Below are 57,671 nucleotides of genomic sequence, written 5' to 3'. Positions count from 1 at the left end.
AAGCACGAGGATAAGCAGCAGGATGGATAGCCCCAAGAACCACGGCACGAGCGCCCGCAACGTGCGCGGCGATATGCGCAGGCCGATCCAGAACACGATGAGGCCGGCGGCGACCAATACGCACTGGCGCAAGGCTGCCGACCACGGGCTATCGGTCTCCGACAGGGACGTCGCCATCGACGAAGAGAAGGCCATGAGCACGCCGATGCCGATGAGGGAGAAGATCGCGATGCGCAGCATCAGGTAGTCAAACCCCGGGTAGGCGCGCAGGCGCTCGCGGAGATCACGCAGGCGGTGGCCCAGCGTGCGGTGTGGCTTCTGGGTGCTGGTGGCAGTCACGGCTTCTGGGTGCTCCTAGCTAGCGGGCGAGGCGGCGGGCAGCGGCGGCAAACATGTCGCCGCGTTGGCTCATTCCGGTGTACATGTCCAACGATGCCGCAGCGGGCGCCAAAAGTACGGTATCGCCGGCTTCGGCGTGTTGCACGGCGGCGCTCACGGCCTGGTCCATAGCGATCTGCGGGTCATGACTGTCCACGATGACGAGAGGCACGTGGGGTGCCGCCTTGACGAGGGCCTGGGCCAGCACGTGCTTGTCGACGCCCACCAGAACCGCCGCCTTCAGCCGCGCGGCGTGGGTACGCAGGAGGTCCGAGACATCTGCGCCTTTGAGCTGACCACCGGCGACCCACACCACGGAGTCAAGACCACGCATGGCCACCTCCGCGGCGTGCGGATTCGTCGCCTTGGAATTATCGATGAAGGTCACGCCAGACTGGCGGTGAACGACCTCTCCGCGGTGCCCGGCCACCACGTAGGCGTCGAGGCCCTCGGCGATGGACGCAGGCTGGGCGCCGGCAAGCGCCGCAACCGCCGCGGCGGCAGCGGCATCCAGCACCCCAGCAAGACCTGCGGGCTGGATGGTGGTGACATCCTCCACCACTGCCGCGTGCAGTCCGGCGACCTCATTGACCACGAGGCTGCCGGCGCTCACGCCGACCTCGCCCGGGGCGGGCTCGCCGTGGGTAAAGGCGGTAGCGCCGAATAGAGAGGCGGCAAGCGCGCGAACGTGTTCGTCGTCCTTTCCATAAACGGCGTGCGTGCCGCGCAAGATCTTCGCCTTATCCGCCGCGTAGGCCTCGAAGGAGCCGTGCCAATCGAGGTGATCATCGGCGAGGTTGAGCAGTGCTCCTACGTCCGGGCGCAGCTGGGAGGACCAGTGCAGCTGGAACGACGACAGTTCCGCGACGAGGATATCCACGCGGGGCTCGGCGGCCAAGGCATCAAAAGGCGAGACGCCGATATTGCCCACAGCTTGGGCGCGCTGGCCGGATCGCTGCTCGTCAGCGGCCATGATGGCAGCGAGCATCCCCGTAGTTGTGGTCTTGCCGTTGGTACCTGTGATCGCGAGCCAGCGGCGGGAGGCCCCAAAGGCCTCTGCCTGGTCCAGGCGGTAGGCCAGCTCCACGTCACCGATGACCTCAAGGCCGCGGGAAGCTGCGGCGGCGAGCAACGGCGAATCCGGGCGCCACCCCGGCGAGGTCACGACGAGGGAGTATTCCGACAGGTCTACTGCTGCTGTATCCACGGTGGCAACGTCGAGCTCGACGGCGAGGCGAGCGCGGGATTCCGGGTTTCCATCAGCCACCGTGACGTCCACGCCTAGGTGGTCCAGGACCGCAGCACAGCCGCGGCCGGAAACGCCGGCACCGGCGATGAGGACCCGACCAGAGAGGAAGTTGGGGCGCGTCATGCGCCGACACCTATGCCTGTGGAGGTCAGCCATTCACCGTAGAAGATGGCCACGCCGGCCATCGCCGCCATCGCGGCCAGCAACCAGAAACGGACAACCACAGCAGTCTCCGCCCAACCGCCGTTTTCAAAGTGGTGATGGATCGGGGCCATGCGGAAGAAGCGCTTGCCAGTGGAATGGAAGACCACGATCTGAATGACAACGGACACCGTCTCGATAACGAACAGGGCGCCGATAATCACCATGAGAAGCTCGGTACGGCTGGTGACCGAAATGCCGGCAACCAATCCGCCGAGCGCCAAGGAGCCGGTGTCTCCCATGAAGATCTTGGCGGGTGCGGCATTCCACCACAAAAAGCCAAGGCAGGCACCGAGGCCCGCCGCCGCGAGCACGGCGAGATCGAGGGGATCGCGCACCTGATAGCAACCGGCCGCAAAGTTGGTGGCGCAAGAATAGCGGAACTGCCAGAAAGTCATCAGCGAGTAGGAGCCCATGACAATCGCCGTCACTCCTGCGGCAAGGCCGTCGAGGCCGTCGGTGAGGTTGACCGCGTTCGACCACGCCGCGATGAGGAAGTACATGAAGATCAAGAACACGATGGTTCCGATGACAGCGCCGCCAACCGCAAAGTCGAAGGTTTTCAAATCACGGATGAACGACAGCTTGGTGGAGCCAGGAGTCAGGCCCGCATCATTGGGGAAACGCAGCACAAGGAAGCCGAAGAGAAGGGCCAATACCAGCTGGCTGAGCAGCTTCGCGGTCTTGTTGAGACCCAAGTTGCGCTTCCGGAAGAGTTTGATGAAGTCATCCGCAAAGCCCACCGCGCCCAAGCCCAGCGTCAGCCCGAGGACGAGCAGGCCCGAGGCGGTAAAACCCTCGTGGCCCGTCAGCATGCCGTAGAAGCCGACCACGAGATAAGCCACCAGGATGCCGGCCAGAATAGCCAGGCCACCCATCGTCGGCGTACCCCGCTTGCGCAGGTGAGACTTGGGTCCGTCCTCGCGGATCTCTTGGCCGCGACCGGAGTCGGAAAAGTATCGGATGAGAACCGGGGTGGTAAAGATCGCCACGAGGAAGCTAACCGCACCAGCGATGATGATCTGAGTCACGAGCTTGAAGTCCTTTCTAGCGGCTAGCTGTGGTTCAGCTGCTCCGCGACCAACCAGAGGCGCTGGGCATTGGAGGCCTTAATCAAGACCACGTCCTTAACGCTACGGCTAGCCCAATCATCGACCCCTGCCGGGGCCGCGCGCAGAATGCCGTCGACCGCCCGAGCGGCAGCCGCGGCATCGGCACACACCATTGTATTTATACCTTGCTGTGCAGCCGCCTCAGTCATTGCCCGGCAGTTGGGGTTCTCCCCCACCGCGACGAGGTGCTCCACGTGGTATTTGGCCAATATCTCCCCGAGCTGGCGGTGCGATTGTTCGGCATCGCTGCCGAGCTCTCCCATCTCACCAAGCACCGCGATGGAGCGGGCATCGGGGCGTGCTGCTGCGGTATAGGCCAAGGCGGCAATCGCCGCGCGCATCGAATCCGGGTTGGCGTTGTAGGAATCATCAATGATGGTGACGCCATCGCGGCGCGTGCGCACGTCCATGCGGTGCTCGGAGGCTAGGCGGTGCCCAGACAGCGCAGCCGCTACCGTGGCTGCCGATACCCCCAGCTCGATGGCTGCCGCTGCCGCGGCCAGTGCATTAGACACCTGGTGGGAACCAAATACCTGCAGCTTCACTGCAACTGGCTCAGCGTTGGGGCTGTGGAGGACAAAGGAGGGGCGGGCCACGTCATCGAGCTCGATGTTGGTGGCATAGTACTGCGCGGCCGGCGCGCCGCCGCGGCGGTTATCCGTGGAGTAGTACACCACCTTGGCCCCCGTGCGTGTCGCCATTGCGGCGACGAAAGGATCGTCGGCGTTGAGGACGGCCACACCGCCCGCTTCCGCGCTCGGCAGAGCCTCCACCAGCTCTCCCTTGGCCTGCGCGATATTCTCGCGCGAGCCAAACTCGCCGAGGTGCGCGGAGCCGACGTTAAGGACCACGCCGACGCGCGGAGCGGTGATTTCGGTGAGGTGGCGGATGTGCCCGATACCGCGGGCCGACATCTCCGCCACGAGGTAGCGCGTGTGCTCATCACAGCGCAGAGCCGTATACGGAAGTCCAATTTCATTGTTGAAGGAGCCGGGCGGGGCGACGGTCTCCCCCACCTCGCGGAAGATGGTAGCGATGAGGTCCTTGGTCGAGGTCTTGCCCGCCGATCCCGTCACTCCCACGATGGTCAAATCCTGCTCTGTCGCCAGCCGCTGCGTTACTGCGCGGGCCAGCGCGGACAACGCCTCGACGACGGCGGCGGCGGAGCCATCGACATCGTTGGCATAGATATCGGCGTTGGCCCCGTCACCTTCTACGCGTCCGCGCGGCTCCACGACGATGGCGGGTACACCCACCGGCCGGGCAGCCAAGACGGCGACGGCTCCCTTCTCCACCGCGGTGTGGGCGTAATCGTGGCCATCGACGCGGGCTCCGGGCAGTGCCACGAAGAGTCCGCCCGGAGTAACCTTGCGAGAATCGAACTCAACAAAGCCGGTCACCCGGGTCTCTGGCTCGTCGACGCTATCCAGGCGGCCGCCCGTGATCTGAGCTATCTCAGCGAGGCTTAACGCAATCATCCTTGCTCCTTGGATTCTTCGGTACTCAGGGTAGTCGCTGTCATCGCGGCATCAAGTGCACGCGCCATCTCTTCGCGGTCGTCGAAGTGGTGGACGGTATCACCAATCAGCTGTCCTACTTCGTGGCCCTTGCCGACGACGATGACGGCATCGCCCGGCTGTGCCCACGCCACGACCTCGTCGATGGCTTTGGCACGGGAGCCGACCTCTCGGATATCGGCCTCCGGGTTCGCTTCGCGCGCTCCCGCGAGCACTGCCGCGCGGATAGCTGCTGGGTCCTCGGTGCGGGGGTTGTCATCGGTGATCACGACCATATCGGCGCCCTTCGCGGCGGCCGCCCCCATGAGCGGGCGCTTGGAAGAGTCGCGGTCACCTCCCGCGCCGACGACAATGCCGATCCGGCCGCTGCTGCCTTCGAGCTGCGCACGCAGGGTATCGAGGACCGCGGCGACCGCAGCTGGCTTGTGCGCATAATCGACCACGGCGACAAACTGCTGGCCGCGGTCGATGCGTTCCATGCGGCCCGGGACCGCTACCTTTTCTACGCCTTCCAAGAAGACGCGCGGCTCGATGCCACTGGCTGCGGCCATGCCGGTGGCCAAGGCCGCATTGGCGATGTTGAAAGTGCCCGGCATGGGCAGCCGGAATTCATAGGAACCAGCGTGCTCTCCGGTGGACACCATCAGCTCCACCTGCTGTGCGCCGGTGGCCTCGGTACTGAGTTGTCGCGCGGTGATATCCGCCCCGGTGTCCTTGGTGCCAGTGGACACTTTCATGACCGGACGTGCTGCAGCGCGCTGCGCCATGCGTCGTCCCCACTCGTCGTCGATGCAGACAACGGAGCGGTCGGCGGCTTGGGGACCGTCGAAAAGCATGGTCTTCGCCTCGAAGTAGTCCTCCATCGTTGGGTGGAAGTCGAGGTGGTCCTGGCTCAAGTTAGTGAATCCGCCAACGGCAAAACGCGTTCCCTGCACGCGGCCCAGGGAAAGCGCGTGGGAGGACACCTCCATGACCACGTGCGTTACCCCTTCGTCCACCATGCGGGCGAAGAGCTCTTGCAATGTGGGGGCCTCTGGAGTCGTCAGCGAGGTAGGCACCGGCTCCCGGTTAATGCGAGTGCCCGTGGTGCCGATCAGGCCCACCGACAAGCCCGCGTGCAAAAGCCCCGCTTCCAGCAGGTAACTCGTCGTAGTTTTACCGGACGTACCCGTCACGCCGAGAATGGTGAGCTTTTCAGTGGGGTGCCCATAGATCTCCGCGGAAACGTGTCCGAGGATGGCGCGGATATCCTCGACCACGAGAAGTGGGCGTGTTTCTCCCGCTTCGGCAAGGATGCGTTGGCCTTCCGGGTCGGTCAGAATCGCGGCTGCTGCGGTGTCTGCGGCATACCGTGCGCCATGAACGCGCGTTCCCGGAAGCGCAGCGAAGAGACCGCCAGGTGGCAGGGTTGCAGAGTTTAGTCCGCAGGAGCCCACGGTGGTCGAGGCATCCCCGATCACGGTGCCCGAAGAAATTTCTGCTAAGCGCTCAAGGCTGATGCTGCTGGTCACGGTGCGTCCTCTTCTCTATCTCTGTAGGTTATTCGCGGCCGGAACTATCTATTCGGCACGCAAGGTCAGGTGCGGTGCTGGTGGGGAAGGCGGAATATTGTCACGATCAAGCAGCCAGGATGCGATATCACTGAACACCGGCGCTGCGGACTGGCCGCCGGAGCCATCGTCGTTGACACCGGATTCGGGCTCGTCGAGCATGACGGCGACGACAAAGCGGGGATCGTCGGCAGGCGCGATGCCCGCGAACGTGATCCAGTACTTGGAGTTCGAGTATGCTCCCGTCTCCTCGTCGACCTTTTGCGCGGTACCAGTCTTGCCGGAGAGCTGATAGCCCTCGATCTGCGCGTTGCCGGCTGTACCGTTGTTCAGGCCCTGCGGATCCTCCTGGAAGACCGCACGGAACATGTCCACGACAGTGCGCGCGGTTTCGGGACTGACCACGCGGGTGGTCTCGGGCTTCTCTAGTTCTTCCTTAGTCCCGTCAGGCGCGGTGATCGAATCAATGATGCGCGGCTCGATGCGCTCACCGTCATTGGCGAGGGTCTGGTAAATAGAAGCCAGTTGCAGGGCAGTCCATGACTGGCCCTGGCCGATGGGCAGGTTAGCGAAGGTACCGCCGGACCACTGCGAACGATCGGGCACCAGGCCAGGTGACTCGTTAGGCAGCTCAATTCCGGAGGTCTGACCGAGACCGAACTTCTTGAGGTAGTCAGCGTATTTGTCTTGGCCGAGGCGGTCGGCCAACATCAGCGTTCCCACATTCGACGACTTACCAAAAATGCCCGTCGTAGTATAAGGCTCGACGCCGTGCTGCCAGGCATCGTTCACAGTCACCCCAGCCATGTCGATGGAGCCGGGAACCTGGAGGACCTCATCGGGGTTGGTGAGGCCCTCCTCAATGGTTGCCGCGGCGGTGATGATCTTTGCCACCGAACCCGGCTCAAAGGGGTGCGAGACGGCGAGGTTATCGAAGGTCTTATCCTTCTCCAGCTGCTTTTCGATGTCCTTGTTCGGGTCGATGGTGCCGGTATTCGCCATGGCCAGAACCTGACCCGTGGCGGCGTCCAGAACGACTGCCTCGGCGCTCTTTGCTTTCGAATTAGCCTTTGCCTTTTCCAGCTTCTGCTGCACGTAGGTCTGCAGATCCAGATCGAGCGTCAACGTGACGTTCTTGCCGTCGGTGGTGGGCACCTGATCGCGCAAGGTGCCGGGAATGACCTGACCGCTGGCTGAAACGTCCTCGGTGGAGCTGCCGTCAATACCCGTCAGTGTGGTATCGCCGGAGGCCTCGAAACCAAACTGGCCTTGGCCGTCCATGGACACTTTGCCGATGACGTTCTCAGCAATAGCACCGTTGGGGTACTGGCGGATCTGCTGCTCATCGGCAGCGAGTCCGTGGTAGTCCTCGGAGATGGCCACCGCGACATCCGGATCAACGTTGCGCACGAGGACCTCGTATTGAGTATCGGCACGGAGCTTGTCCATGATTTGCTCCGAATCCACGTCCCCGGCATCGATGCCGGCTTCCTTCAGCTTGTTCGGGATGCCCTCCGACATGTCGGTGAGCCGCTCTGTCACCTTGTCGTCAAGGAAAGCCTCTTTGGCATCGGGTGCCAACGACTCAAAGTGAGCCTCGCCGGCGGCCTTTTGCTCTTCCTGTTCACGGAGCTCATCTCGCAGGCGAGTAGGTGACACGGTCAAGGATCGGGCGCGCATCGTGTAGGCCAACCGCTGGCCATCGCGCGCAAGGATCTCGCCGCGTCCGGCCGTATCGACGTAAACACGGGTTCTCTGCGCAGCGGCCTTCGCCGCCAAGTCGGGGCCCCACACGATCTGTACCCACGCGAGGCGCCCCATCCACGCCAGCATCACTACGAGCAGCAAAGCCGCGATGACGTGCACGCGACGGCGCATCGTTTTCTGCTGGCTCATGAAGGGCTTGCCGGTGCGCGGGTTCCGTGAACGGGTCGCGGGAACGACGCGGTCGGCGTCGTAACGCTGCCGTGGTTGGTGAGAGGTACCGCGCGGTTGGGCGGCACGGGCGGCGGAAGCGCGCCTCGGGCGCGGGCCACCGGAGTGTGGTGGGGTCACACGTCACCTTTCTGTCTGCAGCGAAGATGGGCCAATAATCAGTGGTACATCCCGAATTGTGCCCTATAATCGCCGCCCGCCCACGCAGGCACGCGCGGAGCGGGGATGGAATCTACCCGCGGGCGGCGTAGGGAGCCTGGGCCGGGATGTCCGGCAGTTCTACGTTCCCTTCGGCCGGCTGTCCGTCATTGGTGGATTCACCGCCGTCTGGGTGGTTGTCCGAACGAGACGCACCCGACTCGGCGCCTTCGCGCTCGCGGTTCCTCTCGCTCAGCGTCGGACGGGCGTTCAGGTTGTCGGACACGTTCGCCGTCGCGTGCGGGTCACTCGAGGCCTGACCCGGGCGGACCGGTTCGCCGTTTACGTCGATGACCGATTCCATATCCGGGGTGGCTTCGCGCTTCTGTTCCACGTTTCCGTCTGCGTCGACTTCCACTACGCCAGGCTGAACCGGGACGCCCATCTTGGCCTCGTGGGCGCGGCGGGCGACGTCCGACGCCGAACGCACATTCTCCAAGTCTCGGTTCAGAGTCTCCAGCTGGTTATCGAGCGTGGATTCGTGGGCAGTAAGCTCCTGAATCTTAAAGGTCTGGGACGTCGACAGGCCAGAGAGCCACATCGCCGCAGCCACACCAGTGATGAGCAGGCCAATGGCGATGAAAGAAAGGCGAGCGAAAAGGCCAGTAACCCGCGTGGGCTGTACGACGCGGCGCCCACGATTGCTCACTACCTGCTTCGAACCGAGGCGGTTTCCTCGCAGACCCGTTCCGACCCGGCGGGCGGGCACAGTACTGCGATGCGGCGTGCGACTGGGCAACGGGGTGGTGCGGCGCCCCCGCTCCAGCAGCGCGGTTCCCTGACCGGAGAAATCAGATCCGGTGGTGAAATCGCGGCTAGCTCCCATGGTGTGGGTCCTCTCGTGGTCGCGGTGGTACGTTGCCTGTGCGGTTCGGTTTCTCAGCGTCATGGCCTACCTCCCGGTTCATGAAAAGACGGACTGCCCTCGAGGCGCTCGAGTGCGCGTACCCGGACGGACGCTGCCCGCGGGTTCTCTGCAATCTCCTCCTCGCTCGCCTTCTCCGCGCCACGCGTCACGATGGAATAGTGCGCCGCCGTGCCCGGAAGGTCCATGGGAAGCCCCGGCGGAGTCGTCGAGGTGCTGAGCTTGGTGAAGGCATGCTTGACGATGCGATCTTCGAGCGACTGGTAGCTCATGAACACCGCGCGGCCGCCGACGGACAGGGCATCCGTAATCACGGGAATGACCTGTTCAACCGCCTCAAGCTCGCGGTTGACCTCAACGCGCAGCGCCTGGAAGGTGCGCTTCGCGGGGTGGCCACCGGTGCGACGCGTCGCTGCGGGAATCGTGGCGTACAACAGCTCAACCAAGCGGGCTGAGGTAGTAAAAGGTTCCTTTTCCCTTTCCTTTATTACTGCCGAAGCAATCTTGCCGGCGAAGCGCTCATCGCCATAGGTTTTGAGGATGCGGGCGAGGTCACCGTGGCTATAGGTGTTGAGTACGTCGGCGGCAGTCATTCCCTGGCGCGGGTCCATGCGCATATCCAGCGGGGCGTCGGTCTTGTACGCAAACCCACGCTCCACCTGGTCAAGCTGCATGGAGGACACACCCAGATCGAACAATGCCCCTGCAATGCCGTGTTCTCGCGCGATAGAAAAAACTTCATGGTCACCCTGCGCAATGGCACGACCGACCTCATCGAAGCGAGCGTTGACGCCGACGAAGCGGTCGGCGAAGGGGGTGAGACGTCGAGAAGCACTGCTCAACGAGGCGGAGTCACGGTCCACACCGATAATCCGCGCGTTAGGAAAGCTGTTGAGGAAGTATTCGCTGTGGCCACCAGCCCCCAAGGTGCCGTCCACGATGACGGCGTGCTCCCCCGCTGCTTCGACGGCCGGAGCAAGCAGCTGAGCCATACGCGCACGCATAACAGGGACATGGCCGTGGTTGTCATTCACGTCATAGGTAATGGTGCCGTTGTGGTCCACAGTTGCTGTCCCCCTTTCCATTCAGGCGCCTGAGGCCGCTATCAGATCTGTTCGATAAAAAATCGAGTGCGTATAGGGCCCTGTCCGAGGAAGGGTTCTGATGTCGGGGAAGTACACCAGCTCATCCTCCTCGGGCAGAGTCCATACACGCACTCTCTGTGTGCCAGGCAGCTCTACAGCAGCCCGGCAAGTACGTCATCGGCGTCTGCCGCCGAGTAAGCGTCTTCAGTTTGCGCCTGGTATTCAGCCCACGCGGCTGCGTCCCAGATTTCGAGGAAGTCAACCGAGCCCACAACTACGCATTCCTTCGTCAGGTTTGCGTACTCACGGTGCCCTGCGGACAGCGTGATACGTCCGTGCCCATCGGGGCGCTGCTCGTCCGCACTCGCTGCCAAGTTACGGATGAACGCACGCGCTTCTGGGTTGGTGCGTGACACGGCCGCTGCTTTCCTAGCTCGCGCCGCGAACTCCTCCCGCGGGTATACCGCGAGCGAATGATCCTGACCTTTGGTGACCATGAGGCCGCCAGCCAGTTCTTCGCGAAACTTTGCCGGAAGCGTGAGCCGTCCTTTGTCATCGAGCTTGGGAGTGTAGGTGCCGAGAAACATCCCCGGGTCCACCTTCCTGTCACTCGAAAACTCCGGATTCCTCTCGCGACAAGAGAGCAACTCTCCTCCGCTACGCCCCACTCTACCCCACTTTCCCCCACCTCCCACACCTTTATCACCGCAAAAATCTGCGTGTCGCAATAACATTGCAGGTAAAAGGCAAGTTTTCCAGTGGGAAGTTTTCCCAGACCCCCCTTGACACACCCCCTTAAACAGGCCCATTTCCACGTATTCACTCACGTAACTTTGGCCCCTTAGTATGTAATTTTCCCCAGCACCCCCATATTCCTGACGTTTTCACCTTCCCACCACGCTCCAAAGAGTCCCCGGGCCGACATTCCCCGACCGGCGCGTAGCACAGGTGGGGCAAAGTGGGGGAAATCGGGAAATCGCACGAAAAGCCTCCCCTCCCCACGCAAGATGCCCGCACAAGTTTTTAGAAACATTGCGTCGCCATGATAGAAACATCATGTTGTCATCTTGCGGCACGCAGGGTGACACGCCTACTCACTTCACCCCACACACTAGGAAGCTCCTTCATGTATCTAGCTTGGCGCGAGATGCTCTTCGCGCGTACCCGATTCCTCCTCATGGGCGTCGTCCTCGCACTCATGTCCATGCTCGTCGTTATCATCTCCGGCCTCACCGCAGGCTTGGTCAACGACGGCGTTTCCGGCCTCAAGGCGATGGAGAGCGACGTCATCGCTTTCGCCGATGGCACGCAGAAAGACTCTGCATTCACCCGCTCCGTTGTCGATGCCTCCGATGCCGAGTCTTTCTCTCAACTAGAAGGCATGGACCAAGCCACCCCCTTGGGCCTGACCATTGCTAACGCCCACAACCAGGACGGCACGGCGGTGGACCTCACGCTCTTCGGAGTAGAACCTGACTCCTTCATCGCACCGGCAGGCTTGCCCCCAATCGACACCGCCCGGGCAGACGGCAAACCAAGCAACACGAAGCACGACATCATCCTGTCCTCCACCCTGCAGGACGAGGGGATCGAGGTGGGCGACACCATCACCCTCGACCGCTTGGACATCCCCCTCAACGTCATCGGCTTCACCGACAACCAACGGACCTTCGGCCACGTCGACGTGGCCTACCTGCCGCTCGATATCTGGCAGGAGGTTCACGCCGGCGGGCGCCACGGCGAAGCCGTCAACCCCGAAGCCTACGAGGAAGCGTCCGTCATCGTCGCTCGCACGGCGAATAAGCCCGATACCGATGCTCTCACCGAGCGCTCCGGCCTCGACGTTCGAACTCTCAAAGAGAGCTTCGACTCCTCCCCCGGCTACACCGCCGAAATGATGACCCTTTCCATGATCACCTGGTTCCTCTATGTCATTGCCGCACTCGTCACCGGCGCCTTCTTCCTCGTGTGGACCATCCAGCGCGCCGGCAATATCGCCACCCTTCGCGCAATGGGCGCCACCAAGAGCTTCCTGCTGCGCGATAGCCTCGGCCAAGCGGTGGTCATCCTCCTCGTATCAATCCTCGCCGGCGCACTCATCGCCGTTGGCCTGGGCAGCCTCCTAGAGAAAACGGCTATGCCCTACTCCACCGAATTCGGCGCCGTCATCAATGGCGGTCTCATTCTCTTCGTCGCCGGACTGCTCGGCGCCTTCATTGCCGTCGTCCGCGTTACCCGAACCAACCCCCTCGCAGCCCTAGGAGAAAACCGATGAGCCACGCTTTGGAACTGAAAGACGTCACCATCAGCTACAGCGACGGAGATTCACACGTTAAAGCACTGAATTCCGTCGATCTCACCGTCGAGGCAGGCGAATTCGTTGCCGTGGTTGGCCCCTCCGGCTCCGGAAAGTCCACACTGCTCGCGGTCGCGGGCGCCTTGACGACGCCCGATTCCGGCCAAGTCCTCGTCGCGGACGAGGACATCGTGCCGCTGGGTGACTCTGAACTGGCACAGATCCGCCGCAACCACATCGGCTTCGTCTTCCAGTCCTCTGGCAATCTCCCGTCTGCACTGACGGCGGAGGAGCAGATCGAATTGGCCAGCAAGGTCATCGGCAAGACTGGGCGCTACTCCAGCGCCGAGCTGCTGGAGAAGGTCGGCATGGCGCATCGCGCGAAGCACCGGCCCGGCAGTCTTTCCGGCGGTGAGCGCCAGCGCGTCGGTATCGCGCGCGCACTTGTGGGCGATCCACAGGTGCTGCTCGTCGACGAACCCACTGCTGCCCTCGATCGCGCGCGGTCCCAAGAGATCGTGGCGCTGCTAGCCAAAGAATGCCACGATTTCAACGTCGCGGGTGTCATGGTCACCCACGACTACGACGTTCTTGGTCACTGCGACAAGGTCTATGAAATGGTCGATGGCCGCTTGACCCCGTCCGCCAAGTAGGCACCAGAATGGAAAAAGAATGCGCAGCTTAACGTAGACTTAGCGCATGCCGAAGATCACTGAAACGACAGTAGCCGAGCACCGCGCCGTCCAGCACCGCGCGGTGCTCGAGGCTGCCGAAAGGTTGATCGTCAACAACCACGGGGCAGTCCCTACCCTGGCGGAGGTCGCTGCCGAAGTAGGCCTTGCCCGCCCCAGCGTTTATCGCTACGTCTCATCCCAACACGATTTGTTGGTGCAGCTGCTTATCCAGGCCACACAAACGTGGAATGAACAGCTCGAAGCTGCCATGCAGGTGGCCCCTCCAGAGCCGACGGAGCGCATCCATGCTTACGTGGACGCCACTCTCGAACTTTTCCTCCATGGCACGCACGGCCCCCTCATGACCGCCGCGCAGCACTTCCCCCAAGCTTTTGCGGATGAGGCGGTGCAGCAGTCACATGGTGGCTTTGCATCGATCGTTAACGAGTTCTGCCCTGGTGTTTCCAGAGCGGATATCTCGCTGCTCAACGCCGCCATCGTTCGCGCATCAGAATTGGCAAACCGCTCGCCCGAGCAGCTCCCGGGCATAACGCAAACCCTGTACGCCATGGCCGATGCCATCGTGCCACAGCCCTCCGACTCACAATAGAGCGAAGGGCTGCTGGTGGGTTTCTAGCGCTTAGTTTCCTTCGAAACGGCGGCGGAAGTTATCTTCAAGGCGGTTTCCAACGTCACTGCCAGCCTTCTTGGACTGCTTGTTGCGCCGCTTAGCGGATGCTGGTGCGCCGGCGGCAACCAGAGAATCTTCCGAATTTCCGCGCAGCATCCACACGCCGGATCCAAACATGACCAAAAAGCCAAGTACGGAGAGGATAACGAACCACAGGGACTGCTGGGCCAATGCGATTCCGCCCACCATCATGCACAGACCGACAACGATTAAGGCCACCCCACGGAGGGTGATGGCACCCGAGTTGCCGCCGAAAGAAGTTTCACCGGACACAGACGCGCCAAAATCAGGATCGTTGGCCAGCAACGATTGTTCAATTTCACGCAGCGCTTGCTGTTCGTGCTCAGAAAGGGCCACAGCGTCCTCCGTAATGATTTGGGTTTAGGTAGTGGAACTGGGAACTATGTTTACTACCTCTATAACGTCAAGGATAGCGAGATAGTTCCCACAAAGACAGTCCATAGTTTTTGGGCATCCCTGCACCCCTGCTACCGGAACGCTTACGCCCACACTAGGCGGCCAGCCCACCGAAGCCCAGCTCAGACTCGGTCGCGTCCACGTAACGTGTGGCAAGCGCCAAGTACTGGTAGACCGTATCCGCAGCGGGCACCGGATCCATTCCGGAGGCCACGCGCGAGCGCACGCGGGAATAGTCTGTGAATTCTGCGGCCCATTGAGCATCCGCCGGACCGATAAGAGCCACCTGCTCCCATGCAGAGGTAGGCAAGCGCCGACGGCGCGACACTGCAGACGCCGCCACGCGCGCTCCCGCAGCACGCAGCGAGGCGCGGTACGCCATTTCAAGAGCGTCCTCGAACCGCCCCTCCGCAGCGCTACGGCGCGCATCCACCAACAGATCCAACGCTTGACCGAGGAAGCGGTCACGGCGCACGCGCTGCATCGCCTCCCTGTTCCGGCCCCGAGCCGCTGCCGTTGCTGAAATTACCTGTGCCATGACCTCTCCTCCTTGGGCTGCTTCCTGAGCTTGTCAATGAAGACTGTGCTGTTGACTTTCTGCTGCTGTTCGCTGATGAGACTCACCGTAAAACCACCTTCGTACATCCACCTCTGATTTTAGTTCATGTGTTCGATTTAAACAATAGGGATGGGCGATATTTCTTCCCTTTTCGAACACGTACTCCGACTCCTCGGCGGTTGGATGTGCAGAAGATAGTTTCTCTGTGCGCTTTCACATGCCTGAAGAATCTGCTGTTATTAGAGATGTGAGTTACACGCTGCGCCGCCTAAGCCCCCAAGAGTTCGCCATTGCTGTCCCGCGCTTGGTGGATATCTACATCGCGGCAATGGGCTACAGCCAGTCAGTGCGCGACGTCTCCATCTCGCGGTGGCGCGCAGATCTCATACGCCCAGGGTTTTCCTGCGTCGTGGCCACCACCGACTACGGCATTGCAGGCTTTGCCTACGGCTTCCTTGGCTCTCCGGACACGTGGTGGGACAAACAGCTTCGCCGAGCGCTCACCGCCAGTGGCGGACCAACCCCGGAACAAGAAGACATTCTCCACAACTATTTCGAGCTGGCGGAGATTCACGTGCTGCCTGGAGAACAGGGTCGCGGCTTAGGGCGCGCACTGCTCGAAGCCTTAGCGTGGAATCTACCCGCGCGCTACATCCTGCTTTCCACTCCGGAAGTTCCCAACGAGGCAAACTCCGCCTTCGGCCTCTACCGCAAAATGGGGTTTAGTGATTTCCTTCGCCAGCTCTACTACCCCGCCGATGCGCGCCCCTTCGCCATCCTGCAATCGACGGTGCCGCTGACACCAGCCGACACCGCTTAACCTCGCGGCAATCCGGCATAGCTACCCAGGTAAAGTAGCAGGCGTGACTACACCGCAGATACCTTCCTTGAACGACATCCCCGCAGCCGTGCGCGAGGAGCTTAAGCTTTTCTTGGACAGTCAGCGCGACGCCATCGCGGCCATCGGCTCTCCGGTGGCCGACGCGATCTCCTATTTGGATTCCTTCGTCCTGGACGGCGGCAAGCGCATTCGCCCCCTCTACGCGTGGGCAGGTTTTGTCGGTGCGCACGGGCTCGACGGCACTGAGTCCCCGCAGGCAATGCTCCGCGCTGCCTCGTCCTTGGAGTTCATTCAGGCTTGTGCACTTATCCACGACGACATCGTGGATGCTTCCGATACCCGGCGCGGCAACCCCACTGTCCATCGCGGCGTTGCTGCTCGCCACCGCGAGCTCGGGCTCAGCGGCGACGCTGATTTCTTCGGGCAATCGCTGGCCATCCTCATCGGTGACATGGCCCTGGTCTGGGCGGAAGACATGCTTCAAGATTCCGGCCTGAGCCCCGAGGCGCTGGCGCGCGCCCGCGCACCATGGCGGGCGATGCGCCGCGAAGTCATCGGCGGCCAGATTCTGGACATCTCCCTGGAAGCCGCCGGCTCCGAGGACGCCACGTTGGCGGACTCGGTGAACCGGTTCAAGACTGCCGCGTACACCATCGAGCGCCCCCTCCATCTGGGCGCCGTTATAGCGGGCGCACCCGAGAAACTCGTTGCTGCCTTCCGCGGTTACGGCCAGGACATCGGCGTCGCCTTCCAGCTGCGCGATGATTTGCTCGGCGTCTTCGGTGACCCGGCTATCACCGGCAAGCCCGCCGGAGACGATCTGCGCGAAGGCAAGCGCACGGTTCTGTTGTCGCTGGCCCTACAGCGCGCGGACGCCACCGATCCCGCAGCCGCCGCTGAGCTTCGCCGCCTCATCGGCCAGACGGAGGACCCCGCAGACATTGCCCGCATGGCGCAGATCATTGCTGATTCCGGTGCGCCGGACGTCGTCGAGCAGCGCATCAGCGATCTCACGCGTTCCGGCCTCGATCATCTGCACAACGCGCAGGTTGACCCCGAGGTCACAGCGGTTTTGGAAGAACTTGCTCACAAGTCCACGGCCCGCCGGATGTAGCATGGCTCGCTCCGCATCCACGCGCGTGCCCCTGCGCATTCCCCATCCCCTGCCACTGGGCATCGTCTCTGCGATCGTCCTGGCGCTCGCCTCCTTCTCCGGCGGCGCGACCCGGAATCGCGGAGGTTTTCTTGAGGCGCTCAACATCAGCTTCCTTGCCTATGGCCACGGCCGCAACATTGGCATGGTCCTCTACTGGGTTGGCCTGTTTGGCCTCGTCGCCGCATGGGTGTTGGCGGGCCGCCACTTCATCGCCCCACAGCTCAAGAACCCGCAACCAGACGGCGCATTGGCAGACATCCGCCGGATGTTGATCTGCTGGGTCACCCCGCTGCTGTGCGCCGCACCGCTGGCTTCCCGGGACGTGTACTCCTACCTCATGCAAGGCGCGATGGTACGCGATGGTTTCGACCCCTACGTCGAGGGCGCAGCCGTTAACCCCGGCCCCTTCCTGCTCGAGGTCTCTCATGACTGGCGCAACACCACTACGCCCTACGGGCCGCTACACCTGTGGATGGGCAACGGGGTAACCCACCTGGTGGGCGATAACGTTGCTGCGGGCATCATCGTCTACAAGGCAATTTCCGTCCTTGGTTTTGCAGCCATCGCCTGGTCAATTCCACGCCTAGCCCGAAGCATTGGCGGTGATCCCGCCCTAGCGCTCTGGTTGGGAGTGGCGAATCCGGTGATGATTTTGCACCTCATCGGCGGCATGCACAACGAATCAGTCATGGTGGGGCTGGTATCGCTGGGCCTTCTCGCTGCTGTGCACCACAAGTTCCACCTCAGCCTCATACTCGTTGGCGTGGCAGTGTCCCTCAAGGCCACCGCCGTCTTCGCCGCGCCCTTCATCGTGTGGCTCATGCTGCACCATTGGGCGCCGAAGGGAACGAAGCCGCTCAAGCGCGTCGGGTTCTTTCTACTATCCGGCGTTATCGCCGTGGCGGAGGTCGCGTTGGCGGTGGCGGCGATCACGTGGGCGTCGGGAAGCTCGTGGGGTTGGCTGTCGCAGATCAGTGGCAACTCGAAGGTCATCAACCCCCTGGCCGGCCCCACCTTGCTTGCCGATATTCTCGTTCCGCTCATCCAGGTCTTCTCCCCCGACACCACCTATAACGGCGTGCTCACCGTACTGCGCTCGGCCGCGATGCTTCTGATGCTCCTGGGCCTTGTCCTTGTGTGGTGGTGGGGGCGCACGGGCGTGCGCCGTGCCATTGCCGCCACGGCCGCGGCCTACCAGGTGGCGTTCGTCTTCAACTCCGTGACGCTGCCGTGGTACTACGCCTCGGTGCTCACGCTCATGGGAACCTTCCGCCCACCACTACCGCTCATCAAGCTCACCACCGGCGCAGCTCTCTTTATTGGTGTGGCCTTCGCCGGCGACGGCAATCACCAGCTCTACAACTGGTTCTGGGTGATTGCGATGGTGGTCGTGGCATGGTTGGCCACGCAATGGATTTTCGACGGTGTTCCACGCACCACCGCTGAACCGAATGCGGCAGGTGCGACGACAGCGCCTAAAACGCCGAAGCCTGCGCGCGCCGAATAACCTCCCGCGCGAGGTGGCCGTGCAGCGCGTCGATGGGGCGGCCCGGTAGGGACTCGTCCTCGGTAAAAAGATGCGCCAGGATCTCGTTGTCACCCCAGCCGTTGTCCGAAAGAACAGTGATGACGCCGGACACGTGCTTGGAAATGACGCCCTTGGCATTGAAAAACGCTTCCGGGACGAGGCGCTGTCCTTCGGCGTCCCGCCACGCGATGAACTTCCGGGCATTGAGCAGATCGAAGACGCGAGTAATGGGCAGATCGAGTTTTTCAGCTACCTCTTTAAGCGTCAGCAACTTCTCTCCGGCGAGAAGTTGCGGAAGCTCAGGGTGGGAATTCTCAACGGTGTTCTCAGAATTAGTCACGGACACAACTGTAGCCGGATCACACTTTCGGGCGCCGATCAGCCATACTGGAATCCATGACAAGGCTGAACGTGGGCGACATTCTTGAAGGACGCTACCGCATTGATCAGCCGATCGCTCGCGGCGGCATGTCCACTGTGTATCGCTGCGTGGACATGCGTTTGGGCCGCGCAGTAGCTGCCAAGGTGATGGATGAGCGCTATCACGACGACCCCGTCTTCGTCACCCGCTTTAAGCGCGAGGCCCGCGCGATGGCGCAGCTGAGCCACCCCAATCTCGTCGCCGTGCATGACTTTTCCGCGGATGGTTTGCCCATCTATCTCATCATGGAGCTCATCACCGGCGGCACGTTGCGCGAGCTCCTTGCGGAACGCGGACCCATGCCGCCGCACGCTGCGGCCGGCGTCATGCACTCGGTCTTGGCGGGGCTCAGCGAGGTCCACCGCGCAGGCCTCGTACACCGCGATATCAAACCGGATAACGTTCTCATCACCGATAACCACCGAGTCAAGGTGGGTGACTTCGGCTTGGTGCGCTCCGCAAAGGCGGAGCATGATAGCTCCGGCCAGATCGTCGGTACCGTAAGCTACCTCTCCCCCGAGCAAGTCACTGGCGCGGATATCACGCCGGCTTCCGATGTCTACTCGGCTGGAATCGTCCTGTTCGAGTTGCTGACGGGCACAGTCCCCTTCCACGGTGATACCCCGCTTGCGCACGCCACCGCGCGCGTGCACGCGGATGTGGTGGCACCATCTTCACGCATTGAGGGGGTGCCGATGCTTTTCGACGCCCTCGTGGCCACCGCCACCGCACGTAACCCAGCCGAACGCTTTGCAGACGCGGGTGAATTCCTCGATGCTTTGGATGACGTTTCCCGGGAGCTGCAACTGCCACAGTTCACGGTCCCCGTCCCGCGAAACTCGGCCGCCGCACGTACCGCTGCAGTACCTACAGACTTTTCGGGAACAGACAATACGCGTGTCTTCGAAGCAACCTCTGCAATCCCCTCGCCCGATTCCCCCACGCGTGAAACACGGGCGGAAACCCGCGAGGACGCTTTCCCTGCCTGCCGCACCGGTAGACACCCCGGCGCCCTCCCCCGCCGTGCCAGAACCATATGCGGCCGGGGCCGAAGAGGAGCCGGAGGAACGTCCGTTGAGCAACCGCAGCACGGTCGGGCTCATCGGGTTCCTCGTCCTCGTCGGCCTCGCCACCTTGGCTGTCGCCGTGGCCGCCTGGTGGTTTGGATCCGGAGAATACGGCACCTGGCCGATTCTCTGGAGACCGTACTAGTCTGCGCAGCGTCTAGCTGCGCAGACTCTAGTTGCGCAGCATTTCTGCGATGAGGAAGGACAGCTCCAGCGATTGCTGGGTGTTCAGGCGCGGGTCCACGGCGGACTCGTAGCGACCCGGCAGGTCCACGTCCGTGATGTCCTCAGCGCCGCCGAGGCACTCGGTGACGTCCTCGCCGGTGAACTCCAGGTGCACGCCGCCCGGGTGGGTGCCCAGCTCGCGGTGTACCTCGAAGAAGCCCTGAACCTCGTCAACGATCTTGTCGAAGTGGCGGGTCTTGTAACCGTTCGACGCCGTGAAGGTGTTTCCGTGCATCGGATCGGACTGCCACACCACCTTGTGGCCGGAGTCCTCCACTGCCTTGATGATCGGGGGCAGCACGGAGCGCACCTTATCGTGGCCCATGCGCGCGATCATGGTGAGACGGCCCGGCTCACGGTTCGGGTCAAGCTTCTCCGCGTACTCCACTGCCTGCTCCGGCGTCACGCCGGGGCCAAGCTTGATGCCCACGGGGTTGCCGATGATGGAAGCAAACGCCACGTGGAAGTCGTCGAGACCACGGGTACGCTCACCAATCCACAGCTGGTGCGCGGACAGGTCATAAAGCTTGGTCTCGCCGTTAGAGTCCGTACCCAAGCGCAGCATGGAACGCTCGTAATCCTTCAACAGGGCTTCGTGAGAGCAGTAGATCTCCGCCGAGCGCAAGGTTTCATCGGACACGCCACAGGCATTCATGAACGCCAGGCCGTTTTCAATCTCATCGGCCAAAGCCTGGTAGCGAGCACCCGCCGGGGAGTTGGCCACGAATTCGCGGTTCCACTCGTGGAGGCGGTAAAGGTCCGCGGTTCCGGAGTGCGTCAGCGCGCGAACCAGGTTCATTGCCGCCGAGGAGTTTGCGTAGGCGCGAATCATGCGGGCGGGATCGTGACGGCGGGATTCCTCGTTGGCCTCCACTCCATTGACGATGTCACCGCGGTAGTTGTACAGACCGTTCGAGTCCAAATCAGAGGAGCGCGGCTTAGCGTACTGGCCAGCAATACGACCCAGCTTCACCACCGGAGTGGAAGCGCCGTACGTCAAGACGACGGCCATCTGCAGCAGCGTCTTGATGTTGCCGCGGATGTGCGGTTCCGTGTTGGACTCGAAAGTCTCCGCGCAGTCGCCTCCCTGGAGGAGGAAGGCGTTGCCCAAGGCGACGTCGGCAAGCTTGCGCTTGAGTTCCTCAATCTCTGGAGCCACGACGATAGGCGGGACGGATTCCAGGATCTTTCGCACGTTATCAGCCTGCAGCTGATCCCAGCTGGGCTGCTGCTTCGCCTCGCGGGAAATGGCGTCCTGGAACTTCTCATTGATCCCCTCCGGCAGCGGCGGCAGATCAGGAAGCACTTCTTTGGGAATATCTACTGTCCAACTCACACCCAGTATTTAACCATCTCGGGCCTGTCGCGCGTTAGTTAATGGACTTTTAGGTCACGGTATTAATTCACGATCAGCTCACGCGGTTGCCCCGAGTCAGCGGCAAGTGCTGCTCACAGATGCGAAACTTGGCCAGGTTATGGCGGGCGTCGACCAACGCGTCGTGGTTCCCGTTGGGCACGGGAGGCAGCTTGGGGCGGCCCGCAAACTCCCAGTACTGCTTGAGTTCCCGGGTGTAGCGCGGGAGCCCCTTGGGCAGGCTCGCCATGTCTCCCCACAGCTGGGCGAGCACCACGTGGTCATAAGCCCCGACCCAGGCCCACAGTTCGATGGGGGTGGAGTGGCGGCCCAAGAATTTCAGGAGATCTTCGCGGATGGTCTCGCGCGATTTCCAGACGGGATCCGCCGGGCTCGGGAGTTTATCCAGTACATTGTCGCGCACCCACGCATTGGCCTTGCCCGGATCGAAATCGGTGGATACCGCGTAATACTCGCTGCCGTCTTCTCCGACAATGCCGATGGAGACCAGCTCGATGGTCGATCCGTCCTCGATAAACTCGGTGTCGTAGAAGTAGCGCACGCCCCGTATCCTAGTCTGCTGCCTAGAGGAGCCGTGCCACTGGGGGCCTATACTCAGCTGCGTGAAGAAAGCTCTCTCCTCGCTCCTCCTTCCACTCCTTCTGGTGGGGCTGGCAACGGTGCCGTGGACTATCCATCTTGCGGCGTCGATGAACAGCGGCGGAATTGTGCCGTTTTACCATGTTGACCTCGATGTCTACCGAGAGGGAGGGCAGGCCCTGCTCCGCGGGGAGAATCTCTACGCGCAAAGCTACGTTCTCGGCAACGGCGTGTCGCTGCCTTTTACTTACCCGCCTTTTGCTGCAGCGCTCTTTGCCTTGGTGTCGTGGATGCCGCTGTGGCCGCTGTCTCTCCTTCTTACTGCGGCGTCACTCGGTGCGCTCTGGGTATGTCTCTACGCCGTTATCTCGCGGTGCTGCGAAGTTGACCGCCCCGACTGGTGGGCCACGTGGGCGCTGCTCGCCTGCGCACTCACCGAACCGATTACCGAGAATTTCAGCTTCGGCCAAGTGAATCTCCTGCTGACCGCGGCCGTCGTTGTCGACTGCCTGCTGCTCAGACCACGCTCCTCGTGGCGAGGTGTGCTGACCGGCGTTGCTATGGCGATCAAGCTCACCCCGGCGGTCTTCCTCGCGGTCTTTTTCGTTCGCCGCGACTGGCGTGCCCTCGCCACGGCGATAGGTGCCTTCATCGCCTGCGGTGTGGTGGGCTACCTCGCCTCCCCTGCAAGCTCTGCGGCGTACTGGACTGACATCCTCCGGGACTCCTCCCGAATCGGCACGCTGTCCTATTCCAGCAACCAATCCCTCCGAGGCTTGCTCAGCCGTGTTAGTCCCGAGGAAGCATCGGGCCTGTGGTTGATTGGCTGCGCTCTCATCGTCGCAGTCTTGTGGTGGGTCATGGAGCACACATCCTCAGAGATAGAACTCGTGTTACTGGCCTCCACGGCGGCGCTGCTGTGCTCCCCGGTCTCATGGTCCCACCATTTCACGTGGCTGTGCCTAGCCGCGGTCTACCTCACCGCGCGCCGCTGCTGGTTCCTCGCAGGCCTCACGTGGTTCGTGCTGCTAGCCCGCGGCCACTGGCTTGTCCCGCACGGCGAGCAGCTGGAACTGGAGTGGTCCTGGTGGCAGCAGGCTCCAGGTAACGACTATTTCTTTGTCGTGGCGTTCCTTGTCGCAGTGAGTTTCTGGCTCAAGCTCAAGCCCGCCGAGGGCGGTTCCGTGGTTCGCCTACTCGTACCGATCGGCGGCGGCTTCAGCGTCCAGCCCACAACGGGCACCTTGCCCAAGGCCCACAGGACCAACGACGCAATCGCGCAATAAACAAAGCACATGCTGAGCCAGAACCAGGTATTTTCTAACGGCCACTGGCCTGCCAGGCTTACCTCGCGCGGGTTGAGCGCCATGGGGTAGCCATAGAGGACGGTAAGTCCAATGGGGTGACCGAGGTAGATGGGCAGCGTGTGGGAGCCGATAAACCGCAGTCCGGTGGATAGGACCGGTATATAGGACACGGCCACCGCCACCGCAATTCCCACCGGAACCTCGAAGAACTGCTCTACCATGCGCACGAGAATATGGACGTCATCTCTCACCAGCGCCTCCGTGCCTGGCAACAACCACGTAACCTCGACGGCCCCAGCGTAGCTATCCCACGCGCGGCGGATAAAGAACCCGATGGCGTAGGCCCCAACCATGCCGGAATACGCCCAAAAGCTCCGGTAATCCCACTCGCCTTTGAAGGGGGCCTCGATAGCGGAAGCGAAGGCGGAGATTGCATCCCGGAAATAAGCAGCGGCAACGAAGACGGGAAGGAACATGATGGCCTTCGCGATCGAGGTGAACTGCGCCTGCCATGCGATGAACAGAATAGGGCTAAAACTCAGCGCTAGCGCCGCCCACCCGGGCAGCTTGCGCACGCACCAGAGGAAGATATTGAACAGAATCAGCGAATGCAGAAACCACGCCATGGAATGGCCCACGAGCAGGCTGGCCGTCATCTGGCTGAAATCGAACACGGGATCCCCGAATACCCAGTGGTACTCCACGCGCTTGGTCTGCTGTTCAACCAGCATCCACACCACATAAGGAACAAGGAAGTACCACAGGCGGCGAGTAAAGAGTTCTGCGAAGCTAAAGCGAAAAACCTTTTGCGCGAAGAACCCGCTCACCAAAAAGAACAGGGGCAGGCGCAGTGGGTCGAGCCACACGTTGAAAGCGGCCAACCACGTGCCCTTCGATTCTGGAACCGTAAGCGTGATGTGCAACAGCACGACGCCCAGGATGGAAATCCCTTTTGCTACATCAGGCCGCGCAGCGGAGAGGGAAGTCACGATCACCGCGCTCGAACTGGGCTCGGCCCTTCGGGTAGCCGTGCCCAGTTCAGGAGCCTTCACGTCGGAGCATAGACGTCGACGTACGGCTAACCGGACAGCTCAGACAACTGCTTCATCACGTAGTCCGTGAAAGCACGCACGGTGGCGTGATCCTGCGGATCAAGGTTGCGCTCAGCGGCCCATGCGTGGGGGTCGATGGGTTCGCCAACGCGCATGCCGACACGCACCGGACGCGGAACCCACGAACCGATTGGATTAGCCTTACGGGTGTTGAGCATGGCGATCGGTATTACTGTCTCACCGGTGGTTAGCGCGATGCGGGCCATACCGGTGCGCCCCTTGTAGATGCGCCCATCGGGCGAACGAGTCCCCTCCGGGTAAATACCGAAGAGATCCCCGCGGCCCAAAATTTTTTGTGCGCTCACCAGCATCGCGTCACCGGCGTCCTTGTTGACGCGATCAATCGGCACCTGCCCCACGGAGCTAAAGAACCACTTTTGCAGGCGGCCAACGAAACCGGGGGTGGTGAAGTACTCACTCTTTGCCAAGAAGGTGATCTGCCGCGGGCACAACAGCGGGAAGTAGAAGGAGTCCATCACCGCTTGATGGGAGGATGCCAAGATTGCCGGACCAGACTCCGGGATGCGATCCATACCTTCGGACCATGGGCGGTTCCACACTCGAAGGGCCGGGCCGAAAAAGATGTGCTTAAAGGCCCAGTACCACTTGTTTCGCATCGCTTATAGTCCTATCTGTGTGTGCCGAGCAAGCAGTGCTGCTCGGTGAAAGAAAAATGTGCGGTGTTAACCTCGGTGCTCCTGGCGGGCGAGATCAGCGACTCCGATCATACCTGCCGCCGAACCCAACTTCGCGGTTGCTACTCGGGCCAAAGGCCTGTGACCGGCTCCGACGATCTGCCGAGCCATGGCATCCCGCGCCCGATCCAGGTACAAATCCGCATCCTTGGACACCCCGCCGCCAATCACGATGAGCTCTGGGTCGAGCACATCTGCCACCATGGACAACCCTTGCCCGAGCCACTGACCGAAGTTCTCCATGACAGCTATCCCCAGCGGATCGCCCTGCCTAGCTGCTGCGGTGATCTCCTCGCCGGAGGGATTCTCCGACAAGGTGGTGTCATACTCGCCGCGCAGCTCTGCGCAGGTGTCCGGCAAAGCGGTTCCGGAAGCGTAGCGCTCTAAGCACCCGCGCTTGCCGCAGGGGCAGAGGCGCCCGCCTGGCGACACAACAAGGTGCCCGAACTCCGGGGCGGTGCCGAAAGCTCCACGGTAGATTTTTCCCTCAGTAAAAAGCGTGGCGCCAATGCCCGTTCCCACAGCAAAGAAAACCCATTCTTTCGCACCGCGCCCAGCGCCAAAGCGCCATTCGCCCCACGCGGCTGAATTGGCGTCATGCTCAAGGCGGACCGGCACGTCCAAACGCCTGCTGAGGATCTCGCGTACTGGGGCGTTACGCCACGGCAAATGCGGGGCGAAGCGGACAACTTCACACTCGGGATCCAAAAAGCCCGCGAGGGCAAGGCCCACGGCCTCGATGTCATGGGATGCTGCCAAGTTGTCTACGCAGCGCACGATGTCATCTTCGAGTGTCTGCGCTTCCCTGGCCGTGGGGACGCTTGTCGAATCCACAATCTCTCCGGCGGGATTAATCACCGCGGCCCGCAAGTTGGTTCCACCAATATCGAACCCGATGGTGAGGCCGCTGTGGCCACCGTCAGCGGAGGAAGTGTGTTCAAGCATGACTAGTAGGATATACCCCGGCCTGCCCACGATCACATTCCAGAACCTCACGCAATCGTGCGCCCATGATTTCCCACGTCCAGTGCTCCTCCACGTGACGGCGCCCTGCCGCCCCCATGCGGCGGGCCCCGGGGACGTCGCCAAGCAACGTGCACAAGGCCTGCTCAAGTTCCAGAACTGAGGAGCCGCGCACGACGATGCCGGTCTCGGACGTTACTGTTTCCGGTGCACCACCGGAGTCACCCGCAATGACCGGCAACCCCGCCGCTTGTGCTTCTAGGTAAACGATGCCGAGGCCCTCGACGTCGAGTCCCCCACCCCGCGTGCGCGCCGGCATGGCAAACACATCGGCAGCATGAAGCGCCAACTGCAATTCTTCGGTGTCCCGCGCCTCCTGCAACACCGCGTCGGGGCAGTACAGACGCGCTAGCTCGCGCAGTGTCTGCTCATAGCGTCCGCGACCGATGATGAGTACCTGGGCGTCCGGGAAGCGTGCCCGTACCGCCGGCATCGCCCGCAAGAGCTGGTCCTGGCCTTTGCGGGGAACCAAGCGGGAGATGCACACGATGACGGGCCCTGGGCCGAGTCCAAAGCGCTCCCGCGCGCTCTGCTTTTCTCCCTCCGTGGCCGGAGTGAAGTCTTCCAGATTAACCGCAGAAGGCAAGTGCACCCAGCGCGCATGGGTACCAAACGCGGGTTCCAACCTGGTACGCGTGTAGTCCGAGATATACGTGATGACATCGGCATGCTGACCAATGCGACGCAGGGCCTGCCGGGCTATGGGAAGCATGGACCAGCCCACCTCGTGACCGTGCGTCGTGGCAACGATCCGGCGAGCGCCCGCCGCCCGGGCCTCCGGCGCCATAAGGGCAAGCGGGGCTGCCGCCCCAAACCACACGGTCTCGATATCGTATTCACGAATCAGACTCTGCATCCGGCGCGCGGTGGCTGGTGTCGGAAGCATGATGGTGCGTGGCCAGCGAACCACGGTATACGGCAGCGTCGCGTCATACTCGGCAGCGGCGTCACCATCTTGGGTCGAGGCGAAGACGACGACGTCCTCCGGGTTGAGGGTTGCCAGAAAATCTCGAAGATAAGACTGAATCCCGCCGATGGTGGGCGGGAAATCATTCGTTACTAGGAGTGTGCGCGCCATGGCCTAGTAGCGGACGGCGCCTTGAACGGGCATGGAATGAAGCGGCACCACTGCCACGGGAACGCCATAGGTGGAGGCGTGAACCACCTGACCGTCGCCGATATACATTCCCACGTGGGTAATGCCGGTGTAATAGCCCACAATGTCTCCGGGCTGTAGTTCATCGATCGGTACTGGGGTGCCGCCGGCAATCTGCGCCTGCGAGGTGCGCGGGATACTCTTCCCCATCTGCTGATAGCTCCACACCATCAGGCCGGAACAATCGAACACATCAGGGCCCGTTGCTCCCCAGCCGTACGGGGCACCAATGCGGGTGAGTGCTGCTTGGACAGCGGCGGATCCCGAACCATCGGCCAACGCAGCTAAGTCAAGGTCGGCAGAGCCGCCAAAGTGCTCAACCCATGCCTGGCGCGCCTCAGGGCTCAAGCCATCAACCTTGGTTTCGAGCTCCTTCTGCTGCTCTTCCAGGTCAGCCTGCTCCTTGAGAACCGCATCGCGCTGTGCCTGCAGCTCGTCGCGCTTGAGGCGCGCTTCCTCAGTAGCATCGACTGCCTGCTGATGCGCCTCGTCGGCTGCGGCGGCGGCAGCCACCATGGCTTCCTCTTCACGCTTGGCAGCCTTCGTCAAAGCCCCCAGGTACCCCATGCGCTCGACCGCACTGGCTACGTCGTTGGCATCAAGGGCTGCCGACACTGGCGTTGCCGCGCTTCGGCGGTAGCGCGATTGCGCCAGGGAATCGATCCGCTGCTGTTGCTCAGCGACAACCACGGAAGCATCTTCGGAACTGCGCTGCGCTTCCTTAGCCTTGCGTTCCAGCTCGCTGATCTCCTTCTCCGATTCTGCGAGCTCATCCTCAAGCCCTTTGACTTCCTCACCCTTGGCAGAAACGCGCTGGGCGACGTCCGCCATGCGCTCAATGAGATCGCTCAGATCCTCGGGTGCCTGCTCCCCTGCCGCTTCGTGCGGTTGCTCTTGGAGGAACTCTTGAGCCACTGCCGATGGCGACAGGACGACCACCGGAGCCGCACCCACAACGATTGCAGCGACGGCACACGCAATGCCACGACGCGACATAAATCCCCCCGAAACTAAGAGAAGGTTAATAGATGACTGAATTATACCCTCAGTCAAGGAAAAGCATAACGGCTTCTAGAATAGCTGAACCCCTTCCCCACCCTCGCCATCAACATGGCAAGAGCAGTGGAAGGGGTTAGCCAAACTGCCGGGTTCGCTTAGAAGCGAACAGCGGAGTGAATCGGCATGTAGTTCAGGGAGCGCTCGCCGACCGGGGTACCGGAGTTCAGCGCGTCAATGATGGTGCCATGGCCGGTGTAGATACCAACATGGGATGCGCCGGAGTAGTAGACGATGATGTCGCCCGGCTGCAGGGCATCGAGGGAAACCGGGGTACCCGCAGAAGCCTGCGCCTGGGAAGTGCGCGGAATGGACACGCCAGCCTGGCGGTAAGCCCACGAGGTCAGACCAGAGCAGTCAAAAGCGCTCGGGCCGTTGGCGCCATAGACGTACGGGGAACCGACGGCGGAGCGAGCAGCCTCGAGAACCTTCTCGCCCACGGACTGAACCGGTGCCGGCGCCGGAGCCTCAGCTACCGGAGCCTCCACAGCAGCGGCGTAGCCAGCACCCTGGTCAGCCTTGAAGGCCGGGATGTAACGGTCAATGTTCGGCAGTTGCTTGATATTCGGGACGTTCTCCAGACCAGCAACCTCGAAGCGGATATCGGTCTCCGGGACGACAACCTCAGCTGCATTAGCAGCAGCCGGGACGGTAACAGCTGCGGTTGCAGCAACAGCAGCAGTGGATGCGATGCGACGGGTGTTCAGGTTGCCCTGACGACGGTGCTTAGCCACGAATTTAAACTCCAAATCTTCCTGCGCGCCTACTTTCGCTCACTAGGAGAAGGCAATCCATATGACCACTCTCCACATGACGCGAACAAAAGCTCTGACCCAAGGGCGGGCCTAGCGTTCGACGATGACCCGTTCCTGTAGGGCCATCTCCGCTCGGCCCCCGGATGTTTAGGAGGGGCCAGACGCGGCGCTTAATTCTTCAGTTCGTATTGAGCACCGGTGATGTGTACACCGTGGCGGTAACTCAATGTCTCGAATAGGTTACGAAATCATCACGAGCGATGTCGAGTCAGAAACGCAAAACCGGCTTCGTTACCGTCCCGTTATCAAATGGAAACCTAAACGACACGACGCCCAACAATCTCAGTTCATTACACAAGCGCGACAGGCAGATACTTGCCTTCACCTGCAATAACCCAGAGGGGTTTTCACTTCACACCGCTAGACCTTAGCACCGACCTAAAGCCCCAAAGAGGGCCCAAAAATATACGATGTAACCTTCATCACACTCGTGTAACTCGGCGTCACATCGACCCCATTTGACCCACTACCCTCTCCTGAAACCATGCAACAAAGTGGTTCTCTCCTGCGGTTTTTATGTCGACCGCGTCACTCCCCCAGGCAAATGAGTGGCCTCCGCATCGCCGTATAGCACCTCGATTCCCGGAAATCAGACAAACTAAGAAGAGGTTAACTACGGGTTAACACCTTGACGAGCAAGCAACGCAAACTTGCGAGCCCGCTCTCCCACCCAGCTCGGCGCCCGCAGACCGCTGCTCTGACAGCGGGTACGTAGACGGCCTTACAACTACCCTAAAGCACACGCTCTAGAGGCCTAGGCATGAAAGAACGCTGTATCTAACGAACTCCCCTGGGACGCCCTTCGCGGTCACCTAGCGTGCTCGCGGCGGGGTCTAATGCTTCTTCAACCAAGACAGCTCCAACCTGACGTAGGCCAATTAAGTGCGAAGAAATCCCGCCCCACCGCCGAACAACACTAGGCAATACTGCCAAGAGTGACATCAAGGTTTACTGACCCTCCCAACCCAGGTCGGTTCACGACGACCTTTCCGTAGTGCACTGCACATATCTTCGCGAAACGGATTACCTTCTTTGAGCTCCTCCAACGCCCAACGTCTGGGAGCCTCTATTGACACGCCTGAGGCATCTGACAAAAGGCGTCTGGCAAAAGGCATCAGTCATAAGGCGTTTTGACGGCTAAAAACGCCATTTACTCATTTCAGATGGCGTCTTCAGACCCAAAGATGCCTTTTGTCAGATGCCTTGTGCAAGTACGCCCTCCTGATTTAGCTCAGCTTCCGAAATGAACAAATGAACCAGGCCGGCTCCAAGGGCCCAGTTCGAAGCCCCGCGACAAAAGGAAATGAAAACGCAAAAGCCCGTTCCCAATCTCCTGTCTGATGGAGAAAGGAACGGGCTCTGTGAGCGTGTTTCAGCGAGTGATGGCGCTAGATGCGGCCATTCTCCTCGTCTTCGCGGCGGTTAGCCTCGTTGAGCTGACGGAACATCTCCGCCTCCTCAGCGTGGTTCTCGTGGCGAATTTCATTGACTCGGGAGACGATAGCGGAGTCATCGGAAGAGAAGATGCCCTGTGTCTCGGAGTCGGCCAGACCAAGCTGGTTGAGCTGCTTCGGAACCGGAGCGCCGGCGTACTCGAGCGGAACCGGGTGGCCGTGCTCGTCCACCGGACCAAGCGGCTGGTGAACCTCGATGAAGGCACCGTTCGGCAGCTGCTTAATGACACCGGTCTCGATACCGTGCTCCAGCACCTCACGGTCGGAGCGCTGCAGACCAACGCAGATGCGGTAGGTCATGAAGTATGCAATCGGCGGCAGGACAATCAGACCGATACGGCCAACCCAGGTCATCGCATTCAGCGAGATCTGGAAGAAGTGTGCCACGTGGTCATTACCACCAGACAGCGTTACCAGCAGGAAGAAGACGATGGCAGCTGCACCGATAGCGGAGCGAACCGGAACGTCACGCGGGCGCTGCAGGAGGTTGTGGTGAGCGTCGTCGCCCGTCAGCTTCTTCTCAATGAAGGGGTAGGCGAAGAGCAGAACGACCATGAGGCCACAGAGCAGTGCAACCCAGAACGCAGACGGAATGGTGTAGTTGCCGATGTAGAGCTCCCATGCCGGCATGACACGAGCAACACCGTCAGTCCACAGCATGTAGATATCCGGCTGGGAACCAGCGGAGACCTGGGACGGGTTGTACGGGCCAAGGTTCCAGATGGCGTTAATCGTCATCAGACCGGAGATGAGCGCCAGCACGCCAGCAACCATCATGCCCATGCCGATTGCCTTGGTGGCGAAGACCGGCATAATACGGACACCCACGACGTTGTTCTCAGCGCGACCCGGTCCAGGGAACTGGGTGTGCTTCTGGAACCACACCATGATGAGGTGTGCTGCGATAAGGCCCAGGATGATGCCCGGGATAACCAGCACGTGCAGGATGTAGAAACGGTCCAGCATGAGGTCGGACGGGAAGTCGCCACCGAAGATGGCCCAGTGCAGCCAGGTACCGATGATCGGCAGACCCAGGATGATGGCTGACATGATTCGCAGACCAACACCGGAGAGCAGGTCATCCGGAAGGGAGTAGCCAAGGAAGCCCTCGACCATGCCCAGCAGGATAAGCGCGCAACCGATAATCCAGTTGGCCTCACGCGGGCGACGGAATGCGCCGGTGAAGAAGATGCGCAGCATGTGGGCAATCATGGACATCATGAACATGAGTGCAGCCCAGTGGTGCATCTGGCGCACAAACAGACCGCCGCGGACCTCAAAGGAGATATCGAGTGCCGTTGCGTAGGCGCGAGACATCTCCACGCCGTTCAGCGGGGTGTACCCACCGTCGTAGATGACCTTCGTAATTGAAGGATCGAAGAAAAGCGCGAGGTAGATACCGGTCAGCAACAGGATGATGAAGCTGTACAGTGCCATCTCACCGAGCATGAAGGACCAGTGAGTGGGAAAGACTTTGTTGAGCTGGGTACGCAGGACGCCGGCAGCGGAGTACCGCTCGTCCATGTTGTTACCCATCTGTGCAAGTTTGTTACTCATTATGACTTACGCTCCCAGAATGCAGGTCCGACGGGCTCGATGAAGTTGCCCTTAGCAATGAGGTAGCCCTCATCGTCCACGTCAATCGGCAGCTGCGGCAGTGCACGGGCTGCCGGGCCGAAGACCGGCTTACCGTAGTGCAACGCGTCGAACTGCGACTGGTGGCACGGGCAGAGAATGCGGTTGGTCTGAGCCTCGTACAGCGAGGTCGGGCAACCAATGTGGGTACAGATCTTGGAGTAGGCGTAGTAATCGCCGTAGTGGAAGTCTTCCTGACCCTTGCGCTCGATAGCCTTCTTGGCATCATCGTTGCGCAGGCGGATGAGCATCACAGCGTTGCGGTTACCGTGGATGGAGTGCATGTGGTTCTCGTAGACGTCCTTGTCCTCGGAGTACTCTGCACCGTCGTTGACATCCTCAGCAGCCAGCGGGAAGACAGTCTCCATACCGCCTGCAGCCAGATCCTCCGGACGCACGCGCACCAGGCGGGTGACGCCACGGGTGGTGTAGTGCGAGCCGGACTCGCCTTCGTGCATTTCGGCGATAGTACCGGTGTCGCGAGCGAGGTAGAGCTTGACGCCCTTCTCGTGCAGGGTCCAACCGGAAGTCCACAGGGTGCCGTCACCCATGTAGTTCAACTCGTGGCGCTTCTTCCACGGGTTGTTGATGGCACCACCCAGCGGAGCAATCACGGTCAGGCCGAACAGAACGCTGGCACCGCCAAGCAGTCCCTTGATGGTGGAACGGCGACCCAGGGTCGAGGTGTTCCACGAGTCATTCAGCAGCGCGGTCAGCGTGCGGCGGTCAACTTCATCGGAAGGACCGTCGTGGCGGCGCTGAACCGAGATCTCCTCGGGGAGGATCTTCTTGACGTACTGAACGATGGCAAAGCCCAAGCCTAGGATGCACAGACCAGAGGTCAGGCCCAGCAACGGCGTGTAGAGGGTGTGCCACCACATGCCGTCCTCACCGAGCATCTTGTACTCCCACGGCCAGAAGAGGTAGACGGCCAGGAATGCAATGCCCATCAGGACGGAAATGATGAGCCAGAAGGTGACGTTTGCAGCGGCACGCTTCTCGGCGGGATCGCCCTCTACCGGGAAGCGCTCCTTACGGAACGCAACGGTAACATCGTCCAGCTCGGTACCGAGGGCTGCGAGCTCGTCGTTGCTCATAGCATCGAGCTCTTTGCGAGAGTAATTCTTCTTTACGTTGCTCATGAGCGAGATCCAATCCACATAGCGGCAACGCACAGAAGGCTGATGCCGATGATCCACATTGCCAGGCCCTCAGCCACCGGGCCGAGGCCGCCGAGCGACCAACCAGCCGGAGACGGGGTTTCCTTCGCAGACTTGAGGTAGGCGATGATGTCCTTCTTCTCATCTGCGGTCAGCTGACGGTCGGAGAACTTCGGCATGTTCTGCGGGCCGGTCAGCATTGCCTGGTAGATCTCCTGCTCGTTAGCCGGGTCTAGCGGCGGAGCGAACTTACCGGAGGAAAGGGCGCCTCCCCTACCGGTGAAGTTGTGGCAGGACGCGCAGTTCATGCGGAAGAGCTCGGAGCCCTTGGCGACGTCCTCGGCCTGAATCTGGCCGTTGTAGTTAGCACCACGCAGGGACTCCTGCGCAACGGAGCCATCCTCGTCGTAGACGATGTCAGCGCCGCCACCGTTGGCAGCAACATAGGCGGCAAGCGCCAACGTCTGCTGCTCGGTGTAACGCGGGGTCTTGCGCTCAGCCTGTGCGTCGTTCGACATCATCGGCATACGGCCGGAGTGAACCTGGAAGTACACGGAGCCGGCGCCAATACCAACGAGGGACGGGCCGCGGTCCTGGATACCCTGCAGGTTGGCACCGTGGCAGGTGATGCAAGCGACTTCGTAGATGTCCTTGCCCTCTTGAACGAGTGCCTGGTCATCCTTTGCGGCGGTAGCCACCTGCGCGTCAGGGGTCAGGGCGGAAGCCAAGACACCTGCGCCGGTAAGACCGATGCTCAGTGCAAAGACGCCAGCAAGCGTGCGCTTCGCCTTGCGGCGACGGCGGGTCTTCTTAGCCGCGGCAGTGGCGTCTTCCACTGCGGCGGGCTGCTGGATGTTATCCATCATTTTCCTTTAGATAACTCGTACATGGAGATGAATGACTGTAGGCCGGCTATTCTCCGGCGACTACGGCCTACTGAACTAGGTAGATGACTACGAACACGCCGATCCACACAACGTCAACGAAGTGCCAGTAGTAAGACACTGCCATTGCCGCGGTGGCCTGTGCAGGCGTGAACTTGGAGCGGGCAATTCGCGCCAAGATAATTCCGAAGGCGATCAGACCCGCAGTCACGTGTGCCGCGTGGAACCCGGTCAGGATATAGAAGACCGAACCAAAGACACTGGACTGAACAGTGAGACCTGCCATGATCAACTCTGTCCACTCGAACGCCATGATGCCCAAGAAGACAACACCCAACGCGATGGTTACCGAGTACCAGAGTCGGAGCTTGTAAACGTCACCCCTTTCTGCTGCGAAAACGCCGAACTGAGAGGTCACGGAGGAAAGGACCAGGACACTCGTAATGAGGAAGCCCATGGGCACGTTGATGTGCGCCGTGTGCTCTGCCCAGTCACCCTCCTGGCCGTTCGCACGCGAGGTGAACCACATCGCGAACAGTCCAGCAAAGAACATCAATTCCTGAGACAGGAACACGATGGTGCCGACGCTGACCATGTTGGGTCGGTTCAGCGCGGCAACACGTGGTGCTGCCATACCTTGGTTAGAAACTACGCTCGTCACGCATAACAGTATGGCTGGTCTGACCGCATAAGTCATCTCATTTCCCCCCGATTTTTTTGAGGCCACGACCTAGACCTTCACAGTTTTCACCCCAGGCAGGAACCATAGAGCTCCCAGGAAGTAGTCGGGAACTTTTTAGCGCGCTTTACGACGCCCCATCCCTGCAGGTAGTGAGACTTGGCAACGCCAGTTGTGAAGCCAGCAACAGGTCAAGAAGTGGTACGTTTTGCCCGCAATCCGAAACCGTTCGGACCAACGCCAATGAGATAAATCACACCCGCCCCCGCGGGCGAAAGTGCAGGACTGCAACTTTCGGATGACCCCCGTAAAAATGGCCGTTAACGTGCTGGAATTCTAAGCACAGACCTTGAGTTACACACTTTCGGCAAGCCACCCGCTCCCCCAGCACTCCACCCAAATCAAAATTTTTTCTCCCTTTTGGGAACTTTCCGCAACGCACTACGACGCAGTCTTCTCAACGACAAAGCCTCCGCCACGAGGTGTGGCGGAGGCGTGAGAAGTCGTGACGCTAGAAAGCGCGGCAGAAAAGGTTAAGCCTTAGTGCTTTTCCTTCGGAAGGCCATACTGCAGGGACAAGCCAGTCACGGAGGTGACGAGCAGGACTGCGCCCAGGATGATCATCCAGAAGTAGAGGAAGATGATGCCAAGACCCAGCACTGCGATGGAGCCGGTCATGCACAGCGGCCAGATGGAGCTCGGAGAGAAGAAGCCAAGGATACCGGCTGCGTCTTCAGTCTCCGCCTCTTCCCAATCCTCCGGCGCGATGTCGGAGCGGTTATCGGTGAAGTGCAGGTAGCCGCCCAGCATGAGGCAGAGCAGCATAGCGAGGACCAAGCCCACGATGCCGACCCACTCGGTGCCGTACATGTAGCCATCATCCTTGACGTAGTTAACGCCAATGACGTAGACGATGAGCGACACGAAGAGGTAGGTCGCGATGGAATAAAAGACCTTAGATGTTGCACGCATTTTCTATCAGTTCCTTTTCTTATGCCGCTTCAGCGGTGTCGACAAAGTTGTCGGCATCGCGGGTGTCGCGCAGAGAGTTGAACGGAGCGGTGGTAACTGCGTAGGGCTCTTCACCGATGTGCTCGAGAGCCTCAGCGTTAGTTGCCTGCGGGTTATCCTCACGGAACTTGAGGTACTCGTTGAAGTCTGCGCGATCAACGACGCGAATCTCGAAGTTCATCATGGCGTGGTAGGTACCGCACATCTCAGCACAGCGACCAACGAAGGCGCCCTTCTCCTCAATCTTCTCTACCTGGAAGCGGCGCTCCTGGGAGTTGTTCTCCGGGTGGGAGTAAGCATCGCGCTTAAACAGGAACTCCGGAACCCAGAAGGAGTGGGAAACATCGCCGGAGGCGAGGCGGAACTCGATCGGGGTGTCAACCGGGAGAACCAGGACCGGAACCTCTTCGGTGGTACCGACGGTCTCAATCTTGTTGAAGTTGAGGTAAGAGATGTCACCCATGGACTTACCGTGGATCGGGTTCGGGTTCTTGGTGCCCTCCGGATCCACGGAAGATTCCTCGGCAAGCTTCTGACGCTCGACATCGGCGCCATCGTAGTTCTCGCCATCAACCTTGTTCTCGGCGTAACCGAACTTCCAGTTCCACTGGAAGGCGGTAACGTCCACGGTCACCTCAGGGTTCTTATCCAGCGCCGTAACCTTCTGCTGAGCCTGAACAGTGAAGAAGAACAGGCCCATGATGATCAGAATCGGGATAATGGTCAGAGCCATCTCCAGCGGCACGTTGTACTGCAGCTGCTTCGGGAACTCGCCCTTGCCGGCCTTCTCAGCCTTCTTCGCATTCCAGCGGAAGATAGCGGTGAGGAACAGGCCCCACATGATGAAACCGATGATCCATGCAGCAACCCAGACCCAGATCCAGAAGTTGTACATCGAGGTCGCTTCAGGGGTAACACCCTTCGGCCAACCCATGCCTAGGAGGTTCTCAACTGCCGTCGGCGCTGCGACGTCACAACCCGCAAGGGCTAGACCGCCCAAAGCGATGACGCCCGCTAGGCCTGCCTTACGGCCGAGGTTGCGCTGCTTACGCTGTCCCACGTGTGTTCTGCCTTTCTGTGCACACAAACTTCTCGAATACTCACAGAGCATTCCTACCCAATCAGAATAGAGCATCCTGCCTGATTTTCAGGCCTTTTCGCTGGACTGTTTGGGCGTTGGACCTGCCCTATAAGTAGTGAACGTACGGAATGTTACCGGCCCACCTGCACAAGATCACGCCAGCTCCCCCAGCCTCCCCCTCCCGGCTATGACCCAATTCACAAGCCGCACACCCCTGCATCATCCGAAAGTTCGCACCCTAACGGGGAACGCGGCGCGGGGTTCGCAGATCGTTTGGCCGCGGCCGTAAAGTGTTCCGGAGATGAACCTTGATCTATAAGGAGAAGCAAGCTTATGTGCGGACTCTGCGCGCTACTGAGCGCCGATCGCAACGCCGCCCAGCACCTGGAAGCTCTTGAACAGTCTCTTCAGTGCATGCGCCACCGCGGCCCGGACGCTGCCGGAACCTGGCACGACGATGATGCGGCTTTTGGCTTTAACCGCCTATCCATCATCGACCTCGAGCACTCCAATCAGCCGCTCCGCTGGGGCCCCGAGGACAACCCCGAGCGCTATGCCCTTACCTTCAACGGCGAAATCTATAACTACGTAGAACTCCGCGAAGAGCTCAGTGCCGCCGGCTATACCTTCAACACCGGGGGTGACGGCGAGCCCATCGTCGTGGGCTATCACCACTGGGGTAAGGACGTCGTAGAGCACCTGCGTGGCATGTTCGGCTTCGTTATCTGGGATACCGAAACGCGCACGATGTTTGCCGCCCGCGACCAGTTCGGCATCAAGTCGCTCTACTACGCCACCACCAAGGAGGGCACGGTCTTCGCCTCGGAGATGAAGTGCATCCTTTCGATGGCCGACTCGCTCGGTCTAGACCTCAGCCTTGATCGACGCGCTATCGAGCACTATGTCGATCTCCAATACGTGCCTGAGCCGGAGTCCCTCCACGCCAATATTCGCCGCGTGGAATCTGGCTGTACCGTCACTCTTCGCCCCGGCGAAGAAGTAGTCTCCGAGCGTTATTTCAAGCCACGCTTCCCTATCCAACCCGTCAAGCAGGGCGAGGAGCAGCAGCTCTTCGACAGAATCGCGCGGGCGCTGGAGGATAGCGTCGAGAAGCACATGCGTGCGGACGTCACCGTCGGCTCCTTCCTCTCCGGCGGTATCGATTCCACCGCCATCGCAGCTCTGGCCAAGCGCCACAACCCAGACCTACTCACCTTCACCACGGGATTCGAGCGCGAGGGCTACTCCGAGGTGGATGTCGCCGCCGAGTCCGCCGCGGCGATCGGTGTGGAGCACATCGTCAAAATCGTCTCCCCTGAGGAGTACGCCGACGCTGTACCGAAGATCATGTGGTACCTGGACAACCCCGTCGCAGACCCTTCCCTCGTTCCGCTGTACTTCGTGGCCCAGGAAGCCCGCAAGCACGTCAAGGTGGTGCTCTCCGGCGAAGGTGCGGACGAGCTCTTCGGCGGCTACACCATTTATAAGGAGCCTCTCTCCCTGGCTCCGTTCGAGAAGATCCCCTCCCCGCTGCGTCGCGGCCTGGGCAAGCTCTCACAGGTACTCCCCGAAGGAATGAAGGGCAAGTCCCTGCTCAACCGCGGTTCGATGACCATGGAGGAGCGCTATTACGGCAATGCACGTTCCTTTAACTTCGAGCAGCTCCAGCGGGTGCTCCCCTGGGCCAAGCCGGAGTGGGATCACCGCGAGGTCACCGCACCGATCTACGCGCAATCACAGGACTTCGACCCGGTAGCCCGCATGCAGCACCTCGACCTGTTTACGTGGATGCGCGGCGACATCTTGGTCAAGGCCGACAAGATGAACATGGCCAACTCCCTAGAGCTGCGCGTTCCCTTCCTCGACAAGGAAGTGTTTAAGGTCGCGGAAACTATCCCCTACGACCTCAAGATTTCGCACGGGACGACCAAGTACGCGCTGCGCAAGGCCATGGAGCAGATCGTTCCCCCGCACGTGCTGCACCGCAAGAAGCTGGGCTTCCCGGTTCCCATGCGCCACTGGTTGGCCGGCGATGAACTCTACGGTTGGGCCCAGGATCAGATTACCGAGTCCCAGACCGAGGACATCTTCAACAAGAAGGAAGTCCTGGAGATGCTCAAGGAGCACCGCGACGGTGTATCCGATCACTCACGCCGCTTGTGGACGGTGCTGTCCTTCATGATTTGGCACGGCATCTTCGTCGAAGACCGCATCGACCCGAAGATCGAGCAGCGCGACTACCCCGTGAAGCTCTAGTTCAAACAACAAAACTGACGGAGCCCTCGCCGCACACTGCGAACGAGGGCTCCGTCAGTTTTGTCAACGTGACTTTACTTGAATTTAATTGAAGGAGTCACCGCAAGCGCAGGAACCACCAGCGTTGGGGTTATCGATGGTAAAGCCCTGGGCCTCAATCGTGTCGGAGAAGTCAATCTTGGCGCCGGTGAGGTACGGGATGGACATCTTGTCTACGACGAGGTTGACGCCGCCAATGGTGTCCACCTTGTCACCATCCAGGGTGCGGTCATCGAAGTAGAGCTGGTAGCGCAGACCCGCGCAGCCGCCTGGCTGGACAGCAATGCGCAGTGACAGATCGTCGCGGCCTTCCTGCTCAAGCAGGGACTTTGCCTTGGCGGCAGCGGCCTCGGTCAGGATAACTCCGGTTGCAGACGCGGGAGCGGTCATGATTTCTCCTCTTATATATGCGGAATTTTTCTGGAGCCCACCCTACCCCCTCACAGGTGAGGAAGAAAGGATGCCTCACAGTTCACTAGTGGTTCACAGGTGTCCTGTTCCCTAACCACAACGCTCTCTCCCGCGGGCCTATTCCCGTTATGTCTGCTAGACCTTGTACGCTAAACAGCGTGAAACTTCCGTGGCAAAAAGATGACAAGACTTCTTCCCCCGCCGAGCAAACCCCGGCGCCGGAAGAGCAACCCGCCGCCGAGAAACCGCACCGCAAGGGCTACACGCCGCCGAAGGGCCGCCCCACGCCCAAGCGTGATGCGCAGGAAATCGCCCGCGGCGTCAAGCGTGATCCCCGGGGGATGTCGGACGCGCAACGCTACCAGCATCGCAAGGAGCTTAAGGCTTCCATGTCCAAGGCGGAATGGAAGGAATATAAGCGTAGGGAGCGCGCTGAGTCCCGCGAACGTAACAAGGTGGCACAGGAGCGCATGGCCGCTGGCGACGAGCGCTACTTGCTCGCCCGCGATAAGGGCGAGGTCCGCCGCTATGTGCGCGATTGGGTAGATTCCCGCCGCTTCATCAACGAGTGGGTCATGCCCTTTGCTATCGTCCTGCTCGTACTCATGTTTGTCAGCACCCGGGACCCGCGCCTGTCGCAGATCATCTCGATCGGTGCAATGGCGATCATCGTTGTTTTTGCCGTCGAGGGCTTCTGGCTCGCGCGCAAGTGCAACAACGCCGTGCGCCTGAAGTTCCCCGGAACCACCGAGGCCGGTTTTGGTCTGGGCTTCTACGCGTACTCCCGCGCCTCCCAGCCGCGTAAGTGGCGCACCCCGCGCCCGCAGGTGGAGCGCGGAGCCACCGTCTAAACCGGAGGACACATGCCTGAATTCACCGCGGTTCCCCAGCTGCGCCCTTCAACCGCAGCTCAACCAAACCGCGTCGCCGAAATTGCCGCGTGGTTGGCGGCAGCGCAGGATTCCCCGCAGGCGAAGCCCCTTCAGCGCCCCCGAGCCATCGTCTTTGAGGCGCTGATGCCAACGTTGTACCCACTGTCGACGGTGCAGAAGCCACAGAGCACTCCCTCAGCGATGCAGATCGGTGGCGCGATAATCTCTTCAGCGCTGCGCAGCGGGCAGGAGCGGGCATCGACTTCGTCGAATGCAGCGCAGAGTCCACCAGCGCGCCTGCGCCTTCCGCTATGTCCCGGCAGGTGCAGTACACATCGACCGATGGTCGAGAGATCGATTCGGGCACTGATCTGCTCATCACGTCTGATTTGTCGGCTAGCAGTCGCCGCCGAGCTGGCCGATTACGAACCGGTGGCGATTGTGGGGACGAATACTCTGGCCAGCGGTATTACGGATGCGATGTGGAGGCTGCGGGTGCGTGACCGATGTCCGCGCACCCGAGGGGGAGGTCGTCAACCATCGTTCCCGAGCCTGCGGCGCTCGGGTTTATCGCGCGGCCACGCGCGGCGAAGCTGCTTTCGCCCCAGCGCACCGCTGTCCGGCGGAGCACACGCGCGGAAGCGGTGAGGCGCGCCGCACAGATCTCCAAAGAGCTGGGACTAACCCCACTGCTTGATTTAAACCTGAGCGAAGGCTTCCCCCTTGGCGCGCTCGCGGCCTTGCCGCTGGTGCAGCTGGCCGCAGAGCTCGCCTAGACGGCGTGCTTATTTCGCTTCCACCAGCGTGTGCAGCCAGCCGTGAGTATCCTCCACGGACCCGCGCTGGATGCCGGTGAGGCGCTCGCGCAGGGCCATCGTCGTAGCACCGGCCTCATCGTTGTTGATGTGGAAGTCGGTCTCGTCGCCCATGACGTGGCCCACCGGGGTAATAACGGCTGCGGTGCCGCAGGCAAAGGCCTCCACCATGGCGCCGGAAGCAACGTCCTGCTCCCACTCCTTGTAGGTGATGCGGCGCTCTTCGACCTTCAGCCCCATATCCTCAGCAACCTGCAGAAGCGAGGCGCGGGTAATGCCCGGCAGCAGCGAACCCGACAGCGCCGGGGTCACCAGGGTTTGGTTGCCCTCCTCGCCGTAGACAAAGGCCAGGTTCATGCCACCCATTTCCTCGATGTAGGTGCGGTCGATGGCGTCCAGCCACACCACCTGGTCGCAGCCCTTCTCCGCGGCCTGCGCCTGGGCGAGCAGTGAGGCCGCATAGTTGCCGGCGAACTTGGCCGCGCCCGTGCCGCCGGGAGCAGCGCGGACGTAGTCGGTGGACAGCCAGACGGACACCGGCTTGATGCCGCCGGAGAAGTACGCGCCGGCCGGGGAGGCGATAACAACATAGCGGTAGGAATGCGCCGGGTGCACGCCCAGGGACACATCGGTGGCGATCATGAAGGGGCGGAAGTACAGCGCTGCCTCGCCGCCGGCTTCGGGGACCCAGGCCTGGTCGACGTCGACAAGCTGGCGCAGGGACTCGATGAACTCCTCTTCCGGCAGCTGCGGCATAGCCATGCGCTCAGCGGAAGCCTGAAGACGCTGCGCGTTCTGCTCTGGGCGGAAGGTGGCGATGCTGCCATCTGGCTGGCGGTAGGCCTTGATGCCCTCGAAGATGGCCTGGCCATAGTGGAAGACGGTGGACGCCGGATCCATGCTAAACGGCTCGTAGGGGCGTACCTGCGCGTCGTGCCATCCCTTGTCCTCGGTCCAGTCAATCGTCACCATGTGGTCGGTGAAGTACTTACCAAAGCCCGGGTTCGCCAGAATTTCCTGCAGGCGCTCCGGGGAGGTGGGGTTTTCAGTTCGCGTCACGGTGTAATTCAACATGGATTACAGCGTACTCCTTAGCCCCCTATAGAGATGCAGAAATGCCCTAGCTAGATCACCACTCCTTGAGTCCACTCGGCGAGCCCACAAGCCCCGCTGCCACCCCACCCCACTCCCACCGTAATCCCACTGTAATCCCACTACGTTCCACACCATAGACACGGGTAGTGTGTGAGGAGTATCCCATTGTCACTTTTCTCAAGGAGGACATCGTGGCTTCTTCCACGTTCGAACTGCCCGCACGCGGCTCTTTCCCCACCGTTGAGCTGGCCAAGAAGGCCCCCAAGCAGGCAGATGCCCTGCTGATCGCCGCCTTCGCCGGCGAGGAGGGACTCGAGGTGCCGGGCACCTCTCTTCTCAGCTCGTCCGCACTGCGCTCGACGTACGAGGCTCTCGCGGCCGTGGGCGCGACGGGCAAGGCCGGGGAAATCGTGAAGGTTCCCGCCCCGCAGAAGGCAGGGGCTGCGCAGGTCATTGCACTGGGCTTGGGCGATGTAGAGGAACTCGACGCCGAGGCCCTGCGCCGCGCCGCCGGCAGCGCCGCTCGCGCCACCGCGGGCGTGGGCACCATCGTGACCAGCCTGGCGGACTTCGGTGTTTCTGCTGCTGTCGAGGGTCTCATCCTCGGCGGCTACGCTTATCGCGGCATTCGCTCCACCGAACTGGAGGAGAAGGAACAACCAGCCACTTTCGTGGTGGTGGCTGATAAGTCTGTCTCCGAGGAGTTTGAGGCAGCCCGCACCGTGGCCGAGTCTGTCTTGCTTGCCCGCGACCTCGTGAACGCCCCCGCCAACGAGCTCTACCCGGAGTCCTACGCCGCGTTCCTTTCCGGCCAGGCAAAGGAAGCCGGTCTTGACGTCGAGGTGCTCGATGAAAAGCAGCTGGAGAAGCAGGGCTTCGGCGGCATCCTCGCGGTAGGCAAGGGGTCTGCCCGCCCGCCGCGTCTGGTGCGCCTGAGCTGGAAGCCCAAGAAGGCCAAGAAACACGTGGCTCTTGTAGGTAAGGGCATTACCTTCGATACCGGCGGTATCTCCCTCAAGCCAGGCAATGGCATGTGGGACATGATTTCGGATATGGGTGGCTCCGCTGCGATGGCGGCCACCATCATCGCGGCGGCCAAGCTGAAGCTGCCGGTTCAGATCACCGCTACCCTGCCGCTGGCTGAGAACATGCCGGGCTCTGGCGCCACCCGCCCGGGCGATGTCATTACCCACTACGGCGGCCTGACCTCCGAGGTCCTCAACACCGACGCCGAGGGCCGCCTCGTGCTATCGGACGCCATCGCGCGCGCCAGCGAGGATAAGCCCGATTACCTCATTGAGACCGCGACACTCACCGGCGCACAGATCGTGGCGCTGGGTTCGCGCACCTCCGGCATCATGGGCTCCGAGGTCTTCCGCGATCGCCTCGCCGAAATCGGCCGCGAGGTGGGCGAGAACGCCTGGGCTATGCCGCTGCTGGAAGAGCACGACGAGGAGATCAAGTCCCAGGCCGCGGACATCCGCAATATCAATGCGAAGCGCGAGGGCGGCATGGAGTTCGCCGGTACCTACCTCAAGCAGTTCGTGGGCGAGGGCATCGAGTGGGCCCACATCGATATCGCCGGCCCCTCTTGGAACGGTTCCGCCCCGCGCGGCTACACCCCGAAGCGCGCCACCGGAGTTCCGGTGCGCACCGTGGTGGCAGCGCTGCGCGAGATCGCCGAAGCCTAGATCAGAGCGGCTTCCATGCGGCCCCTCGTGTGAGCGGCTTTAGGCCGCTCACACCTCTTCGCCGGCGATGACGTAGTCCTCCTTATCCGCCAATGGGAGGACCGTACCGTCGGACATGGCGCGGTCGGTGACGAGCCCGTCGTCGTCGACAAGCGCGACCTCGTTGCCTTCCTCACGCAGCCGGCGCAGTCCTTCCTTGAGCATGCGCCGGCCCACCTTGTGCAGGCCAGAGACCTGGGAGAAGTCCAAGGCCAAGCGCTTGCCGGAGAACTGGCGCTCCTCCAGCTCGTGGAGGATGGCTTCGGTGGCGGTGAAGTTGATATGACCTTGTAGGCGGATAATCGCGGTGTCGTCATCCTCGTCGACGCTGCGCACTGGGTGCACACCAAAGCGGTTTTCCGTGGACATCAAGTGCAGGCCCATGTCCGAGGAGAGCTCGCGGAAGATTTCGGTTCCGCGCACGCTATTTCCCTGCTCATCGAGACGCGGCGAGAACGTCGCCACGCCGATCTGCCCCGGCAGCGTTCCAATGAGTCCTCCGGATACGCCGGACTTAGCGGGGATTCCCACCTCCGCCATCCAGCGCCCAGCACCGTCGTACATGCCGCAGGAACTCATCACCGCCAGCGTCATGCGGCAGACGTCGGCGTCCAAAATCTTCTCCCCCGTTACCGGCTGGCGGCCACCATTAGCCAGGGTCGCGGTCATGACGGCGAGGTCGCGCACGTCCACCGACAGAGCACACTGCGAGGTATAGGACAGCACGGCGTCGTGGGCATCGTCCTGGATGATGCCGTAGGAGCGCAGCATATGTGCCAGGGACAGGTTGCGCTCAGCGTGCTCAAGTTCCGAGTCACACAGGCGCTTATCGACGTCCACCTCGCGCCCCGCCAACTGGGATATGAAGGCGCGGATCTTTTCCACGCGGTCCTCCACGGTCGACTCCACCCCATTAATCAGCTGATTGACCACGATGGCACCGGCATTGATCATCGGGTTCAGGGGGCGGTGGTCCTTGGCTAGGGATAACTCATTGAAGGCCTGCCCCGAGGGCTCGAGTCCTACCACCTCACGCACCGCGTCAGGGCCGAACTCGCTCAGAGCGAGGGCATAGACGAAGGGCTTGGAAATGGACTGAATGGTAAAGCGGGTCTCCGCGTCACCGGCGCTGTAGAGGTGGCCCGTCACAGAGCACAGCGCAGCCCCCAGCTGCTCGGGGTTTGCGGCAGCCAGCTCCGGGATATAGTCCGCGACTTCTCCGGAATCGTGATCGTGAACGCCATCAAGGATCTTCTGTAGATAAAAAGGAATCGGTGTTTTCATCGTTTCCCAGCGTATAGAATTGCCGCGTATGACACCTGCACTCATCATTGTCGACGTCCAACATGACTTCTGCCCCGGCGGAGCCCTCGCCACCGAGCGCGGAAATGAGGTGGCCGATCGCATCGGTGCCCTCCAGCCTTCCTACGACACTGTCGTTGCCACGCAGGACTGGCACATCGACCCAGGCACTCATTTCTCTGAGAACCCCTTTGGCGACTCGCGCGGTCCGATTCTGACGCGATCTGGCCAGCCGCGGTATTTCAGAAGGGTGAATATCGCTGCGACCGGTTTCAAGGCGCGCCGACGGCGTTCCCGCGATGGCTGCGAGCGACACCACCGCCGTGGACATCGTGGGCATCGCTACCGATCACTGCGTGCGCGCCGCCGCTGCCGACGCCCTTGCGGAGGGATTCGGTGCGTGTGCTGGCGGATTACTGCGCGCCTGTCGACGAGGCCCGCGGCGCCGCCGCTCTGGAAGAGCTTGAGAAGGCAGGCGCCACCATCATTACTGGCTAGGCAGCACCCCTCTAATTGCCGTCCTGGTCATTCTGCTGCTGTCGCTGTTCAAACCGCTGACGGCGCTCGCGTTGTTCCTCCCGCTTGCGCAGAATGCGCTCTCGCTCGATGCGCTCGCGCATGCGCTGGGGGTAACCAGTCTCTTCGACGTCATAGACATCGCAGCGCAGAAGCTTAGCCACCGCGTCGATGCCTTTGGGCCCACCAATGCGACGGCGAATGAAGGCGCCGTTTTCATCCACCACAACGACAGACATCTCGTTGACCACGGTCTCCGGTTCAACAAAGGCCTCAATAAAAGCACGTCCCTGCGCCCAGGCTTGAAGCTCTTGGGCGTCTTCTGCGCGAATGGTCTCCCCCGGTGCGCGGGGCGGGCGCAGTTGGGACTTGGAGCTGTTGCGGCGGAAGGGGTTGAACATGGCTCTTTAGCCTACCGGAGGCCACCTTCAGCCACTTCGTGCGGAGGATGCCCTAATTCACCCCACCCGTGCGCACCTTTTATAAACACGCTGTAGAATCAAACACTAGCGTTTCACTAATTCCAACTTTCGAGGAGTCTTAACACTTATGGCACACTCTGTTGTGATGCCCGAACTGGGCGAATCCGTAACCGAAGGCACGATTACCCAGTGGCTGAAGTCCGTCGGCGACACCGTCGAGGTCGACGAGCCGTTGCTCGAGGTCTCCACCGACAAGGTCGACACCGAAATCCCCTCCCCGGTCGCCGGCACCATCCTCGAAATCAAGGCTGAGGAAGATGACACCGTAGACGTGGGCGCAGTCATCGCCATCATCGGTGACGAAGGCGAATCCGCACCGGCTACTGAGGAGTCCGCGGATTCCTCCGAGAAGGCTGCCGAGACCCCAGACAAGCCCGCTGAGGACGCTGAGTCCGAGGCGCCGGCCGCTTCTGGTGATGCCACCGACGTGGAAATGCCGGAGCTTGGTGAGTCCGTCACCGAGGGCACCATCACCCAGTGGCTGAAGTCCGTCGGCGACACCGTCGAGGTCGACGAACCGTTGCTCGAGGTCTCCACCGACAAGGTCGACACCGAAATCCCGTCCCCGGTCGCCGGCACCCTCGTTGAAATCCTCGCCGAGGAAGACGACACCGTCGACGTCGGCGCCGTCATCGCCCGCGTCGGCGACGGCTCCGCCGCAGCCTCCGAAAAGCCTGCCGCCAAGGAAGAGGAAAAGAAGGAAGAGCCCAAGGCCGAAGAGAAGAAGGAAGAGCCGAAGGCAGAGGAGAAGCCTGCTGCTTCCCAGTCCTCCGAGCCGAAGACTTCTGAGACCTCCACGAAGGTCAACAACGGCGATAACGTCCCGTATGTCACCCCGCTGGTGCGCAAGCTGGCTGAGAAGCACGGCGTAGACCTCTCCACCGTCTCCGGCACTGGCGTCGGTGGCCGCATCCGCAAGCAGGACGTCCTGGCCGCCGCCGGCGAAGGTGAGGCACCGGCTTCCTCCGCTAGCGCCTCCTCCAGCAACCCGCGCGCTCGCTGGTCCACCAAGTCTGTAGATCCGGAGAAGCAGGAGCTCATCGGCACCACCCAGAAGGTCAACCGTATCCGCGAGATCACGGCGACCAAGATGGTTGAGGCCCTCCAGATTTCCGCTCAGCTGACCCACGTCCAGGAAGTCGATATGACCGCCATCTGGGATATGCGCAAGCAGTCCAAGCAGGCGTTCATCGACAAGTACGAGGCCAACCTCTCCTTCCTGCCGTTCATCGTGAAGGCCACCGTTGAGGCACTGGTCTCCCACCCGAACGTCAACGCGTCCTACAACCCGGAGACCAAGGAGATGACCTACCACGCTGACGTCAACGTGGCCATCGCCGTGGATACTCCGCGCGGCCTGCTGACCCCGGTCATCCACAAGGCCCAGGAGCTAACGCTGCCGGAGATTGCCCAGAAGATCGCCGAGCTGGCTGATAAGGCCCGCAACAACAAGCTCAAGCCAAACGATCTGACCGGTGCAACCTTCACCGTGACCAACATCGGCTCCGAGGGCGCCCTGCTGGATACCCCGATTCTGGTTCCGCCGCAGGCTGGCATCCTGGGCACCGCCGCTATTACCAAGCGCGCGGTCGTCGTGACCGAGGACGGCCAGGACGCCATCGCCATCCGCCAGATGTGCTACCTGCCGTTCACCTACGACCACCAGGTGGTCGATGGTGCCGACGCTGGCCGCTTCATCACGACCATCAAGGACCGCCTCGAAACCGCAGATTTCGAAGCCGACCTTGACCTCTAAGGCTTAACAAGACTCCAAGTCTTAAGAGACTGCTCCCCTGCCACTGCGGCGGGGGAGCTTCGTCGTTTTCCACCCGGCTTTCCTCCACCCCCGCAAACACAGCTCGGTGACATCGCTCAGTGGCGCCGCAACTGCCCTATCTGCCAAAACTATTGCCCGGTTTTTCAGAGATCGGCGCTAAGTTTGGCAGATAGGCGCGTTTTCTTTAACCGTCTTGCCACCAAGACCTAACCTCTGTGACTCAGCACACTAGACTGTGCAGCATGGTTTCTCAGAAATGGTTCCGCGTCGCTCTCGGCATGTTTCTCGTCGCGTGCGGCGCTAATCTTTTCGCCCCCATGGTCGTGGTCTACCAAGTCACCACCGATTTGGGGGTTCTGCAGACGACCTTCCTCTTTGGCATTTACGCCCTCGGCATCATGGTGGCACTTTTCATTGGCGGTCCTCTCTCGGATTCGCTGGGACGCCGCGCTATCATGCGCCCAGCCGTCCTCACCACCACTGCCGGCTCGCTGGTCTTCCTCGGCGGCGCAGGCGGCGCCTTCCTCCCCTTGCTGGTCGGACGCCTGTGTGCCGGGGCTGCGGTGGGACTGGCCATGTCTTCCGGCGCTGCCTGGATCAAGGAGCTCAGCACCCACCTCAGCGTTGGTGCGAAGCGTTCCTCCATTGCTCTTTCGGCTGGCTTCGCGTTGGCACCTGGCGTTGCCGGTATCGCCGCAGAGTTCCTCCCATGGCCCACCGTCCTGCCTTATCTATTGCATATCGGCCTAGCACTCATCGTGGTCCCACTCGTGTGGACGGTGCCCGAAGAGCGCACCGAACAGCCACAGCCTCATTCACAGCCACGGCGCCGTTCCTTAATCCCCACCAGCCTGATTACGCCCCGCTACCTACCGGTCGTTGCCTACGCGCCGTGGGTCTTCGGCTCCGCCACCACTGCCTTCGTCTTCCTCCCCTCGCAGCTCAGTGAGCACCTGCGCTACCCCATTCTCATTGCGGGGCTCTGTGCGCTACTCACCATGAGAAGCGGCGTGGTAATCCAACAGCTAGCGGGCCGCATCCGCGTAACCGCATTCCACGGCATAGTGCTGGCCGCGATAGGCATGCTCCTGTGTCTCATCGTCGTCGCGGCGGCACACCACGGCTGGGCGGTGTTCCTCCTCCCCCTCGCGGCCATCATCATGGGCAGCTCCTATGGAATTGGCATGCTCAGCGGGCTCGCAGAAACGCAAGCCATCGCTCACCCGGCGGAACTCGGCGCGGCAACGGGGGTGTTTTATTCGCTGACCTATCTCGGCTTCTTTGCCCCGTTCATCCTCTCGCTTTTGGGCCCTGTCACGGGGTATTCCACCGCCTTCATCATCGGGTTCGCTGTCGCGGCGCTGACTGCCGTGACGCTACATCTCCGAATCAGGGGTAACCGGGGTTAATGTCATGGCATACGCTTTATACTTGGAGCAGTTTAGGTCACACAAACTAACGCCACGAAGGAGATTCACCATATGGATTTCATCTCTCGTCATCTCGGCCCGGATGCAGCCGAGCGTGAAACGATGCTCAAGGCCCTGGGCTACGACAGCGTCGATGCGCTTGTCGATGCCGCCTTGCCAGCCTCCATCCGCGCCACCGAGGCGCTCAACCTCCCGGAGGCTTTGAGCGAAGATGATGCGCAGGCGAAGCTGCGCGAGTACGCCTCCCAGAACGTCGTGCTGAAGTCCTTCTATGGCCAGGGTTACTCCGATACCCTCACCCCGGCGGTCATTCGCCGCGGGCTGCTGGAGGACGCCGGATGGTACACCGCCTACACGCCCTACCAGCCGGAGATCTCGCAGGGCCGCCTCGAGGCACTGCTGAACTTCCAGACCATGATTGAGTCCCTGACCGGCCTTCCCATCGCAAACGCCTCGCTTCTCGACGAAGCCTCTGCCACCGCCGAAGCCGTCGGACTGATGGCCCGCGCGGTGAAGAAGGGCCGCCGCGTGCTGTTGGATTCGCGCTTGCACCCGCAGGTCCTGACCGTGGCCGCTGAGCGCGCCCGCGCCATCGAGCTCGAGGTCGAGATTGCTGATGTCCGCGATGGCATCGTCGGCGAAGACCTCGTCGGTGCAGTTCTGGCTTACACCGGAACCGAGGGCGATATCGTCGACCCGCACGCCGCCATCGAGGAGCTCCACACCCGCGGCGCCCTGGCCGCCGTCGTGGCCGACCCGCTGTCGCTGCTCCTTCTGGAGGCACCTGGTTCGATGGGCGCAGACGTCGTCCTCGGCTCCTCGCAGCGATTCGGTGTCCCGCTCTTCTTCGGCGGCCCGCACGCGGCCTTCATGTCCGTCACGGATAAGCTCAAGCGCCAGCTTCCGGGCCGCATCGTGGGCGTGTCCAAGGACGCCGCCGGCCGCCCCGCTTATCGTCTGGCGCTGCAAACCCGCGAGCAGCACATCCGCCGCGAGCGCGCCACCTCCAATATCTGTACCGCCCAGGCCCTCCTGGCCAACGTGGCCTCGATGTACGCGGTCTACCACGGTCCGAAGGGGCTGAAGGAGATTGCACAGCGAGTGCATGACCGCGCTTCTGCTTTCGCTGCGGCAGTCACCGGCGCGGGCAAGGAGATTGTCTCCCGCGACTTCTTCGACACCGTGACCGTCACAGGCGTGGATGCGGCCGCCGTCAAGGCCCAGCTGCAGGAGCAGGGCTACCTGGTGCGCGCCATCGGCTCCGACAAGGTCTCGGTCTCCTTCGGCGAGTCCGCTACCAACGAGGACGTCAACACCCTTGCCGCTGCCTTCGGCGCCGAGGCCTCCACTAACTCCGAGCCAGCCACGTCTGGCTCCTTCGAGATTCCGTCCTCCGTCCAGCGTTCCGAGGAGCCGCTGCAGCACGAGATCTTCAACTCCCTCCACTCCGAGACCCAGATGCTGCGCTACCTGCGCACCTTGGCGGATAAGGACCTGGCGCTCGACCGCACGATGATCCCGCTGGGCTCGTGCACGATGAAGCTCAACCCCACCTCTGCCATGGAGCCCATCTCCTGGCCGGAGTTCGCGGGCATCCACCCGTATGCCCCGGAGGAGACCACCGCTGGTTGGCGCGCGCTGATCGACGAGCTCGAGTCCTGGCTCGCCGATATCACCGGCTACGCCCAGGTTTCGATCCAGCCCAACGCCGGTTCCCAGGGTGAGCTGGCCGGCCTGCTGGCCATCCGCCGCTACCACGTGGCCAACGGCGACCACGGCCGCGATGTCATCCTCATTCCGGCATCCGCGCACGGCACCAACGCCGCGTCGGCGACCCTGGCCAACCTGCGCGTCGTCGTGGTCAAGACCGCGGACGATGGCTCCATCGACGTCGCCGACCTCGACGCCAAGATTGAGCAGCACGGCGAGCACATCGCCGGCATCATGATTACCTACCCTTCCACCCACGGCGTCTTCGACCCGGAGGTACGCGAGGTCTGCGACAAGGTCCACGCGGCCGGCGGCCAGGTCTACATCGACGGCGCGAACATGAACGCGCTGGCCGGTTGGGCCCGCCCGGGTGCTTTCGGTGGCGATGTGTCCCACCTGAACCTGCACAAGACCTTCACCATCCCGCACGGCGGAGGTGGCCCGGGTGTGGGCCCGGTGGGCGTCGCCAAGCACTTGGTGCCCTTCCTGCCAACGGATGCCAACGACCCCCAGCTGGACCCCGCGCAGCCAGCCGCAGAAGGCACCGGCGTGCCGTCCACCGCATCGCGCTACGGTTCCGCCGGCGTGCTGCCGATTTCTTGGTCCTACCTGGCCATGGTGGGCTCCCAGGGCCTTACGGAAGCCACGAGCCACGCCATCCTCGGCGCGAACTACCTGGCGCAGCGCCTGAAGGATTCCTTCCCGGTGCTCTACACGGGTAATGCCGGCCTGGTTGCCCACGAATGCATCTTTGACCTGCGCGAGCTGACCGACGCCTCCGGCGTCACCGCCGCCGATGTAGCCAAGCGCCTCGTGGACTACGGCTTCCACGCGCCGACCCTGTCCTTCCCGGTGGCCGGCACCCTCATGGTGGAGCCCACCGAGTCCGAGGACCTGGGTGAGCTGGACCGCTTCATCGAAGCCATGCGCTCCATCCGCGCCGAGATCCAGGAGATCATCGACGGCAAGGTGGCCTACGAGGACTCCGTCATCCACCACGCACCGTTCAACGCCGAATCCGTCGCCGCCGACGAGTGGAACTTTGCCTTTAGCCGCCAACAGGCCGCCTACCCGGTGACCTCCCTGCGCGCTAACAAGTACTTCCCGCCGGTGCGCCGCATCGACGAGGCTTACGGTGACCGCAACCTGGTGTGCACCTGCCCGCCGCCAGAGGCTTTTGACTACTCCGACGACAACCAGGAGGTTTAATCAATGACTGACTACCTGCACTCCCCGCTGCATGCTGAGCACGAGAAACTCGGCGCCACCTTCACCCCCTTCGGACCGTGGGAGATGCCGCTGAAGTATGACAACGAGCTCGAGGAGCACCGCGCGGTACGTAATGCCGCAGGCCTCTTCGATCTCTCCCACATGGGTGAAGTCTGGGTCAACGGCCCGGACGCCGCCGAGTTCCTCTCCTATTGCTTCATCTCCAACCTCACCACGCTTAAGGAGGGCAAGGCGAAGTACTCCATGATCTGCGCGGAGGATGGCGGCATCATCGATGACCTCATCACCTACCGCTTGGAGGAGACCAAGTTCCTCGTCGTGCCCAACGCCGGCAACGCCGACACCGTGTGGGAAGCGCTCAACGAGCGCGCCGAGGGCTTCGATGTGGACCTGAAGAACGAGTCCCGCGATGTAGCGATGATTGCCGTCCAGGGCCCGAAGGCACTGGAGATCCTCGCCCCGCTGGTGGAGGACACCAAACAGCAGGCCGTCATGGACCTGCCCTACTATGCCGCGATGACCGGCAAGGTGGCCCGCAAGTACGCGTTTATCTGCCGCACCGGCTACACCGGCGAGGACGGCTTCGAGCTCATCGTCTACAACTCCGATGCCCCGGAGCTGTGGGAAGAGCTGCTCAAGGCCGGCGAGGAATACGGCATCAAGCCCTGCGGCTTGGCAGCGCGCGACTCCCTGCGCTTGGAGGCGGGCATGCCGCTTTACGGCAACGAGCTCACCCGCGATATCACTCCGGTGGAAGCCGGAATGTCCCGCGCCTTTGCCAAGAAGGAGCAGGACTTTGTGGGCGCTGAGGTGCTGCGCCAGCGCGCCGAGGAGGGCCCGCAGGCCGTCATCACCGGACTTGTCTCCTCCCAGCGCCGCGCGGCCCGTGCCGGCTCCGAGGTGTATGTGGGTGAGAACAAGGTGGGCACGGTGACCTCCGGTCAGCCCTCCCCCACTCTGGGACACCCGGTGGCGCTCGCTCTCATCGATACCGCCGCTGGCCTCGAGCCGGGTGCTGCCGTGGAGGTAGACATCCGCGGCAAGCGCTACCCCTTCGAGGTTTCCGCGCTGCCCTTCTACAAGCGCGATAAGTAAACTCCACTACTGAAGTCAACTACCGAAAGGACACCCCTTCTCATGGCTAACCTTCCTTCCGATTTCTCCTACTCCGAGGACCACGAGTGGATCAACGCCACCGCTGACTCCGTCGTTGGTTCTACCGTCCGTATCGGCATCACCTCCGTGGCCGCCGACCGCCTAGGCGAGGTTGTCTTCGCCGAGCTGCCGGCCGTGGGTGACACCGTCGAGCACGGCGAGACCTGCGGCGAGGTGGAGTCCACCAAGTCCGTGTCTGACCTCTACTCCCCGGTCACCGGCACCGTGACCGCCGTCAACGAGGACGTGCACGATGACTATGCAGTCATCAACAACGATCCCTTCGGTGAGGGCTGGCTCTTCGAGGTCGAGGTCACCGAGGTCGGCGAGCTGATGACCGCCGACGAGTACGCTTCCGCCAACGGCGTCGATTAAAAAAGCGCTTGAGCAGCGCACACTCAGCCCCTTTCTGGCTGAATCTTCGCGGGGTTTAGGATTGGGTTCATGACTGCTCCCCGCGAACCTTTCTTTCCCGCTGATCGCTCCATCCGCGCTTCCGACGAACCACTGGAGATCCGCCGCTTGGGCCGCATGGGCTACCAAGAGGCCTGGGATCTGCAGGCCGAGCTCGCGGCGGCGCGGGCGGCGGGCACGCAGGGTGATGTCATCCTCGTGGTGGAGCACCCCAACGTCTACACCGCCGGAAAGCGCACGCAGCCGGAGGATATGCCCGATAATGGCCTACCGGTCATTGATGTTGACCGGGGCGGGCGCATCACCTGGCACGGCGAGGGCCAGTTGGTGGTCTACCCCATTATCAAACTGGCCGAGCCGGTTGACGTTGTCGATTACGTCCGCCGCCTTGAGGAGGCCATCATCCAAGCCGTCCGTGAACTCGGCGTGAGCACCGCTGGGCGCATCGATGGCCGCTCGGGGGTGTGGGTTCCTTCCACCACCCAGGCTGCCGACCCAGCCGCCCCGAAGCGCGACCGCAAGCTAGGTGCGTTGGGCATTCGCGTGACCCGCGGCGTGACCATGCACGGCCTAGCGCTCAACTGCACCAACACCTTGGAGTACTACGAGCACATCGTGGCCTGCGGCATCGACGATGCGGATGTGTCGACGCTGTCGCTTGAGCTCGGCCGTGAGGTGACCATGGAGGAGGCAGAAGCCCCGCTTCTCGATGCCCTCCGCAAAGCCCTCTCCGGCGAACTGACGGTGGCCGACCACACCTTTGCCTCGGCCCCAGATCCCATCAAAGTGGCCAACGAGAAGGCCCGCCAAGCCCGCAAAGCCGCGCAAGAAAGATAGCGGCTACCCTCGGTGGAATAAAGCAGCCACCCGCAGGGCTTGTAATAGAAAGAGCTAGTTCAACACCTAAAGTGAGGTTCCGTGACTGTTAAGCCTGAAGGACGCAAGATGCTCCGCATTGAGAAGAAGAATGCGGAGTCTCCCATCGAACAGAAGCCGCGCTGGATCCGCAACCAGGTTCGCACCGGCCCTGGGTATGAGGACATGAAATCTCGCGTGACTGGTGCTTCCCTGCACACCGTGTGCCAGGAGGCTGGCTGCCCCAATATTCACGAGTGCTGGGAATCGCGTGAGGCTACGTTCCTCATCGGCGGCGACAAGTGCACTCGCCGCTGTGATTTCTGCGATATCGCTACCGGCAAGCCAGCGGAGCTGGACCGCGACGAACCGCGCCGTGTGGCAGAGAATATCCAGGAAATGGATCTCAACTACACCACCATTACGGGTGTTACCCGCGATGATCTGCCGGATGAGGGTGCCTGGCTCTACGCTGAGGTCGTCCGCAAGATTCATGAACTCAACCCGAACACCGGCGTGGAGAACCTCACCCCGGACTTCTCCGGCAAGCCGGACCTGCTCCAGGAGGTTTTTGAGGCCCGCCCGGAGGTCTTCGCTCACAACCTAGAGACGGTGCCGCGCATCTTCAAGCGCATCCGCCCGGCCTTCCGCTATGAGCGTTCCCTCGACGTCATCCGCCAGGCCCACGACTTTGGCCTGATTACCAAGTCCAACCTCATCCTGGGTATGGGCGAAACCGCAGAGGAGATCGAGGAAGCGCTGCGCGACCTGCGCTCGGCAGGCTGCGACATCATCACGATTACCCAGTACCTGCGCCCCGGCCCGCGCTTCCACCCGATCGAGCGCTGGGTGCGCCCGGAGGAGTTCGTGGAGCACTCCAAGCTGGCCAAGGAGCTCGGCTTTGGTGGCGTCATGTCTGGCCCGCTGGTCCGCTCCTCCTACCGCGCTGGCCGCCTCTACGTGCAGGCCATGGAGGCACGCGGCCTCGAGCTTCCGGAGAACCTGAAGCACTTGGCAGAGACTTCCCAGGGCGCTACCGCCCAGGAGGCTTCCACCCTTCTGGAAAAGTATGGCCCCTCCGAGGCAACCCCGGTGACCACGCGCATGGCTAAGACCCGCGCACAGGCCAACTCTGTTGCAGCTACCATCCGCTAACGCGTTTCTCTTTTTATTCCTCTTGCCCTTAAAGTAGGAGACATGGCTAAGGACGATAAGGCGTCGCTCAAGGACGCGAAGAAGCAAGAGCGCGCGGCAAAGCGCGCCAAGCGCAAGCAGAACTGGTCACAGATGTGGCAAGCGTTCAACATGCAGCGCAAGCAGGACAAGGCTCTCATCCCCATCATGCTGGCCGCATTCTTGGGCGTGGGCTTGCTCTTCTTCCTTATCGGTCTGCTCTTCAACGGCGAGTGGTTCATGCTCATCATCGGCTTGGGCCTTGGCGCGATGCTCGCTATGTTCCTGTTCACTCGCCGCCTTGAGCGCGACATGTACAAGAAGGTGGAGGACCAGCCTGGTGTCGCCGGCTGGGCTTTGGAGCAGCAGCTGCGCAACACCGTGGGCGTGGTGTGGAAGGTCAAGCCTGGCGTGGCTGCGACCCGCCAGCAGGATCTGGTTCACCGCGTAATCGGCAACTCCGGCGTCATTTTCGTCGTCGAAGGTGACCGCAAGCGCGTCGCCCCTACCCTCAACCGTTTGAAGAAGCGCGTTGACCGCTTGGCTGGCGGTGTGCCGGTGTACGAGGTCTTCGTGGGCAGCGGTGAGGACGAGGTGCCGGTTTCCAAGTTGCGCACCCACATCATGAAGCTGCCGCGCAACTACAACAAGAACGAAACCTACGAGAACATTCGCCGCATCGAGGCTATGGATGATCTGCCGGGCACCACCCCGGGTCTACCCAAGGGCCCGATGCCCCGCCAGGCTCAAAACATGGCGGGTATGAACCGCCGCATGCGCCGCATGCAGGAGCGCAAGGGCGGCAAATAAGCCCCCTCGTTCCACACAAGAAGGGGTCCCTTCCGAGATTCTCGGAAGGGACCCCTTTTCCGTTGCGACACTTCTTTGCAATATGGCCGTCTTAGCCTTAGCAAGCGGCGCTCGTCAGATGGTTCTACTCAGATGGTTTACTTGACCCCAAGTAAACCATCTAGCGTTATGAAGAAGGTTTGTTTGCCCCCAAACAAACCTTTTCAGGGGAACCACGTGTGGGGCATCTGTGGTGGATACGACCGGCTGGCGCAGAACAAGCCTTAGGCCATGATGACGGCGGTGCCGGTGGCGCGGTCGTGGAGGCCGCGGCCGTCGGCATCGACCATCGCCGCGGGGAACAGCACAGCAGTCAGCAGCGTGCGGACCGCAGCTCGCCACAAGCCGACAGAAGAGCCCGGCTCATCAAGGCGCGCCACGCCCATGCCCAGCAGCGCCATGCCCGGGGTGCGGGCGAAGAGCCAACCACACACGATGCCCATGACTACCCACACTGCATAGCCCAAGAATGCCGGGCCACCGAGCGAATTCGTAAAGAGCTCGAGGAGATTGGCTATCAGCATTGCCAAGAGCCAGTCAATGAGAACGCCAAAAGTGCGCCGCATTACAGAA

Annotated in this window: 49 protein-coding genes and 3 pseudogenes (2 of these 52 cut by a window edge); 21 read left to right on the top strand and 31 right to left on the bottom strand. The window is 61.8% G+C overall.

What is annotated here, in order from left to right:
- From HWX44_RS10700 to mraZ, 9 genes are all read right to left on the bottom strand, one after another.
- Positions 1-339 carry the beginning of an FtsW/RodA/SpoVE family cell cycle protein gene (locus HWX44_RS10700; protein ID WP_070515752.1) on the bottom strand. It extends 1,131 nt beyond the left edge of the window, so 339 of the gene's 1,470 nt are visible here — the first part of the coding sequence; it begins with the start codon at positions 337-339; its stop codon lies off the left edge, out of view.
- A gap of 19 nt (positions 340-358) precedes the next feature.
- Positions 359-1,750, bottom strand: a complete 1,392-nt coding sequence (gene murD / locus HWX44_RS10695; RefSeq protein WP_175974576.1) for a UDP-N-acetylmuramoyl-L-alanine--D-glutamate ligase — start codon at positions 1,748-1,750, stop codon at positions 359-361.
- Positions 1,747-2,859: a phospho-N-acetylmuramoyl-pentapeptide-transferase gene (gene mraY, locus HWX44_RS10690; RefSeq protein ID WP_070754201.1), complete on the bottom strand. Its 1,113-nt coding sequence runs from the start codon at positions 2,857-2,859 to the stop codon at positions 1,747-1,749. Before mraY ends, murD begins: the two co-directional genes overlap by 4 nt.
- A 23-nt stretch (positions 2,860-2,882) precedes the next feature.
- The gene (locus HWX44_RS10685; RefSeq protein ID WP_175974574.1) at positions 2,883-4,418 is read right to left on the bottom strand and encodes a UDP-N-acetylmuramoyl-tripeptide--D-alanyl-D-alanine ligase; all 1,536 of its coding nucleotides are present in this window, start codon (positions 4,416-4,418) and stop codon (positions 2,883-2,885) included.
- Positions 4,415-5,968 (bottom strand): UDP-N-acetylmuramoyl-L-alanyl-D-glutamate--2,6-diaminopimelate ligase, encoded by a 1,554-nt coding sequence (locus HWX44_RS10680; RefSeq protein WP_175974572.1) that lies wholly within the window; start codon positions 5,966-5,968, stop codon positions 4,415-4,417. The genes HWX44_RS10685 and HWX44_RS10680 overlap by 4 nt, the downstream gene beginning before the upstream one ends.
- Before the next feature lie 48 nt (positions 5,969-6,016).
- Entirely contained in the window at positions 6,017-7,885 is a 1,869-nt protein-coding gene (locus HWX44_RS10675; protein WP_070682168.1) for a peptidoglycan D,D-transpeptidase FtsI family protein, read from the bottom strand.
- A gap of 289 nt (positions 7,886-8,174) precedes the next feature.
- Entirely contained in the window at positions 8,175-9,029 is an 855-nt protein-coding gene (locus HWX44_RS10670; RefSeq protein ID WP_175974570.1) for a hypothetical protein, read from the bottom strand.
- Positions 9,026-10,069: a 16S rRNA (cytosine(1402)-N(4))-methyltransferase RsmH gene (gene rsmH, locus HWX44_RS10665; RefSeq protein WP_175974568.1), complete on the bottom strand. Its 1,044-nt coding sequence runs from the start codon at positions 10,067-10,069 to the stop codon at positions 9,026-9,028. The genes HWX44_RS10670 and rsmH overlap by 4 nt, the downstream gene beginning before the upstream one ends.
- Positions 10,070-10,242: 173 nt before the next feature.
- Complete coding sequence (mraZ, locus tag HWX44_RS10660) at positions 10,243-10,677, bottom strand: division/cell wall cluster transcriptional repressor MraZ (RefSeq protein WP_046647963.1); 435 nt, start codon at positions 10,675-10,677, stop codon at positions 10,243-10,245.
- A gap of 539 nt (positions 10,678-11,216) precedes the next feature.
- Here mraZ and HWX44_RS10655 point away from each other — a divergent pair.
- From HWX44_RS10655 to HWX44_RS10645, 3 genes are read left to right on the top strand one after another with little or no spacing between them, the layout of a single operon-like run.
- Positions 11,217-12,365 (top strand): ABC transporter permease, encoded by a 1,149-nt coding sequence (locus HWX44_RS10655; protein WP_175974566.1) that lies wholly within the window; start codon positions 11,217-11,219, stop codon positions 12,363-12,365.
- The gene (locus tag HWX44_RS10650; RefSeq protein WP_175974564.1) at positions 12,362-13,039 is read left to right on the top strand and encodes an ABC transporter ATP-binding protein; all 678 of its coding nucleotides are present in this window, start codon (positions 12,362-12,364) and stop codon (positions 13,037-13,039) included. The genes HWX44_RS10655 and HWX44_RS10650 overlap by 4 nt, the downstream gene beginning before the upstream one ends.
- Positions 13,040-13,085: 46 nt before the next feature.
- Positions 13,086-13,670, top strand: coding sequence for a TetR/AcrR family transcriptional regulator (locus HWX44_RS10645; protein WP_175974562.1), 585 nt, complete (start codon positions 13,086-13,088; stop codon positions 13,668-13,670).
- Positions 13,671-13,700: 30 nt separating this feature from the next.
- On the opposite strand, the gene HWX44_RS10640 is transcribed toward HWX44_RS10645, so the two are convergent.
- Both HWX44_RS10640 and HWX44_RS10635 read right to left on the bottom strand, forming a co-directional pair.
- Positions 13,701-14,108 (bottom strand): DUF3040 domain-containing protein, encoded by a 408-nt coding sequence (locus HWX44_RS10640; protein WP_046647959.1) that lies wholly within the window; start codon positions 14,106-14,108, stop codon positions 13,701-13,703.
- 154 nt (positions 14,109-14,262) lie between these two features.
- Positions 14,263-14,706 (bottom strand): SAV_6107 family HEPN domain-containing protein, encoded by a 444-nt coding sequence (locus tag HWX44_RS10635; RefSeq protein WP_046647958.1) that lies wholly within the window; start codon positions 14,704-14,706, stop codon positions 14,263-14,265.
- A 268-nt stretch (positions 14,707-14,974) separates the two neighbouring features.
- On the opposite strand from HWX44_RS10635, the gene HWX44_RS10630 reads away from it, so the two are divergent.
- From HWX44_RS10630 to HWX44_RS10620, 3 genes are read left to right on the top strand one after another with little or no spacing between them, the layout of a single operon-like run.
- A complete protein-coding gene (locus tag HWX44_RS10630) occupies positions 14,975-15,547 on the top strand; it encodes a GNAT family N-acetyltransferase (protein WP_046647957.1) in 573 nt (190 codons plus the stop codon).
- Positions 15,548-15,590: 43 nt separating this feature from the next.
- The gene (locus tag HWX44_RS10625; RefSeq protein WP_070512446.1) at positions 15,591-16,682 is read left to right on the top strand and encodes a polyprenyl synthetase family protein; all 1,092 of its coding nucleotides are present in this window, start codon (positions 15,591-15,593) and stop codon (positions 16,680-16,682) included.
- 1 nt (position 16,683) lies between these two features.
- Positions 16,684-18,231 (top strand): alpha-(1->6)-mannopyranosyltransferase A, encoded by a 1,548-nt coding sequence (locus HWX44_RS10620; protein ID WP_046647955.1) that lies wholly within the window; start codon positions 16,684-16,686, stop codon positions 18,229-18,231.
- Here HWX44_RS10620 and HWX44_RS10615 read toward each other — a convergent pair.
- The gene (locus tag HWX44_RS10615; RefSeq protein ID WP_046647954.1) at positions 18,200-18,598 is read right to left on the bottom strand and encodes an Rv2175c family DNA-binding protein; all 399 of its coding nucleotides are present in this window, start codon (positions 18,596-18,598) and stop codon (positions 18,200-18,202) included. The genes HWX44_RS10620 and HWX44_RS10615 overlap by 32 nt on opposite strands.
- Positions 18,599-18,648: 50 nt before the next feature.
- Between HWX44_RS10615 and HWX44_RS10610 the strand changes: the two are divergent.
- A pseudogene (locus HWX44_RS10610) lies at positions 18,649-19,885 on the top strand (protein kinase domain-containing protein).
- A 27-nt stretch (positions 19,886-19,912) separates the two neighbouring features.
- Here the strand turns inward: HWX44_RS10610 and HWX44_RS10605 are convergent.
- Entirely contained in the window at positions 19,913-21,301 is a 1,389-nt protein-coding gene (locus HWX44_RS10605) for a class II 3-deoxy-7-phosphoheptulonate synthase (RefSeq protein ID WP_070546876.1), read from the bottom strand.
- Between the two features lie 73 nt (positions 21,302-21,374).
- Complete coding sequence (locus HWX44_RS10600; protein WP_070515775.1) at positions 21,375-21,881, bottom strand: polyadenylate-specific 3'-exoribonuclease AS; 507 nt, start codon at positions 21,879-21,881, stop codon at positions 21,375-21,377.
- A gap of 148 nt (positions 21,882-22,029) precedes the next feature.
- Between HWX44_RS10600 and HWX44_RS13390 the strand changes: the two are divergent.
- Positions 22,030-22,836, top strand: a pseudogene (locus HWX44_RS13390) (glycosyltransferase family 87 protein); the annotation flags it as partial.
- 194 nt (positions 22,837-23,030) lie between these two features.
- Here HWX44_RS13390 and HWX44_RS13385 read toward each other — a convergent pair.
- The 12 genes from HWX44_RS13385 to ctaC form a co-directional block, all read right to left on the bottom strand.
- Positions 23,031-24,215: an acyltransferase family protein gene (locus HWX44_RS13385; RefSeq protein ID WP_254868179.1), complete on the bottom strand. Its 1,185-nt coding sequence runs from the start codon at positions 24,213-24,215 to the stop codon at positions 23,031-23,033.
- Positions 24,216-24,304: 89 nt separating this feature from the next.
- A complete protein-coding gene (locus tag HWX44_RS10590; protein WP_254868178.1) occupies positions 24,305-24,955 on the bottom strand; it encodes a lysophospholipid acyltransferase family protein in 651 nt (216 codons plus the stop codon).
- Positions 24,956-25,021: 66 nt separating this feature from the next.
- On the bottom strand, positions 25,022-25,978 hold the full coding sequence (locus HWX44_RS10585) for an ROK family protein (RefSeq protein WP_070546882.1): 957 nt from the start codon (positions 25,976-25,978) through the stop codon (positions 25,022-25,024).
- Entirely contained in the window at positions 25,971-27,134 is a 1,164-nt protein-coding gene (locus HWX44_RS10580) for a glycosyltransferase family 4 protein (RefSeq protein ID WP_070515781.1), read from the bottom strand. The genes HWX44_RS10585 and HWX44_RS10580 overlap by 8 nt, the downstream gene beginning before the upstream one ends.
- 3 nt (positions 27,135-27,137) lie before the next feature.
- The gene (locus tag HWX44_RS10575; RefSeq protein WP_175974560.1) at positions 27,138-28,208 is read right to left on the bottom strand and encodes a C40 family peptidase; all 1,071 of its coding nucleotides are present in this window, start codon (positions 28,206-28,208) and stop codon (positions 27,138-27,140) included.
- Between the two features lie 158 nt (positions 28,209-28,366).
- On the bottom strand, positions 28,367-29,002 hold the full coding sequence (locus tag HWX44_RS10570; protein WP_046648126.1) for a C40 family peptidase: 636 nt from the start codon (positions 29,000-29,002) through the stop codon (positions 28,367-28,369).
- Between the two features lie 1,469 nt (positions 29,003-30,471).
- A complete protein-coding gene (qcrB, locus tag HWX44_RS10565; RefSeq protein ID WP_046647943.1) occupies positions 30,472-32,094 on the bottom strand; it encodes a cytochrome bc1 complex cytochrome b subunit in 1,623 nt (540 codons plus the stop codon).
- Entirely contained in the window at positions 32,094-33,314 is a 1,221-nt protein-coding gene (qcrA, locus tag HWX44_RS10560; protein ID WP_175974558.1) for a cytochrome bc1 complex Rieske iron-sulfur subunit, read from the bottom strand. The genes qcrB and qcrA overlap by 1 nt, the downstream gene beginning before the upstream one ends.
- Positions 33,311-34,198, bottom strand: coding sequence for a cytochrome bc1 complex diheme cytochrome c subunit (gene qcrC / locus HWX44_RS10555; RefSeq protein WP_070701808.1), 888 nt, complete (start codon positions 34,196-34,198; stop codon positions 33,311-33,313). Before qcrC ends, qcrA begins: the two co-directional genes overlap by 4 nt.
- Positions 34,199-34,265: 67 nt before the next feature.
- Positions 34,266-34,877, bottom strand: coding sequence for an aa3-type cytochrome oxidase subunit III (gene ctaE / locus HWX44_RS10550; protein ID WP_232745219.1), 612 nt, complete (start codon positions 34,875-34,877; stop codon positions 34,266-34,268).
- 558 nt (positions 34,878-35,435) lie between these two features.
- Positions 35,436-35,867, bottom strand: a complete 432-nt coding sequence (ctaF, locus tag HWX44_RS10545; RefSeq protein ID WP_046647941.1) for an aa3-type cytochrome oxidase subunit IV — start codon at positions 35,865-35,867, stop codon at positions 35,436-35,438.
- Positions 35,868-35,886: 19 nt separating this feature from the next.
- Positions 35,887-36,966 (bottom strand): aa3-type cytochrome oxidase subunit II, encoded by a 1,080-nt coding sequence (ctaC, locus tag HWX44_RS10540; RefSeq protein ID WP_175974556.1) that lies wholly within the window; start codon positions 36,964-36,966, stop codon positions 35,887-35,889.
- A 354-nt stretch (positions 36,967-37,320) separates the two neighbouring features.
- Between ctaC and asnB the strand changes: the two genes are divergently transcribed.
- Positions 37,321-39,243 carry an asparagine synthase (glutamine-hydrolyzing) gene (gene asnB, locus HWX44_RS10535; protein ID WP_175974554.1) on the top strand — a complete coding sequence of 641 codons (1,923 nt, stop codon included), beginning with the start codon at positions 37,321-37,323 and terminating at the stop codon, positions 39,241-39,243.
- An 84-nt stretch (positions 39,244-39,327) separates the two neighbouring features.
- Here the strand turns inward: asnB and HWX44_RS10530 are convergent, their stop codons facing one another.
- Positions 39,328-39,672, bottom strand: a complete 345-nt coding sequence (locus tag HWX44_RS10530; protein WP_070512402.1) for a HesB/IscA family protein — start codon at positions 39,670-39,672, stop codon at positions 39,328-39,330.
- Positions 39,673-39,851: 179 nt separating this feature from the next.
- Here HWX44_RS10530 and HWX44_RS10525 point away from each other — a divergent pair, with 179 nt between their 5' ends.
- Complete coding sequence (locus tag HWX44_RS10525) at positions 39,852-40,544, top strand: DUF3043 domain-containing protein (protein ID WP_175974552.1); 693 nt, start codon at positions 39,852-39,854, stop codon at positions 40,542-40,544.
- A 665-nt stretch (positions 40,545-41,209) separates the two neighbouring features.
- Positions 41,210-41,341, top strand: a complete 132-nt coding sequence (locus tag HWX44_RS10520) for a nicotinate-nucleotide--dimethylbenzimidazole phosphoribosyltransferase (protein ID WP_254868177.1) — start codon at positions 41,210-41,212, stop codon at positions 41,339-41,341.
- A 9-nt stretch (positions 41,342-41,350) separates the two neighbouring features.
- Here HWX44_RS10520 and HWX44_RS10515 read toward each other — a convergent pair whose 3' ends face one another.
- Complete coding sequence (locus HWX44_RS10515; RefSeq protein WP_175974550.1) at positions 41,351-42,454, bottom strand: branched-chain amino acid aminotransferase; 1,104 nt, start codon at positions 42,452-42,454, stop codon at positions 41,351-41,353.
- 212 nt (positions 42,455-42,666) lie between these two features.
- On the opposite strand from HWX44_RS10515, the gene HWX44_RS10510 reads away from it, so the two are divergent.
- A complete protein-coding gene (locus HWX44_RS10510; protein WP_070682171.1) occupies positions 42,667-44,166 on the top strand; it encodes a leucyl aminopeptidase in 1,500 nt (499 codons plus the stop codon).
- A gap of 48 nt (positions 44,167-44,214) precedes the next feature.
- On the opposite strand, the gene HWX44_RS10505 is transcribed toward HWX44_RS10510, so the two are convergent.
- Positions 44,215-45,489: a glutaminase gene (locus tag HWX44_RS10505; RefSeq protein WP_046647935.1), complete on the bottom strand. Its 1,275-nt coding sequence runs from the start codon at positions 45,487-45,489 to the stop codon at positions 44,215-44,217.
- 28 nt (positions 45,490-45,517) lie between these two features.
- Between HWX44_RS10505 and HWX44_RS13480 the strand changes: the two are divergent.
- Positions 45,518-46,005, top strand: a pseudogene (locus HWX44_RS13480) (isochorismatase family protein).
- An 11-nt stretch (positions 46,006-46,016) separates the two neighbouring features.
- On the opposite strand, the gene HWX44_RS10495 reads toward HWX44_RS13480, so the two are convergent.
- Entirely contained in the window at positions 46,017-46,424 is a 408-nt protein-coding gene (locus HWX44_RS10495; RefSeq protein ID WP_070546898.1) for an oxidoreductase, read from the bottom strand.
- A 148-nt stretch (positions 46,425-46,572) separates the two neighbouring features.
- Here HWX44_RS10495 and sucB point away from each other — a divergent pair, with 148 nt between their 5' ends.
- The 8 genes from sucB to HWX44_RS10455 all read left to right on the top strand — a co-directional run bounded on the left by sucB (position 46,573) and on the right by HWX44_RS10455 (position 57,059).
- Complete coding sequence (sucB, locus tag HWX44_RS10490) at positions 46,573-48,261, top strand: 2-oxoglutarate dehydrogenase, E2 component, dihydrolipoamide succinyltransferase (RefSeq protein ID WP_175974549.1); 1,689 nt, start codon at positions 46,573-46,575, stop codon at positions 48,259-48,261.
- 263 nt (positions 48,262-48,524) lie between these two features.
- A complete protein-coding gene (locus tag HWX44_RS10485) occupies positions 48,525-49,691 on the top strand; it encodes an MFS transporter (RefSeq protein ID WP_175974546.1) in 1,167 nt (388 codons plus the stop codon).
- 72 nt (positions 49,692-49,763) lie between these two features.
- Entirely contained in the window at positions 49,764-52,631 is a 2,868-nt protein-coding gene (gcvP, locus tag HWX44_RS10480) for an aminomethyl-transferring glycine dehydrogenase (RefSeq protein WP_175974544.1), read from the top strand.
- A gap of 3 nt (positions 52,632-52,634) precedes the next feature.
- Entirely contained in the window at positions 52,635-53,747 is a 1,113-nt protein-coding gene (gcvT, locus tag HWX44_RS10475) for a glycine cleavage system aminomethyltransferase GcvT (RefSeq protein WP_175974542.1), read from the top strand.
- A 42-nt stretch (positions 53,748-53,789) separates the two neighbouring features.
- Positions 53,790-54,182: a glycine cleavage system protein GcvH gene (gene gcvH / locus HWX44_RS10470; RefSeq protein WP_046647929.1), complete on the top strand. Its 393-nt coding sequence runs from the start codon at positions 53,790-53,792 to the stop codon at positions 54,180-54,182.
- A gap of 69 nt (positions 54,183-54,251) precedes the next feature.
- Complete coding sequence (gene lipB / locus HWX44_RS10465) at positions 54,252-55,058, top strand: lipoyl(octanoyl) transferase LipB (RefSeq protein ID WP_175974540.1); 807 nt, start codon at positions 54,252-54,254, stop codon at positions 55,056-55,058.
- Positions 55,059-55,166: 108 nt separating this feature from the next.
- Positions 55,167-56,231, top strand: a complete 1,065-nt coding sequence (gene lipA, locus HWX44_RS10460) for a lipoyl synthase (protein ID WP_175974602.1) — start codon at positions 55,167-55,169, stop codon at positions 56,229-56,231.
- Between the two features lie 42 nt (positions 56,232-56,273).
- A complete protein-coding gene (locus tag HWX44_RS10455; RefSeq protein WP_158395999.1) occupies positions 56,274-57,059 on the top strand; it encodes a DUF4191 domain-containing protein in 786 nt (261 codons plus the stop codon).
- Positions 57,060-57,322: 263 nt separating this feature from the next.
- Here the strand turns inward: HWX44_RS10455 and HWX44_RS10450 are convergent, their stop codons facing one another.
- Positions 57,323-57,671, bottom strand: the 3' portion of a protein-coding gene (locus HWX44_RS10450; RefSeq protein ID WP_070821379.1) for an RDD family protein. It continues 86 nt past the right edge of the window; 349 of the gene's 435 nt are visible here — the last part of the coding sequence; its start codon lies off the right edge, out of view — the gene reads right to left on this strand; the stop codon is at positions 57,323-57,325.

Source organism: Corynebacterium sp. Marseille-Q2823 (assembly GCF_903645345.1).
Taxonomy (GTDB): Bacteria; Actinomycetota; Actinomycetes; order Mycobacteriales; family Mycobacteriaceae; genus Corynebacterium; species Corynebacterium hiratae.
Note: the sequence above shows the minus strand (reverse complement) of the source record. Positions and strands in the feature narration are given on the sequence as shown.

Coding starts and splice junctions, on each gene's coding strand:
- murD (WP_175974576.1), bottom strand. CDS start 1,750: ATGACGCGCCCCAACTTCCTCTCTGGTCGGGTCCTCATCGCCGGTGCC.
- HWX44_RS10685 (WP_175974574.1), bottom strand. CDS start 4,418: ATGATTGCGTTAAGCCTCGCTGAGATAGCTCAGATCACGGGCGGCCGC.
- HWX44_RS10675 (WP_070682168.1), bottom strand. CDS start 7,885: ATGCGCCGTCGCGTGCACGTCATCGCGGCTTTGCTGCTCGTAGTGATG.
- HWX44_RS10670 (WP_175974570.1), bottom strand. CDS start 9,029: ATGACGCTGAGAAACCGAACCGCACAGGCAACGTACCACCGCGACCAC.
- mraZ (WP_046647963.1), bottom strand. CDS start 10,677: ATGTTTCTCGGCACCTACACTCCCAAGCTCGATGACAAAGGACGGCTC.
- HWX44_RS10655 (WP_175974566.1), top strand. CDS start 11,217: ATGTATCTAGCTTGGCGCGAGATGCTCTTCGCGCGTACCCGATTCCTC.
- HWX44_RS10650 (WP_175974564.1), top strand. CDS start 12,362: ATGAGCCACGCTTTGGAACTGAAAGACGTCACCATCAGCTACAGCGAC.
- HWX44_RS10645 (WP_175974562.1), top strand. CDS start 13,086: ATGCCGAAGATCACTGAAACGACAGTAGCCGAGCACCGCGCCGTCCAG.
- HWX44_RS10635 (WP_046647958.1), bottom strand. CDS start 14,706: ATGGCACAGGTAATTTCAGCAACGGCAGCGGCTCGGGGCCGGAACAGG.
- HWX44_RS10620 (WP_046647955.1), top strand. CDS start 16,684: ATGGCTCGCTCCGCATCCACGCGCGTGCCCCTGCGCATTCCCCATCCC.
- HWX44_RS10590 (WP_254868178.1), bottom strand. CDS start 24,955: ATGCGAAACAAGTGGTACTGGGCCTTTAAGCACATCTTTTTCGGCCCG.
- HWX44_RS10585 (WP_070546882.1), bottom strand. CDS start 25,978: ATGCTTGAACACACTTCCTCCGCTGACGGTGGCCACAGCGGCCTCACC.
- HWX44_RS10580 (WP_070515781.1), bottom strand. CDS start 27,134: ATGGCGCGCACACTCCTAGTAACGAATGATTTCCCGCCCACCATCGGC.
- HWX44_RS10575 (WP_175974560.1), bottom strand. CDS start 28,208: ATGTCGCGTCGTGGCATTGCGTGTGCCGTCGCTGCAATCGTTGTGGGT.
- qcrB (WP_046647943.1), bottom strand. CDS start 32,094: ATGAGTAACAAACTTGCACAGATGGGTAACAACATGGACGAGCGGTAC.
- qcrA (WP_175974558.1), bottom strand. CDS start 33,314: ATGAGCAACGTAAAGAAGAATTACTCTCGCAAAGAGCTCGATGCTATG.
- qcrC (WP_070701808.1), bottom strand. CDS start 34,198: ATGATGGATAACATCCAGCAGCCCGCCGCAGTGGAAGACGCCACTGCC.
- ctaF (WP_046647941.1), bottom strand. CDS start 35,867: ATGCGTGCAACATCTAAGGTCTTTTATTCCATCGCGACCTACCTCTTC.
- asnB (WP_175974554.1), top strand. CDS start 37,321: ATGTGCGGACTCTGCGCGCTACTGAGCGCCGATCGCAACGCCGCCCAG.
- HWX44_RS10530 (WP_070512402.1), bottom strand. CDS start 39,672: ATGACCGCTCCCGCGTCTGCAACCGGAGTTATCCTGACCGAGGCCGCT.
- HWX44_RS10515 (WP_175974550.1), bottom strand. CDS start 42,454: ATGTTGAATTACACCGTGACGCGAACTGAAAACCCCACCTCCCCGGAG.
- HWX44_RS10505 (WP_046647935.1), bottom strand. CDS start 45,489: ATGAAAACACCGATTCCTTTTTATCTACAGAAGATCCTTGATGGCGTT.
- HWX44_RS10495 (WP_070546898.1), bottom strand. CDS start 46,424: ATGTTCAACCCCTTCCGCCGCAACAGCTCCAAGTCCCAACTGCGCCCG.
- sucB (WP_175974549.1), top strand. CDS start 46,573: ATGGCACACTCTGTTGTGATGCCCGAACTGGGCGAATCCGTAACCGAA.
- HWX44_RS10485 (WP_175974546.1), top strand. CDS start 48,525: ATGGTTTCTCAGAAATGGTTCCGCGTCGCTCTCGGCATGTTTCTCGTC.
- gcvP (WP_175974544.1), top strand. CDS start 49,764: ATGGATTTCATCTCTCGTCATCTCGGCCCGGATGCAGCCGAGCGTGAA.
- gcvT (WP_175974542.1), top strand. CDS start 52,635: ATGACTGACTACCTGCACTCCCCGCTGCATGCTGAGCACGAGAAACTC.
- gcvH (WP_046647929.1), top strand. CDS start 53,790: ATGGCTAACCTTCCTTCCGATTTCTCCTACTCCGAGGACCACGAGTGG.
- lipB (WP_175974540.1), top strand. CDS start 54,252: ATGACTGCTCCCCGCGAACCTTTCTTTCCCGCTGATCGCTCCATCCGC.
- lipA (WP_175974602.1), top strand. CDS start 55,167: ATGCTCCGCATTGAGAAGAAGAATGCGGAGTCTCCCATCGAACAGAAG.
- HWX44_RS10455 (WP_158395999.1), top strand. CDS start 56,274: ATGGCTAAGGACGATAAGGCGTCGCTCAAGGACGCGAAGAAGCAAGAG.